This is a genomic window from Anaerosacchariphilus polymeriproducens (assembly GCF_003363435.1).
In the GTDB taxonomy this organism is placed as follows: domain Bacteria; phylum Bacillota; class Clostridia; order Lachnospirales; family Lachnospiraceae; genus Anaerosacchariphilus; species Anaerosacchariphilus polymeriproducens.
The window spans coordinates 230,687-288,357 of the sequence record NZ_QRCT01000034.1 but is presented as its reverse complement, the minus strand read 5'-3'; the positions used below and the strand labels follow the sequence as shown (position 1 = coordinate 288,357).

General features: G+C 31.4%; 58 protein-coding genes and 1 pseudogene (1 of these 59 cut by a window edge). 56 read left to right on the top strand and 3 right to left on the bottom strand.

Annotated features, from left to right (window positions below; all coding sequences use genetic code 11):
- From DWV06_RS12275 to DWV06_RS12240, 8 genes are all read left to right on the top strand, one after another.
- On the top strand, positions 1-160 hold the final stretch of the coding sequence (locus DWV06_RS12275; RefSeq protein WP_115482472.1) for an oxaloacetate decarboxylase subunit alpha. 1,253 nt of this gene lie to the left of the window's left edge; only the last 160 of its 1,413 coding nucleotides appear in the window; its start codon lies off the left edge, out of view; the stop codon is at positions 158-160.
- A gap of 256 nt (positions 161-416) precedes the next feature.
- On the top strand, positions 417-1,409 hold the full coding sequence (locus DWV06_RS12270) for a substrate-binding domain-containing protein (protein WP_115482471.1): 993 nt from the start codon (positions 417-419) through the stop codon (positions 1,407-1,409).
- A 174-nt stretch (positions 1,410-1,583) separates the two neighbouring features.
- Positions 1,584-2,510, top strand: a complete 927-nt coding sequence (locus DWV06_RS12265) for a MurR/RpiR family transcriptional regulator (protein WP_115482470.1) — start codon at positions 1,584-1,586, stop codon at positions 2,508-2,510.
- Positions 2,503-3,756, top strand: a complete 1,254-nt coding sequence (locus DWV06_RS12260) for a BaiN/RdsA family NAD(P)/FAD-dependent oxidoreductase (RefSeq protein ID WP_115482469.1) — start codon at positions 2,503-2,505, stop codon at positions 3,754-3,756. The genes DWV06_RS12265 and DWV06_RS12260 overlap by 8 nt, the downstream gene beginning before the upstream one ends.
- Positions 3,746-4,414, top strand: a complete 669-nt coding sequence (gene cmk / locus DWV06_RS12255; protein WP_115482468.1) for a (d)CMP kinase — start codon at positions 3,746-3,748, stop codon at positions 4,412-4,414. Before DWV06_RS12260 ends, cmk begins: the two co-directional genes overlap by 11 nt.
- Before the next feature lie 9 nt (positions 4,415-4,423).
- Positions 4,424-5,278 (top strand): 4-hydroxy-3-methylbut-2-enyl diphosphate reductase, encoded by an 855-nt coding sequence (gene ispH, locus DWV06_RS12250; protein ID WP_115482467.1) that lies wholly within the window; start codon positions 4,424-4,426, stop codon positions 5,276-5,278.
- Positions 5,259-6,335, top strand: a complete 1,077-nt coding sequence (rpsA, locus tag DWV06_RS12245; protein WP_115482466.1) for a 30S ribosomal protein S1 — start codon at positions 5,259-5,261, stop codon at positions 6,333-6,335. Before ispH ends, rpsA begins: the two co-directional genes overlap by 20 nt.
- 24 nt (positions 6,336-6,359) lie before the next feature.
- Complete coding sequence (locus tag DWV06_RS12240) at positions 6,360-7,136, top strand: CheR family methyltransferase (protein WP_115482465.1); 777 nt, start codon at positions 6,360-6,362, stop codon at positions 7,134-7,136.
- Positions 7,137-7,194: 58 nt separating this feature from the next.
- Here DWV06_RS12240 and DWV06_RS12235 read toward each other — a convergent pair whose 3' ends face one another.
- The gene (locus DWV06_RS12235) at positions 7,195-8,289 is read right to left on the bottom strand and encodes a ribonuclease H-like domain-containing protein (protein WP_162300626.1); all 1,095 of its coding nucleotides are present in this window, start codon (positions 8,287-8,289) and stop codon (positions 7,195-7,197) included.
- A 140-nt stretch (positions 8,290-8,429) separates the two neighbouring features.
- Between DWV06_RS12235 and rsxC the strand changes: the two genes are divergently transcribed.
- Genes rsxC through DWV06_RS12205 form a run of 6 tightly spaced genes read left to right on the top strand, consistent with a single transcriptional unit; the run spans position 8,430 to position 13,404 of the window.
- Positions 8,430-9,743, top strand: coding sequence for an electron transport complex subunit RsxC (gene rsxC / locus DWV06_RS12230; RefSeq protein ID WP_115482463.1), 1,314 nt, complete (start codon positions 8,430-8,432; stop codon positions 9,741-9,743).
- 15 nt (positions 9,744-9,758) lie between these two features.
- Complete coding sequence (locus DWV06_RS12225; protein WP_115482462.1) at positions 9,759-10,694, top strand: RnfABCDGE type electron transport complex subunit D; 936 nt, start codon at positions 9,759-9,761, stop codon at positions 10,692-10,694.
- Entirely contained in the window at positions 10,691-11,302 is a 612-nt protein-coding gene (locus tag DWV06_RS12220; protein ID WP_115482461.1) for an RnfABCDGE type electron transport complex subunit G, read from the top strand. The genes DWV06_RS12225 and DWV06_RS12220 overlap by 4 nt, the downstream gene beginning before the upstream one ends.
- The gene (gene rsxE / locus DWV06_RS12215) at positions 11,295-12,005 is read left to right on the top strand and encodes an electron transport complex subunit RsxE (protein WP_115482460.1); all 711 of its coding nucleotides are present in this window, start codon (positions 11,295-11,297) and stop codon (positions 12,003-12,005) included. The genes DWV06_RS12220 and rsxE overlap by 8 nt, the downstream gene beginning before the upstream one ends.
- A gap of 14 nt (positions 12,006-12,019) precedes the next feature.
- Complete coding sequence (locus tag DWV06_RS12210; RefSeq protein WP_115482459.1) at positions 12,020-12,595, top strand: electron transport complex protein RnfA; 576 nt, start codon at positions 12,020-12,022, stop codon at positions 12,593-12,595.
- Positions 12,596-12,609: 14 nt separating this feature from the next.
- The gene (locus tag DWV06_RS12205; protein WP_115482458.1) at positions 12,610-13,404 is read left to right on the top strand and encodes an RnfABCDGE type electron transport complex subunit B; all 795 of its coding nucleotides are present in this window, start codon (positions 12,610-12,612) and stop codon (positions 13,402-13,404) included.
- Positions 13,405-13,438: 34 nt separating this feature from the next.
- Here the strand turns inward: DWV06_RS12205 and DWV06_RS12200 are convergent, their stop codons facing one another.
- On the bottom strand, positions 13,439-14,431 hold the full coding sequence (locus tag DWV06_RS12200; protein WP_115482457.1) for an FAD:protein FMN transferase: 993 nt from the start codon (positions 14,429-14,431) through the stop codon (positions 13,439-13,441).
- A 185-nt stretch (positions 14,432-14,616) separates the two neighbouring features.
- Between DWV06_RS12200 and proB the strand changes: the two genes are divergently transcribed.
- The 17 genes from proB to DWV06_RS12115 all read left to right on the top strand — a co-directional run bounded on the left by proB (position 14,617) and on the right by DWV06_RS12115 (position 29,715).
- Entirely contained in the window at positions 14,617-15,480 is an 864-nt protein-coding gene (gene proB, locus DWV06_RS12195) for a glutamate 5-kinase (protein WP_115482456.1), read from the top strand.
- A 23-nt stretch (positions 15,481-15,503) separates the two neighbouring features.
- The gene (locus DWV06_RS12190) at positions 15,504-15,725 is read left to right on the top strand and encodes a DUF896 domain-containing protein (protein WP_115482455.1); all 222 of its coding nucleotides are present in this window, start codon (positions 15,504-15,506) and stop codon (positions 15,723-15,725) included.
- On the top strand, positions 15,703-16,251 hold the full coding sequence (locus DWV06_RS12185; RefSeq protein WP_115482454.1) for a 5-formyltetrahydrofolate cyclo-ligase: 549 nt from the start codon (positions 15,703-15,705) through the stop codon (positions 16,249-16,251). Before DWV06_RS12190 ends, DWV06_RS12185 begins: the two co-directional genes overlap by 23 nt.
- Before the next feature lie 49 nt (positions 16,252-16,300).
- Positions 16,301-17,545, top strand: a complete 1,245-nt coding sequence (locus DWV06_RS12180) for a glutamate-5-semialdehyde dehydrogenase (RefSeq protein ID WP_115482453.1) — start codon at positions 16,301-16,303, stop codon at positions 17,543-17,545.
- A 27-nt stretch (positions 17,546-17,572) separates the two neighbouring features.
- Positions 17,573-19,027, top strand: coding sequence for a tRNA (N6-isopentenyl adenosine(37)-C2)-methylthiotransferase MiaB (miaB, locus tag DWV06_RS12175; RefSeq protein ID WP_115482452.1), 1,455 nt, complete (start codon positions 17,573-17,575; stop codon positions 19,025-19,027).
- A 25-nt stretch (positions 19,028-19,052) separates the two neighbouring features.
- Entirely contained in the window at positions 19,053-19,421 is a 369-nt protein-coding gene (locus DWV06_RS12170; RefSeq protein WP_115482451.1) for a NusG domain II-containing protein, read from the top strand.
- 10 nt (positions 19,422-19,431) lie between these two features.
- The gene (locus DWV06_RS12165; protein ID WP_115482450.1) at positions 19,432-19,926 is read left to right on the top strand and encodes a Gx transporter family protein; all 495 of its coding nucleotides are present in this window, start codon (positions 19,432-19,434) and stop codon (positions 19,924-19,926) included.
- Positions 19,927-19,959: 33 nt separating this feature from the next.
- Positions 19,960-20,577 (top strand): Holliday junction branch migration protein RuvA, encoded by a 618-nt coding sequence (gene ruvA, locus DWV06_RS12160; RefSeq protein WP_115482449.1) that lies wholly within the window; start codon positions 19,960-19,962, stop codon positions 20,575-20,577.
- Positions 20,578-20,610: 33 nt separating this feature from the next.
- Positions 20,611-21,612: a Holliday junction branch migration DNA helicase RuvB gene (gene ruvB, locus DWV06_RS12155; protein ID WP_115482448.1), complete on the top strand. Its 1,002-nt coding sequence runs from the start codon at positions 20,611-20,613 to the stop codon at positions 21,610-21,612.
- Positions 21,613-21,726: 114 nt separating this feature from the next.
- Positions 21,727-22,149 carry a cell division protein ZapA gene (locus tag DWV06_RS12150; protein WP_115482447.1) on the top strand — a complete coding sequence of 141 codons (423 nt, stop codon included), beginning with the start codon at positions 21,727-21,729 and terminating at the stop codon, positions 22,147-22,149.
- Between the two features lie 93 nt (positions 22,150-22,242).
- The gene (locus DWV06_RS12145; protein ID WP_115482446.1) at positions 22,243-24,432 is read left to right on the top strand and encodes a U32 family peptidase; all 2,190 of its coding nucleotides are present in this window, start codon (positions 22,243-22,245) and stop codon (positions 24,430-24,432) included.
- Positions 24,433-24,445: 13 nt separating this feature from the next.
- The gene (locus DWV06_RS12140; protein WP_115482445.1) at positions 24,446-25,831 is read left to right on the top strand and encodes an FtsW/RodA/SpoVE family cell cycle protein; all 1,386 of its coding nucleotides are present in this window, start codon (positions 24,446-24,448) and stop codon (positions 25,829-25,831) included.
- Positions 25,758-27,224, top strand: coding sequence for a peptidoglycan D,D-transpeptidase FtsI family protein (locus tag DWV06_RS12135; protein WP_235828955.1), 1,467 nt, complete (start codon positions 25,758-25,760; stop codon positions 27,222-27,224). The genes DWV06_RS12140 and DWV06_RS12135 overlap by 74 nt, the downstream gene beginning before the upstream one ends.
- A gap of 103 nt (positions 27,225-27,327) precedes the next feature.
- Positions 27,328-27,780 carry an NUDIX hydrolase gene (locus DWV06_RS12130; protein ID WP_115482443.1) on the top strand — a complete coding sequence of 151 codons (453 nt, stop codon included), beginning with the start codon at positions 27,328-27,330 and terminating at the stop codon, positions 27,778-27,780.
- A gap of 228 nt (positions 27,781-28,008) precedes the next feature.
- Entirely contained in the window at positions 28,009-28,347 is a 339-nt protein-coding gene (locus tag DWV06_RS12125; protein WP_235828954.1) for a hypothetical protein, read from the top strand.
- Positions 28,348-28,486: 139 nt separating this feature from the next.
- The gene (locus DWV06_RS12120; protein ID WP_205027765.1) at positions 28,487-29,287 is read left to right on the top strand and encodes a DUF2953 domain-containing protein; all 801 of its coding nucleotides are present in this window, start codon (positions 28,487-28,489) and stop codon (positions 29,285-29,287) included.
- A gap of 26 nt (positions 29,288-29,313) precedes the next feature.
- Positions 29,314-29,715, top strand: coding sequence for a GerW family sporulation protein (locus tag DWV06_RS12115; RefSeq protein ID WP_115482441.1), 402 nt, complete (start codon positions 29,314-29,316; stop codon positions 29,713-29,715).
- Between the two features lie 300 nt (positions 29,716-30,015).
- Here the strand turns inward: DWV06_RS12115 and rpmB are convergent, their stop codons facing one another.
- On the bottom strand, positions 30,016-30,201 hold the full coding sequence (gene rpmB / locus DWV06_RS12110) for a 50S ribosomal protein L28 (protein WP_115482440.1): 186 nt from the start codon (positions 30,199-30,201) through the stop codon (positions 30,016-30,018).
- Positions 30,202-30,423: 222 nt separating this feature from the next.
- Between rpmB and DWV06_RS12105 the strand changes: the two genes are divergently transcribed.
- The 25 genes and pseudogenes from DWV06_RS12105 (at position 30,424) to DWV06_RS11985 (ending at position 57,669) form a co-directional block, all read left to right on the top strand.
- Positions 30,424-30,780, top strand: coding sequence for an Asp23/Gls24 family envelope stress response protein (locus DWV06_RS12105; protein WP_115482439.1), 357 nt, complete (start codon positions 30,424-30,426; stop codon positions 30,778-30,780).
- A 16-nt stretch (positions 30,781-30,796) separates the two neighbouring features.
- The gene (locus DWV06_RS12100; RefSeq protein ID WP_115482438.1) at positions 30,797-32,455 is read left to right on the top strand and encodes a DAK2 domain-containing protein; all 1,659 of its coding nucleotides are present in this window, start codon (positions 30,797-30,799) and stop codon (positions 32,453-32,455) included.
- Between the two features lie 63 nt (positions 32,456-32,518).
- Positions 32,519-34,570 (top strand): ATP-dependent DNA helicase RecG, encoded by a 2,052-nt coding sequence (gene recG / locus DWV06_RS12095; protein ID WP_115482437.1) that lies wholly within the window; start codon positions 32,519-32,521, stop codon positions 34,568-34,570.
- 172 nt (positions 34,571-34,742) lie between these two features.
- A pseudogene (locus DWV06_RS12090) lies at positions 34,743-34,943 on the top strand (small, acid-soluble spore protein, alpha/beta type); the annotation flags it as partial.
- A 482-nt stretch (positions 34,944-35,425) separates the two neighbouring features.
- Positions 35,426-36,574 (top strand): acyl-CoA dehydrogenase family protein, encoded by a 1,149-nt coding sequence (locus DWV06_RS12085; protein WP_115482436.1) that lies wholly within the window; start codon positions 35,426-35,428, stop codon positions 36,572-36,574.
- A 67-nt stretch (positions 36,575-36,641) separates the two neighbouring features.
- Positions 36,642-37,436, top strand: coding sequence for an electron transfer flavoprotein subunit beta/FixA family protein (locus tag DWV06_RS12080; protein ID WP_115482435.1), 795 nt, complete (start codon positions 36,642-36,644; stop codon positions 37,434-37,436).
- 26 nt (positions 37,437-37,462) lie between these two features.
- On the top strand, positions 37,463-38,464 hold the full coding sequence (locus DWV06_RS12075) for an electron transfer flavoprotein subunit alpha/FixB family protein (protein WP_115482434.1): 1,002 nt from the start codon (positions 37,463-37,465) through the stop codon (positions 38,462-38,464).
- Between the two features lie 138 nt (positions 38,465-38,602).
- Complete coding sequence (gene rsmD / locus DWV06_RS12070) at positions 38,603-39,154, top strand: 16S rRNA (guanine(966)-N(2))-methyltransferase RsmD (protein WP_115482433.1); 552 nt, start codon at positions 38,603-38,605, stop codon at positions 39,152-39,154.
- 26 nt (positions 39,155-39,180) lie between these two features.
- The gene (coaD, locus tag DWV06_RS12065; RefSeq protein WP_115482432.1) at positions 39,181-39,666 is read left to right on the top strand and encodes a pantetheine-phosphate adenylyltransferase; all 486 of its coding nucleotides are present in this window, start codon (positions 39,181-39,183) and stop codon (positions 39,664-39,666) included.
- A 12-nt stretch (positions 39,667-39,678) separates the two neighbouring features.
- Complete coding sequence (locus DWV06_RS12060) at positions 39,679-40,293, top strand: ATPase (RefSeq protein ID WP_115482431.1); 615 nt, start codon at positions 39,679-39,681, stop codon at positions 40,291-40,293.
- Positions 40,294-40,448: 155 nt separating this feature from the next.
- On the top strand, positions 40,449-41,117 hold the full coding sequence (locus tag DWV06_RS12055) for a ClpP family protease (protein WP_115482430.1): 669 nt from the start codon (positions 40,449-40,451) through the stop codon (positions 41,115-41,117).
- 189 nt (positions 41,118-41,306) lie between these two features.
- The gene (locus DWV06_RS12050) at positions 41,307-42,632 is read left to right on the top strand and encodes a VanW family protein (RefSeq protein ID WP_162300625.1); all 1,326 of its coding nucleotides are present in this window, start codon (positions 41,307-41,309) and stop codon (positions 42,630-42,632) included.
- A gap of 95 nt (positions 42,633-42,727) precedes the next feature.
- Positions 42,728-43,603, top strand: a complete 876-nt coding sequence (locus DWV06_RS12045; RefSeq protein WP_115482428.1) for an undecaprenyl-diphosphate phosphatase — start codon at positions 42,728-42,730, stop codon at positions 43,601-43,603.
- Positions 43,604-43,616: 13 nt separating this feature from the next.
- Complete coding sequence (locus DWV06_RS12040) at positions 43,617-46,055, top strand: FtsK/SpoIIIE family DNA translocase (protein ID WP_115482427.1); 2,439 nt, start codon at positions 43,617-43,619, stop codon at positions 46,053-46,055.
- Positions 46,056-46,160: 105 nt separating this feature from the next.
- The gene (locus DWV06_RS12035) at positions 46,161-47,051 is read left to right on the top strand and encodes a sulfide/dihydroorotate dehydrogenase-like FAD/NAD-binding protein (RefSeq protein WP_115482426.1); all 891 of its coding nucleotides are present in this window, start codon (positions 46,161-46,163) and stop codon (positions 47,049-47,051) included.
- Complete coding sequence (gene gltA, locus DWV06_RS12030) at positions 47,048-48,436, top strand: NADPH-dependent glutamate synthase (RefSeq protein WP_115482425.1); 1,389 nt, start codon at positions 47,048-47,050, stop codon at positions 48,434-48,436. The genes DWV06_RS12035 and gltA overlap by 4 nt, the downstream gene beginning before the upstream one ends.
- Positions 48,437-48,537: 101 nt before the next feature.
- Positions 48,538-49,017, top strand: coding sequence for a 23S rRNA (pseudouridine(1915)-N(3))-methyltransferase RlmH (rlmH, locus tag DWV06_RS12025; RefSeq protein ID WP_115482424.1), 480 nt, complete (start codon positions 48,538-48,540; stop codon positions 49,015-49,017).
- Between the two features lie 124 nt (positions 49,018-49,141).
- Entirely contained in the window at positions 49,142-50,815 is a 1,674-nt protein-coding gene (locus DWV06_RS12020; protein WP_115482423.1) for a P-loop NTPase fold protein, read from the top strand.
- A 79-nt stretch (positions 50,816-50,894) separates the two neighbouring features.
- Positions 50,895-52,208, top strand: coding sequence for a pyrimidine-nucleoside phosphorylase (locus tag DWV06_RS12015; RefSeq protein WP_115482422.1), 1,314 nt, complete (start codon positions 50,895-50,897; stop codon positions 52,206-52,208).
- A gap of 102 nt (positions 52,209-52,310) precedes the next feature.
- Positions 52,311-52,610, top strand: coding sequence for a YabP/YqfC family sporulation protein (locus tag DWV06_RS12010; protein ID WP_115482421.1), 300 nt, complete (start codon positions 52,311-52,313; stop codon positions 52,608-52,610).
- A 12-nt stretch (positions 52,611-52,622) separates the two neighbouring features.
- The gene (yqfD, locus tag DWV06_RS12005) at positions 52,623-53,864 is read left to right on the top strand and encodes a sporulation protein YqfD (RefSeq protein ID WP_115482420.1); all 1,242 of its coding nucleotides are present in this window, start codon (positions 52,623-52,625) and stop codon (positions 53,862-53,864) included.
- Positions 53,861-54,856 (top strand): PhoH family protein, encoded by a 996-nt coding sequence (locus DWV06_RS12000; protein WP_115482419.1) that lies wholly within the window; start codon positions 53,861-53,863, stop codon positions 54,854-54,856. The genes yqfD and DWV06_RS12000 overlap by 4 nt, the downstream gene beginning before the upstream one ends.
- A 24-nt stretch (positions 54,857-54,880) precedes the next feature.
- Positions 54,881-56,053 (top strand): HDIG domain-containing metalloprotein, encoded by a 1,173-nt coding sequence (locus DWV06_RS11995; protein WP_115482418.1) that lies wholly within the window; start codon positions 54,881-54,883, stop codon positions 56,051-56,053.
- A 10-nt stretch (positions 56,054-56,063) separates the two neighbouring features.
- On the top strand, positions 56,064-56,591 hold the full coding sequence (gene ybeY / locus DWV06_RS11990; RefSeq protein WP_115482417.1) for an rRNA maturation RNase YbeY: 528 nt from the start codon (positions 56,064-56,066) through the stop codon (positions 56,589-56,591).
- Entirely contained in the window at positions 56,578-57,669 is a 1,092-nt protein-coding gene (locus tag DWV06_RS11985) for a DUF3048 domain-containing protein (protein WP_235828953.1), read from the top strand. The genes ybeY and DWV06_RS11985 overlap by 14 nt, the downstream gene beginning before the upstream one ends.
- Positions 57,670-57,671: the final 2 nt, after the last annotated feature.

Sequence of the window (57,671 nt, the reverse complement as noted above, 5' to 3'; positions counted from 1 at the left end):
TGAAGCTGAAATGGCAGAATGGAAGGAACAGGATGAAGATGTACTTTCCTATGCACTATTTCCTCAGGTAGCTACTGAGTATTTTAAATATCGTCAGGCGCAAAAAACAAAAGTGGATCCATTTGCAGCTGATTTAGAAAGTGGTTCTTATCCTGTATAAATAAAAAATTAATTGAAGAGGTCTAATTATGTTTGGATATACAAAAATCGATTAGACTTCTTTTTTTAATTTACCCGGAATTATACGAAACTAAATAATTTAAGACAATTAATAGAAATATTAACAAATAAGTCAAAAACAATAAAAGTAATTGGACAATAAATAAGAATGAAGTGAATTTTGTTGCGAAATTAATCGAAATATGTTATTCTATCTATAGTTATTTCAATATAAACGTTAGCAAAGGGGAAATTATATGAAAAAGTTGATTTGTATTTGCATGAGTATAGTTTTTGCAATAGGACTATTAACAGGGTGCTCCAATGCGGAAAAGTCCGCAAATGGAAATTATAGTGGTGTTAAGATTTTATATTCTTTATCGGATAGTAAAGATAATTTTCTCTCTATGATTAAGGATTCAGCAGCCAAATATGCAGAAGAAAATGGAATTGAATTAACAGTTGCAGATGCAGAGAATGATATATTGAAACAAGTAACAGACGTAAAAGAAGCAGCAAAATCAGGTAATTATGATGCTATAGTAATATGCCCGGTAGATGCAGATATAAGTACACAAATTATGGATGTGGCTGGTGATTTGCCTGTTGTATTCCTAAACCGATGTCCTGCAGTAGATAAGTTAAAATCGGACAAGTTCGTTTTTGTAGGTTCTGATGAAAGTCAGGCTGCCGGGTTTCAAGCACAGTATCTGACTGATTATTTTAATGGTAAAGGTAAAACCGATATTAAAGCAATATTATTTCAAGGAGCATTTGGTCAGGCTGCAGCATCGATACGTACATCAGCAGTTAAAAAACAGTTACAAGAAAACGGTCTAAATGTGGATTATGTATTTAATGATACAGCTCATTGGAGTCGGGATAAAGCAAAGGAAATGTTTCAAAATATTTTAAAGATGGGTAAAGAATACGATTGTATAATATGCAATAACGATGAAATGGCTCTTGGAGTCATAGCTGCTATGAAAGAAAACGGAATTGATCCTTCTTCTGTACCGATTGTTGGAATTGATGCTACAGCAGATGGCTGTGCAGCGTTAAAAGATGGAGAAATGGCATTTACAGTTTATCAATCTGCAACAGGACAAGGTTCAGTAGGAGTTCAAAGTGCAGCAGTATTGGCGAAAGGCGGAAGTATTTCGAGTATTGAAGGAGTCAACAAAGATAAAACTATTATATGGGTTCCGTTTGAGGCAGTAGATAGTAAGAATGTTGATAAGTATATGTGATTATAATAAAAATATATAAAATTTAGTTTAATAAAAGGTCATTATTCTATTAATTTTACGCAGAAATGCAATAAAACGATTAAATAGGAAATGGCCTTTTACTATTGTATTGTTTAAAGTTGCTATGATATAATGAAATTAGTCTTAAAAAAATAAGTGATTTAGGAGAAAATAATGTGTAATAAGAACGAATTAATAAGTCGTATTAATGATAGATACAGCAGTATGAGTAAAGGACAGAAATTACTAGCCACCTATATCACAGATAATTATGACAAAGCAGTTTTTCTGACTGCTGCTAAGTTAGGACAAGTAGTAGGAGTTAGTGAATCTACTGTGGTACGGTTTGCAACGCATCTAGGATATAAAGGATATCCCGAATTTCAAAAAGCTTTAGAAGAATTGGTCCGTATCAAACTTAATTCTATACAAAGAATGGAAGTGACATATGGGCGAATCAGTCAATCTGAAATATTAGAAAGTGTTTTACATGCTGATGCTGAAAAAATCAAATATACGGCAGAACATATTGATCAGAATGCATTTGAATTGGCGGTAGATATCATTTTAAATGCCAGAAAGATTTATATTGTTGGAATTCGTAGTTGTGCGTCTTTGGCAAGTTTCTTGGGGTTTTATTTAAATTTAATGCTGGATAATGTTTTATTACTTCATACGAATAGTGCAAGTGAATTGTTTGAACAGATGGTTCGTATAGGTCCTCAAGATGTCATTATAGGTATTAGTTTTCCGAGATATTCAATGCGTACATTAAAAGCGATGGAATTTGCAAATAATAGAAATGCAAAAGTAATAACATTGACTGATAGCGTTCATTCTCCAATGAATTTGTATTCTTCCTGTAATTTAATTGCCAAAAGTGATATGGCATCAATTGTAGACTCATTAGTGGCGCCATTGAGTGTTATCAATGCTTTAGTTGTTGCGTTATGCATGAAAAAGCAAAAAGATGTCATCCATACATTAGAAACATTGGAAGAAATATGGGATGAATATCAGGTTTATGATAATGATGAAATTGATTATATCAATGATTCCGTTAAAATGCATTATGGAAATATAGGAGAATTAAATGAGTAAGATTTTAATTGTTGGAGGCGGTGCGGCTGGAATGTTTGCATCTGTTTTTGCAGGAAGAAATGGAAATGAAGTACATGTTTTTGAGAAAAATGAAAAGCTTGGGAAAAAACTTTTCATAACTGGAAAAGGACGTTGTAACTTAACAAATTCAAGTGATATGGAGAATGTTTTTGAAAGTGTACAAAGAAATAGAAAATTCCTATATAGTTCATTTTATGGGTTTACGAATAATGATACGATAGAATTTTTTGAAAAAGCAGGTATGCCAATCAAAATAGAGAGAGGAAATCGAGTATTTCCGCTTTCAGATCGTTCATCAGATGTTATTTCGACATTAAAAAAAGAAATGAAAAAGGCTGGTGTAGAAGTGCATCTGAATAAAAAAGTCGCAAATTTACTTATAGATGACAAGAAAGTTTCTGGTATTGTTTTGGAAGGTGGCGAAAAAATAGAAGCTGAACATGTAATAGTTGCGACAGGAGGATTTTCTTATCAGAGTACCGGCTCCACAGGGGATGGATATGAATTTGCCAGAACAGCCGGTCTAGCAATAAATGAAATATCACCTTCTTTGGTACCTTTAGTAACTCAAGAATCATATGTTACGCGTTTACAGGGTTTATCTTTAAAAAATGTTGAGGTTTCAATTTATGAAAATAAAAAAAGAATATTTCAAGATTTTGGAGAAATGTTATTTACACATTTTGGTGTCAGTGGTCCTTTAATTTTAAGTGCCAGCAGTATCATAAATGAAAATATTAAGAAGCATCCTTTATTATTGTCTATAGATTTGAAACCGGCCTTAACATTAGAGCAGTTAGATAAAAGAGTAATCAGAGAATTTAAAGAGAATAAAAATAAACAATTCAAAAACACAATTAACAGTTTATTTCCAGCTAAATTAATTCCTATCATGATCGAATTAAGTGAGATATCACCAGAGAAGCAGGTGAATGAAATATCAAAAGAAGAAAGGACTCGTTTTGTTCAATTAATAAAAAATCTGCAGATGACAATTACTGGATTTAGAGATTATAACGAAGCTATTATCACGAGAGGTGGAGTTCATATCAAAGAAGTTGATCCGTCTACTATGGAATCAAAAAAAATAAGAGGATTATATTTTATAGGAGAAGTATTAGATCTAGATGCTTTGACAGGAGGATTTAATCTGCAAATAGCTTGGTCAACAGCTTATGCGGCGGGGAATAGCATGAAGAAGCGGGAGGAAACGAATGGGATATAATATTGCAATTGATGGACCGGCAGGCGCTGGGAAAAGTACTATCGCGAAAAGAGTGGCAAAAGAATTAGGATTTATTTATGTAGATACAGGTGCTATGTATCGAGCAATTGCATTATATTTTCTAAGAAAAAAAATAGATTTAACGAATGAAAAAGTAGTAAGCATTGCATGTGAAAGTATAGATATTACAATAGGTTATCAAGGAAAAGAACAGCAAGTCTATTTAAATGGAGAAAATGTGAATTCCTTTATTAGAACAGAGGAAGTAGGGAAACTTGCATCAATTAGTGCAGGGAATCGAGAAGTCCGCATGAAACTAATGGAATTACAAAAAGCGTTAGCACAAAAAGAAAATGTAGTTATGGATGGAAGAGATATTGGAACTTATGTATTGCCAAAAGCACAATTAAAAATATTCCTTACTGCCAGTGCAAAGACAAGAGCGAAAAGAAGATTTTTGGAATTAGAAGAAAAAGGGACAGAATGTGATATTAACGAAATTGAGAATGATATTATTGAGAGAGATAAAAGAGATATGACAAGAGAAATTGCACCATTAAAACAAGCTGTAGATGCAATATTGATAGATTCATCAGAGATGACGATTGAACAAGTAGCTGAATCAATTATTAAATTATATTACGAATCTAAAAAGTAAGGAGTTAATATGCATATAAAATTAGCTAAAACGGCAGGTTTTTGTTTTGGTGTAAAAAGAGCTGTTGATAAAGTATATGAACAGATTGAAAAAGGAGTTAAACCAATTTATACTTTTGGTCCTATTATTCATAATGAAGAAGTTGTGAAAGATTTAATGGAAAAAGGTGTTAAAGTAATCGACAATATTAATGATTTAGAAAATCTTAAGCATGGTACAGTAATAATACGTTCCCATGGAGTATCCAAAGAGATTTATGATATAATAAATAGGAACCATATAAATTGTATTGATGCTACCTGTCCGTTTGTATTGAAAATTCATAAAATAGTAAAAGAAGAAAGCGAAAAAAACAAAAAAATAATTATAATTGGAAATGATAAACATCCCGAGGTTGAAGGTATTAAAGGGTGGAGTGATTTATCTAATACAACAGTGATCGAATCTGTTAAAGAGGCAGAGAAGTATAGCGTTGAAGCCCCAAATGGAGTGTGTATTGTATCTCAGACGACATTTAACTACAATAAATTTAAAGAATTAGTTGAAATTATTGAAAAAAAGGGTTATGATATAATTGCTTTGAATACAATCTGTAATGCTACAGAAGAAAGACAGGCAGAAGCAAAACAGATTGCAAGTGAAGTTGATGCTATGATTGTTATAGGAGGCAGGAATAGTTCCAACACACAGAAGTTATTTGAGATATGCAAGAAAGAATGTGAAAATACTTACTATATACAGACACTTGTTGATTTGGATTTGAATGATTTCCAATCCGTTGGTAACGTAGGTATTACAGCAGGGGCATCGACCCCAAATAAAATTATCGAGGAGGTTCAAAAAAATGTCAGAAATGAGTTTTGAACAAATGCTGGAAGAATCATTAAAAACAATACGGACAGGAGAGGTAGTCGAAGGTACCGTTATCGATGTGAAAGAGGATGAAATCATCTTAAATATTGGTTATAAATCCGATGGTATTATTACACGTAACGAGTATACAAATGAATCGAATGTTGACTTAAGAAATTTTGTATCAGCAGGCGATACTATGGAAGCCAAAGTTTTAAAAGTTAATGATGGCGAAGGACAAGTTTTGTTAACATATAAAAGACTGGCTGCAGAAAAAGGTAACAAGAGATTAGAAGAAGCATTTCAGAATCATGAAATACTTAAAGCTAAAGTTGCTCAGGTGTTAAATGGTGGATTGAGTGTTATTATTGATGAAGCCAGAATTTTTATTCCTGCAAGTTTGGTTTCAGATTCTTATGAAAAAAATTTAGAAAAATACGATGGACAAGAGATAGAATTCGTAATTAGTGAATTTAATCCAAAGAGAAGAAGAGTAATCGGTGACCGCAGACAGTTATTGGTCGCTAAGAAAGCTAAGATGCAAAAAGAGTTGTTTGCAAAAGTAAAAGCCGGCGATGTAATTGAAGGCACAATCAAGAATGTGACAGATTTCGGAGCATTTATTGATTTAGGTGGTGCTGATGGTTTACTTCATATTTCTGAAATGTCTTGGGGAAGAGTAGAAAATCCTAAGAAGGTTTTCAAAGTAGGTGAAAAAATCAAAGTATTGATTAAAGAAATTAATGAAGATAAAATAGCTCTCAGTTTAAAATTTGAAGATGAAAATCCATGGAAGAAAGCAAGCGAAAATTACGCTGTTGGAAATGTTGTAACAGGTAAAGTTGCAAGAATGACAGATTTCGGAGCATTTGTGGAATTAGCTCCTGGCGTTGATGCCTTACTTCATGTGTCACAGATTTCAAAAGATCATGTGGAAAAACCATCTGATATTTTAAAAGTTGGTCAAGAAATCACCGTAAAAGTTGTAGATTTAAATGAGGAAGAAAAGAAGATAAGTTTAAGTATGAAAGCATTAGAAATACAGGAAGAGACTACAATAGAAGAATAATCTATAGGACAGGAGCTTACTAGTATGTTTAATGATTATGAGAAATTTAAAGGCGACGTTTATAAGTTAACTAAAATTAATTTAGATGCTTACAAAGAGAAACAAATGAAACGTCGGATTAACACTTTGATTTCCAAGAACAAAATAGGTTCTTATGACGAATATATAGAAGTCATTAAAAAAGACAGTCAAATGTTTGAAGAACTTATTAATTTTTTGACGATCAATGTATCTGAATTTTTTAGAAATCCGGAACAGTGGGAGCTTTTAAATTCCGAGGTACTTCCGGAATTGATTCAAAAAAACGGTAAAAGATTAAAGATTTGGAGTGCAGCGTGCTCGACAGGTGATGAACCTTATACACTAGTCATGTTATTATCAAAACATATGCCGCTTGATCAAATTAAAATTATTGCTACTGATCTTGATAAACAAGTATTAGAGAAAGCTCGTCTCGGATTATATAACGAAAGAAGTATCCTAGATGTGCCACAAGAATTTAAAAATAAATATTTTACAAAGATCGGAAATTCATATCAGATATCTGAAGATATCAAAAGAAGAGTTGATTTTAAACAACATGATTTGTTGAAAGATCCATATCCGACAGATTGTAATCTTATCGTTTGTCGTAATGTATTAATTTATTTTACCGAAGAGACTAAGGAAGAAATTTACAAAAAATTTAATCAAGTTTTAGCAAAAGATGGGGTATTGTTTATTGGCAGCACCGAACAAATTATGAATTATAAAGATTTGAATTATATTAGACGGAAATCATTCTTCTTTCAAAAGGCTTAGCAAAGTGAGTTTTGGTGGAAATAGAAAAGGTGTCTCATTTTGAGACACCTTTATAGTATTAATGTTGAAAATGAGATAAAATATGAAGAATATATTTCTTGAGTAATGTGTAATCTGATAGTATTTCTTCAGTCAATTCAAAATACATGTTTTTATCAAAGTAGTCAATTTTAAAATATGGTGAGAATAAATCTTCGTATTGAGGTAGGAAGTGACCTGATTTACGACTATAGCAATTTGCAGCTTTAGCCTGAGTACGAAAATTTTTGTCTACATAAAAAGCAACGCTCTTATGAATGGAAGTATCTTCTTTCGGAAGATAATAATAGTCTTTGTAATTTTTATAAAAATATTTAAGTTCACCATGATAAATTTTTATTTTTATTTTAACAATATCCTGAAAAACAGTCAGGTAAAAGATATCATTACCAAATGAAATTCTTTTAGGGACTGGAATATTTAATTGCAATTCAAAAATTATTTCATTTTGTTTTAATTTATTGACAAGTTTTAAAGAATCAAACATACAATTTTGTATGTTGAACTTTCCATTGAATATGTATTGATAGGAAATCATTGGTATAATCGATAATAACCCTTTAATGTCATCATGATTGTGTAACAACAAAAGTTTAATTAGATTATTATCTTGCGTTTTTAAATATTGCAGATATATTGAAATAAGTTCGCTTCCGTTATATTTATCTTGCCGTTGAATAGAAAGGAATTCTTCAATAGTTTTTTGTTTTAAATTATTTAATCTAAAAAATCTCTTGTATGGCAAAATGACTCTGTAAAAATCAATATGCTGTACGGTATCTAAGGAATGTGGAATGTTCAATTTTTTACATCTTTCCTTTATATAAGGTAAATCGAAACCAATACCATTATAACTTATTAGTGTTTTGTATTTACTTATAAATTCCAGAAATGCCGAAATGACTTTAACTTCACTTTCATATGATTTTGCAAACCACTGTATTAAAGTCCATTGTTCACCATCGTAGTAAGCACAACCAATTAAATAGACAAAAGAAGAAGCAGGTGAAAATCCTGTAGTTTCAATATCAATAAATATTGATTCTTTATAAGAAAAATTCTTAGCGTATTTAAAATCTAACACAGGTGTTAGTTTTGTGATTTCTGTAATCATAGAACCTCCATTAATTATGATAGTTAAATTATATAACATTTATTGTAATGGAAACAATATTATTTTTTAAAATAAAAGAGATTAAATATCATTAATATCAAATGTTTTTGTATATTAAGAAAAGAAGGAAGGTAAAATACATGGGATTATTAACATTTAAAGGTGGAATTCATCCTTATGATGGCAAAGAGTTATCCAAAGATAAGCCAATTAAAGCTGTATACCCAAAAGGTGATGTAGTATATCCATTATCGCAGCATATAGGTGCTCCGGCTAGTCCGATTGTTTCCATAGGTGAAAAAGTTTTGATGGGACAGATGATTGCAAAAGCAGAAGGGTTTGTATCGGCTCCTGTTTATGCTTCTGTGTCAGGAACAGTAAAAGCAATTGAGTTTAGAAGAGTACCAACGGGTAACAAAGTTAATTCCATTATTATTGAAAATGATAGCGAGAATAAAGAAGTAGAATATCATCCTAAGGTGTTGAAAGAACTTAATAAAGAAGAAATAATAACTAGAATAAAAGAGGCTGGTATCGTTGGTATGGGCGGAGCCGGTTTTCCAACTCATGTTAAATTATCGCCAAAAGAACCGGAAAAAATAGAATATATCATTGCTAATTGCGCAGAATGTGAACCTTATTTGACATCTGATTATAGAAGAATGATGGAAGAGCCTGAGAAACTTATTAATGGTTTACGCGTAATATTGAAATTGTTTGATAATGCAAAAGGATATTTAGGAATTGAAGATAACAAACAGGATTGTATTGAAAAACTTCAAGAACTAGTTAAGAATGAACCGAGAATAGAGGTAAAAGTATTAAAGACGAAATATCCTCAAGGTTCAGAAAGACAATTAATATCTGCAATTACGAATAGACAGATCAATTCGTCAATGCTACCGGCAGATGCTGGTTGTATCGTAAATAATGTAGATACTATAGTCTCTGTTTATAGGGCAGTGATAGAGGGAAGACCGTTAATGCATAGAATTGTTACAGTTACTGGTGAAGCTATTAACGATCCAAGGAATTTTATGGTACCAGTTGGTATGAACTATCATGAACTCGTAGAAGAAGCTGGTGGATTCAAACAAGATCCGGTTAAAGTCATCAGTGGAGGTCCAATGATGGGTTTTGCATTATTTGATTTGGATGTTCCGGTTACCAAAACTTCTTCGGCATTATTGTGTTTAACAGAAGATGAAGTAGCCAAATATGAACCTACTGCCTGTATAAATTGTGGAAGATGTGTACATGTTTGCCCTTCTAGAATCATCCCTTCCAGATTAGCGGATTTGGCTGAAAATCAAAATGAAGAGACTTTTGATAAATTTAACGGCATGGAGTGTATTGAATGTGGAAGCTGTAGTTATATCTGCCCTGCAAAACGAAGGTTAGCACAATCAATTAAATCTATGAGAAGAACATTAATGGCAAAGAGAAAAAAATAGAAAGAGGTGTAATGAGTGAGTGGATTATTAAATGTAGCATCTTCTCCCCATATTCGTGCAAAAGATACTACAAGCAAAATTATGCTTTATGTAATAATTGGGTTGATGCCGGCAAGTATGTTCGGAATTTACAACTTTGGTTTCAATGCTCTTTTACTTATTATTCTAACAATAGGAGCTTGTGTAATAACAGAGTATGCATATAATTTACTATTACATAAAAAGAATACAATTGCAGATTTGAGTGCGGTGGTGACTGGGTTACTTTTGGCATTGAATCTCCCTCCTACAGCAACTTGGTGGATGGCAGTACTTGGAGGAATTTTTGCAATTGTAATTGTAAAAATGGCATTTGGAGGTCTTGGACAGAATTTTATGAATCCGGCTTTAGGGGCAAGATGTTTTCTGTTGATTTCTTTTACCGGACGCATGACTACTTTTACATATGATCAAGTGACTGGAGCAACACCTTTAGCAATTATCAAAGGTGGAAGTTTAGATGTTAACACTGCGGACATGTTTTGGGGAAGGATTCCGGGTACAATTGGAGAAACTTCTGTAGCAGCCATTTTAATTGGAGCAATCTTCCTGGTATTTATGGAAGTCATTGATTTAAAAATACCAGCAGCATATTTAGGTTCATTTTTAATTTTTATTATTTTATTTAGTGGATATGGTTTTGATAAAACTTATATCGTTGCACAATTGTGTGGTGGCGGTTTGATGTTGGGGGCATTTTTTATGGCAACTGATTATGTTACTTCACCAATTACGCCTAAAGGCAAAATTGTATATGGTATTCTTTTAGGAATATTTACAGGTATCTTCCGTCTGTTTGGAGGAAGTGCTGAAGGAGTGTCTTATGCTATAATTTTCAGTAATTTATTAGTACCTCTGATTGAAAAAGCGACCCTGCCAAAAGCATTTGGTAAAAGAGGAGGGTTAAGATGAATAAAATTATAAAGGAAGCATTACTATTAACGATTATTACTCTAACTGCTGGACTTTGTCTTGGCTTTGTATATGAGATAACAAAAGCGCCAATAGAGAAAGCACAGTTAAATTCCAAAAAAAAGGCATTTCAAACTGTATTTTCTGATGCAGATTCATTTAAAGAAATGGAAATAAACAAAGATCAAGCAGAAACTGTATTAAAAGAAGCTGGATTTGATCAAGATGTGATTGATGGGTATGTGCAAGCAGTAGATACAAAAGGAAAACAACTTGGTTATGTAATAACAGTAACTTCAAAAGAAGGCTATGCAGGAGAAATATCATTTGTATTAGGAATTTCTTTAGATGGTACTGTACAAGGAATATCTATATTGAGTATTAGTGAAACTGCAGGTTTGGGAATGAAAGCAAAAACACCGGAGTTTATAAATCAATTTAAAGATAAAAAAGTAGAATTATTTAAATATACTAAAAACGGGGCATCTGCAGAGGAAGAAATTGATGCTTTGAGTGGTGCTACCATTACAACCAATGCGATGACGAATGGTGTAAATGCTGGACTTGCATTTTTTAAAAGTATAGAGGGAGGCAGCGTGAATGAATAAGTGTTTAGAACGTCTTTTTAATGGACTTATAAAGGAAAATCCAACATTCGTTTTGATGCTTGGAATGTGTCCCACTTTGGCTGTTACCACATCAGCAACGAATGGTTTAGGTATGGGATTATCTACATCTGCAGTATTAATCATGTCTAATTTGATGATTTCTTTACTGCGTAATATAATTCCTGATAAAGTTAGAGTGCCCGCATTTATTGTCGTGGTGGCATCCTTTGTTACGATTGTAGAATTATTGGTAAAAGGATTTGTTCCAAGTCTTTATGATGCATTAGGAATTTATATTCCTTTGATTGTAGTTAATTGTATAATTCTGGGAAGAGCAGAAAGTTATGCGTCTAAAAACCCGATATTGCCTTCCATATTTGACGGAATCGGTATGGGATTAGGATTTACAATAGGTTTAACAGCAATTGGAGCAGTAAGAGAGCTGATTGGAGCCGGACAAATCTTTGAACATCAGATTATGCCAGCTTCTTATGAGCCGGTTACCATTTTTATTCTTGCACCAGGAGCATTCTTTGTTTTAGCAGGTCTGGTAGCAATTCAGAATAAAGTGAAATTAAATATTGCAAAGAATAATAGAACCATTGTTAAAAATACTGGATGTTCTTCTGATGGTTGTGCATCTTGCGGTAATGGTTCATGTAGCGGAAATGTTTTTTCAACTGATAAAAAAGAAAAAGAATAGGAGGGTAAGTACATATGAAAGAATTAATCATAATAGCAATTGGTTCTGCACTAGTTAATAATGTTGTACTTAGCCAATTCTTAGGATTATGTCCGTTTATAGGAGTTTCAAAAAAAGTAGAAACTGCATCTGGAATGGGAATTGCTGTAATTTTTGTAATGACGATTTCATCTGCTGTAACAAGTTTGATTTATGATTTTATTTTAGTGCCTGCAGGGTTTGAGTATTTGCAGACAATTGTATTTATATTAATTATTGCCGCATTAGTACAATTTGTAGAAATGTTTTTGAAGAAAGCAATGCCGCCTTTATATAATGCATTGGGCGTATATTTGCCTTTAATTACAACAAACTGTGCCGTTCTTGGTGTTGCAATAAAAAGTGTACAAAAAGAATATGCATTTATTCCAAGTGTTGTAAATGGTTTTGCAACAGCAGTAGGATTTACAATTGCTATTATCATAATGGCAGGAATTCGTGAAAAAATGGAATATAACGATATAACTCCTGCTCTTCGTGGAACCCCAATCGTTCTTATTACGGCGGGCTTAATGGCAATTGCCTTCTTTGGATTCGCAGGAATAATATAGGAGGTATTAAAAAGATGAGTTTAACAGGAGTTATTATTGCAGCTGTTATTGTTGGTGGAACTGGTTTGCTAATTGGAATATTTCTAGGAATTGCCGGTGAAAAATTTAAAGTTGAAGTAGATGAAAGAGAAGAGGCCATTCTTGATGTATTACCTGGTAATAATTGTGGTGGTTGCGGTTATGCAGGTTGTTCAGGGTTAGCAGCAGCCATTGTAAAAGGAGAAGCAGAAATCAGTGCATGTCCGGTTGGTGGTGATTCAGTAGCAGCTCAAATTGGAAGTATTATGGGGATGGAAGTTAAAAATGCACAAAGAAAAGTGGCCTTTGTTAAATGTGCAGGGACTTGTGAAAAGACAAAGCAAAATTACAATTATTATGGGGTAGAAGATTGCTCTATGATGGGTTTTGTACCGGATGGAGGTCCCAAGGCATGTAGTTATGGATGTTTAGGTTTCGGTACTTGCGTTAAAGTATGTCCGTTTGATGCGATTCATATTGTAGATGGTGTTGCTGTAGTAGATAAAGAAGCGTGTAAAGCTTGTGGTAAATGTATTACAGTTTGTCCAAATCACCTAATCGAATTAATACCGTATGATTCTAAATATTTCGTTCAATGTTCATCCAAAGAAAAAGGGAAAAACGTAATGAGTGTATGTTCTGTAGGATGTATCGGTTGTAAACTTTGCGAAAAAGCATGTGAATTTGATGCAGTTAAAGTAGAGAATAATATTGCTTATATCAATACAGAAAAATGTACAAATTGTGGAAAATGTGCTGATGCATGTCCGAAAAAAATAATAACAAAATAAAAGTGAAGGGGGCTGGTTCATATGAACCAACCCCTTATTTTATGAGTATTACATCTTTTCCTATTCCACTTGTATAATGTAGCGAATAATCATCAGTGATAAAAATTGCTTCTGTATCTTCAATAGACTCAATTAGTTCCATTCCTTTTTCTAGTCCAAGTGAAAAACAAATCGTACTCAATGCATCTCCATCAACGGAATTTTCAGAAATAATGCTTACTTCATATAAATTATTTTCAAAAGGATATCCAGTATGCGGATTTAAAATATGATGATAAATTTTATTGTTCATTTTAAAATAGCGTTCATATATACCAGAAGAAACAACTGACTTATCAGAAATTTTAATGGATGCAATGGTTTGATTTTGTTTGGCAAATGGTTTTTGAATACCAATTGTAAAATCGGATCCATTAGGTTTTTTCCCAATTGTCAAAATATTTCCGCCTAAACTAATAATACCTTGTTTAACACCTTTTGAAGTTAAATAATCTTTTAATTTATCAGCAATATAACCTTTTGCTATACCACCCAAATCTATTTTTATATTTGAATCTTTTAAAATGACAGTATTATCATCTACTTCGAGATTTTTATAATTAATTGAAGATAATGCTTTTTTTAGCAAAGTATCATCAGGTAATACGGGGGTTTCTGTTTTAAAATTCCATAGTTCCGACACACTTCCTATTGTAATATCAAATAATCCATTTGATATATCACCATACTTCAGCCCCATACGTATGGCTTCTGCAGTTTCATTTGAAACCGTAAAAGAGTTTTTTGAACCTGCGTTGATCTTTGCGATTTCGCTTGATGGCAGCGTTCGGCTAAAAAGATTTTCATAGAATTCACAAAGATTAAAACATTCATCTAGTAGTTTTTCATCTTTTGTATCATAAAGAGTAATTGTTATAAACGTATCAAATGCTAGTCCGCTTTTTGAGATAGGATTTGATTTATTTGCCGAGCAGCCACATAACAATGTACAGATTATGAAGAGTATTATAGTCTTTTTTCTATTCATATAAGTCACCTCATTATTTGATTTAATTTCTAAGACAAATTGAAAAGTATGTAATATAAACGTATTTTACAGAACCAAAGGTAGATTGTCAATCTGGATATGACCGCTCATTTCCTATAAAAAATATTAGACTAATAATACGAAATGGTGTAATATAAAAAGTAAGCGTTTGTGGAGGAGAAAAGATGGAAACAAAAGAATGTAACAAATGGAAACAATTAAAAGACAAAAAAAGAATTGTTGTTAAGATTGGTTCTTCTTCTTTAAATCATAAAATAACAGGGGATTTAAATTTTACAAAATTAGAAAAACTAGTACGAGAATTATGTGATTTAAGAAATCAGGGAAAAGATGTCGTATTAGTAAGTTCGGGAGCAATTGCAGTAGGAAGAAAAGCAATAGGATTAAAAGAAAAACCAGATCAGGTTTCAATAAAGCAGGCTTGCGCAGCTATTGGCCAGGCGAAATTAATGATGACATATCAGAAAATTTTTGCAGAGTATACTCAAGTTGTAGGACAAGTTTTAATGACTAAAAATACTATGCTTGATAATGTAGCACGTAAGAATGCTCAAAATACGTTTGAACAATTATTGCGAGTCGGAGCAATTCCAATCGTAAATGAAAATGATACGGTCTCTACTTATGAAATGAGATTTGGAGATAACGATCAATTATCAGCAATTGTTGCATCATTAATCGGAGCAGATTTATTAATTTTACTCTCAGATATTGATGGATTATATACGGATGATCCTCGAGAAAATAAAAATGCAAAATTTGTTGATGTTATAGATAAAATTGATGATAAACTGCTGCAAATGGGAAAAGATACTACAGGAAGTGATATTGGTTCAGGCGGAATGGCCGCGAAACTTACCGCTGCTAAAATCGCAACACTTTCCGGTGCAGATATGGTGATTGCGAATGGCAAAGATGTAAGAGTAATTCACAGATTAATAGAAGGCAAGAAAAATGGTTCTTTATTTCTCGCAAATAAAGATGAAGATTTTTATATAGCAGATTATATTGAAGACAATATGTATTAAAAAAGAAATTGAAAGGGGAAAATATGGATCAAAATAAAATCACCAGAATTAATGAATTATATCGTAAGTCCAAGGCTGAAGGCCTTACAGCAAAAGAAAGGAAAGAACAGGCAGATTTACGTAGAGAATATATAGAATTAGTACGTAGCAATTTAAGAGGTCAGTTGAATAACATAGATATACAAAATCCTGATGGATCAGTAGATAATTTAGGTGAGAAATATGGTAGAAAAGCAGGAAATTAGAAAAAGGATAATAGAACAAAAAAAGAAAATGTCATTCGAAGAAATCCAAAATAAGAGCGATCAGATTATGAAAAAATTAATTTGTATTCAAGAATATAAGGATGCAAATTGTATATATTCCTATATTAATTTTAATCAGGAAGTAGTAACTACTAAAATTTTGATACACGCATTTGAAAATGGCAAACGTATTGCAGTTCCCAAAACAGACAATAAGAAAATGAGTTTTTTTTATATTAATGATTTTAGGGAATTAAGTCCTGGTTATATGGGGATTTTAGAACCGATAACAAATAATATTGCAATGGAAAACGATGCATTAATGTTAATGCCTGGTTTGGCTTTTGACTTGAAAAAAAATAGAATCGGTTATGGTAAAGGTTATTATGATAGATATATAAATACACATAAAACAGGAATAAAAATTGCGCTTGCTTATGACTTTCAAGTAGTAGAAAAGATAAAATCAGGTAGATTTGATAATAAATCAGACATGTTACTTACGGAGAAAAGATTAATTGTTTAATCGATAATGACTTTTAATTTTCTTTTAATGAATTGAAAGGAGAGGAATTATGAAGCTTTATGAAATAGGAGAAAAAGCAAAACAGGTAGAATCACAGTTAAGAGTTGCAGATACAGATAGGAAAAATACTGTATTAAATTTAGCTGCTAATAAGTTAATTGAGAACCAGAAATACATACTTTCAGAAAATGAAAAAGACATAGAAAATGCAAAAAGAAATAATATGGCACAAGGATTGGTAGATCGTCTTTTATTAACAGAACAACGTATTGCCCAAATGGCAGAAGGTTTGAAGCAATTGGTTATTCTTGAAGATCCAATTGGTGATGTGGAGTCTATGAAAACCAGACCCAATGGACTCTTGATAGGACAAAAGAGGGTACCATTAGGTGTCATTGGAATTATTTATGAATCAAGGCCAAATGTGACTGCTGATGCTTTCGGTCTTTGCTTTAAAACTGGAAATGTTGTGATATTAAAAGGTGGAAGTGATGCAATTTATTCTAATAAAGCAATTGTTAAAATACTTAGAGATGCAATTTCTGAATGCGGATTGTCAGCTGACGCGCTACAGCTCATAGAGGATACAAGTAGAGAAACAGCAACCGCATTTATGAAACTAAATCAATATGTAGATGTCTTAATTCCAAGAGGTGGCTCAGGTTTAATCAGAGCAGTAGTTGAAAACAGTACGATACCTGTCATTGAAACAGGAACAGGAAATTGTCATATTTACGTAGATGAATCTGCTGATTTAAATATGGCTTTAGAAATCATTTTTAATGCGAAAACACAGAGAATCGGAGTATGTAACGCATGTGAATCTGTAGTATTACATCAAAATGTTATAAAAGAATTCATGCCAATGCTTTCAAAAAAATTATATCAAAAGAACGTTGAAATAAGAGGGGATGAATTAGCAAAAGAAGCGGATAATTCAATTTCTCAAGCAAAAGAAGAAGATTGGGGAACGGAATATTTAGATTATATTATTTCAGTAAAGACTGTGGCTGACATAGAAGAAGCGATCAAACATATCAATCATTATAATACAAAGCATTCTGAAGCAATTATTACTGAAAACTATCATAATGCACAGAAGTTCCTGAATGAGATCGATGCAGCTGCTGTATATGTAAACGCTTCTACAAGATTTACCGATGGATTTGAATTTGGTTTTGGAGCTGAAATTGGTATTAGTACACAAAAATTACATGCAAGAGGCCCAATGGGTCTATTGGCTTTGACTACTACAAAATATATTATTTATGGGAATGGTCAAATCCGAGAATAGAAATGAAAGAACGAAAGGATTAAAATAATGTTCGATGCGGAATTAGAAAATATTGACATTTTAAGTGAAGCACCTGCTACAGAGCCTGAAAGACAATATTATTTTATTGCAAAAGCAAAAAAATTAATTACGGAAAAAGAAAAAGAATTGGGACGTTCGTTGACTTTTTGTGTCAATACCTTTGGGTGTCAAATGAATGCAAGAGATTCTGAAAAATTAGTGGGTATATTAAATCAGATTGGATATCATGAAGTAGAGACAGAAGAAGCTGATTTTGTATTATATAACACTTGTACCGTTAGAGAAAATGCAAATCAACGAGTATATGGAAGGCTTGGTTTTCTAAATAATTTAAAAAGGAAAAATTCTAATATGCTAATTGGTCTTTGCGGATGTATGATGCAAGAACCTAAAGTAATAGAAAAATTAAAGAAAAGTTATCGATTCGTAGATTTGATTTTTGGAACTCATAATATCTATAAATTTGCAGAATTAATAGTTACTCGTCTCGAATCGAATCGAATGGTGCTCGATATTTGGGAAGATACCGATAAAATAGTAGAAGATTTACCTAGTCAGAGAAAATACTCGTTTAAATCTGGTGTAAATATTATGTTCGGTTGCAATAATTTCTGTAGTTATTGCATTGTTCCTTATGTCAGAGGAAGAGAACGAAGCCGTTCGCCTAAAGATATAATTGCAGAAATCAAAAAATTAGTTGCTGATGGTGTGATTGAAGTAATGCTATTAGGGCAAAATGTAAATTCTTATGGTAAAAATTTAGAAAATCCAATAAGTTTTGCCGGATTATTAGAACAAATTGAAAATATTGATGGTCTAGAACGGATACGATTTATGACTTCACATCCAAAAGATTTGTCTGATGAATTAATAGATGTGATGGGTAAATCACAAAAAATTTGTGCACACCTGCATTTACCACTCCAATCAGGAAGTACAAACATCTTGAAGAAAATGAATCGAAAATATACCAAAGAGCAGTATTTGGTTTTAGTTGATAAAATTCGTAAAGCAGTTCCGAATATTGCACTAACTACAGATATCATTGTAGGATTTCCTGGAGAAACAGAAGAAGATTTTGAGGAAACTCTTGATGTTGTTAGAAGAGTAAAGTATGATAGTGCTTTTACATTTATTTATTCTAAAAGAACAGGAACACCTGCTGCTGTCATGGAAGAACAAGTATCTCCTGAAATAATCAAAGAAAGATTTGACCGATTATTAAAAGAGATACAGGATTATGCCGGTAAGAAGGCGATGGAGCTAGAAGGGACAGTTCAGGAAGTTTTAGTGGAGGAATTGGATCAGCAAAAAGAACACTGGATTTCAGGAAGATTAAGTAATAATTCAGTGGTTCATTTGGAAGGAGATGCTTCCATGTTAGGAAAAATAATAAAAGTGGAGCTTTCTGAATGTAAAGGATTTTATTATATTGGAAAAAAGATAGACAAAGCTATATAGTCAAGGAGTAAACAGAAAAATTATTATGAAAAAAAATGACTGGATACTAATTATTACAATATTATTGATTGCTGCTATTTTCTGGCTTATTCATACAAAATTTTTACAAGATGAAGGAAGCTATGTAACGATATCTGTTGACGGAAAAGTGATTCATCAATACTCTTTAGAAGATGATATCGATGTTGAAATAAAGGGTGTAAACGAAGGAATCAATCGTTTGGTCATAAAAAATGGTAAAGCCAAAATGATAGATGCAAATTGTCCTGATAAATTATGTGTACATCAAAAAGCAATTTCAAAAGATAAAGAGACTATCGTATGTCTTCCAAATAAAGTAGTAATCGAAGTTCATGCCAAAGAGGAACAAGAGTATGACGCAGTTGTTAAATAGGAGGAATAATTTGATAAATAAAATACCATATCTGGGAGTCTTTACTGCTGGTGCAATCATATTGAGCTATATTGAAACTATAATTCCCTTCTATTTTGGTATACCAGGTGTAAAGCTGGGCTTGACTAATATTATGATTTTAATCATTTTATATCTTACCGGAACAAAAGATGCCTTTCTTGTTTCTATCGTACGGATTATTTTAACTGGTTTTTTATTCACTAATTTTTATAGTCTGCTCTATAGTTTAGCTGGAGGTATCGTTAGTCTGATCGTAATGAGTTTGCTTAAAAGAACAAATAGATTCAGTATAATTGGAGTAAGTGTTGCGGGTGGTATTTTTCATAATGCAGCACAAATTTTAATAGCAATATTTGTAGTAGAGACAGCTAGCATTGCATATTACCTGCCTATTTTAATAATTTCTGGTGTAGTGACCGGAATGTTGATTGGAATTCTTGGTAAAATATTAGTTCCAAGAGTCAGAGCAGTTATCGTTAGATAGTTATTAATTTTTATATTAAAGGAGCGTAATCTTATGATTTCCTACATAAAAGGAGAAATAATTGATATCCAGGATGATTTACTTATTATGGAAACAAATCAGATTGGATATAATATTAAAATATCTACTCAAACAGCATCAATGTTGCCGGCAATTGGAGAGGATACGAAAATTTATACCTATTTACATGTAAGAGAAGATGCCGTACAATTATTTGGTTTTTCAACCAAAGATGATCTAAACATCTTTAAACTTTTGATAGGGGTCAATGGAATCGGTCCTAAAGGAGCATTAGGTATTCTGTCTGCTTTGTCTGCTGATGATTTACGTTTTGCAGTATTAGGAGATGATGTGAAGACTATTTCAAAGGCACCAGGGATAGGAACAAAAACAGCCCAGAGGTTAATTATAGAATTAAAAGATAAATTAAACTTGGAAGATGCTTTCGAGCAAAAATTAGAGAATAAAGAACTTCAAAATACAGAGTTAGTTAATGGACAAGATGCCAAATCAGAAGCAGTACAGGCTTTAATAGCCTTGGGATATACAAGCGCAGAAGCTATAAAAGCTGTTAAACAAGTGAAAAATATAAAAGATATGGATGCAGAAGCAATTTTGAAAGAATCATTAAAACAAATATCTTTTATGTAGATTTAGAATCAGGTACAAGCAAATGGAGGTATTATGAAAAAGCGCATTATTACAACGGAAGCTTTAGAAGAGGATATAAAAATCGAAAAAAGTCTTCGACCTCAATCTTTAGAGGAATATATAGGGCAGAAAAAAGCGAAAGATAATTTAAAAGTTTATATCGAAGCTGCAAAACAAAGGAATGAAGCGTTAGATCACGTATTATTTTATGGTCCTCCCGGTTTGGGCAAAACTACTTTAGCAGGTATTATAGCGATTGAAATGAATGTAAATATTAAAGTAACTTCAGGACCGGCAATTGCAAAACCAGGTGAAATGGCAGCAATCTTAAATAATCTTCAAGAAGGTGATTTATTATTTGTAGATGAGATTCATCGTCTAAATAGGCAGGTAGAAGAAGTTTTGTATCCTGCTATGGAAGATTATGCAATCGATATTATGATTGGAAAAGGTTCTTCCGCAAGATCCATACGTTTGGATTTACCCCAATTTACGCTAGTAGGTGCAACCACAAGAGCCGGATTATTAACTGCACCGTTACGAGACCGTTTTGGTGTAATACATAGATTAGAGTTTTATGAATTGGACGAGCTTGAAACAATTATTATAAGATCAGCTGAGGTATTAGGAGTAGAGATCGATTCAGACGGAGCCTTGGAAATTGCCAGACGTTCAAGAGGAACCCCAAGATTAGCGAATCGTTTATTAAAAAGAGTAAGAGATTTTGCACAGGTGAAATATGATGGTGTGATTAGTGAGAAAGTAGCTCGATTGGCTCTTGACTTATTGGATGTTGATAAAATGGGATTAGATTACATAGACAGAACTATTTTATTGACAATGATTGAAAAATTTAATGGAGGGCCAATTGGACTTGATAGTTTAGCAGCTGCAATAGGAGAGGATGCTGGTACAATCGAAGACGTTTATGAACCCTTTTTAATAAAGAATGGATTTATTCATCGTACGCCGCGTGGTAGAGTTGTAACAGAAGGTACTTATCGACATTTTGGATTAACATTTAAAGAATCCTGAAAAAATAGTTGTTTTTATTTGAAATTCAGGTATAATGTACTATATATTGTATTAAAAAGTAGAAAAGGTACAAAAAGTTGAAAGAAATTAACATAGAAAGAAGGTTGTTAATCTATGTCAAAGAAAACAAATACTGAAGTTTTGATTGGCGGTAAGGTATATACATTGAGCGGGTATGAAAGTGAAGATTATTTACAAAGAGTCGCAACTTATATTAATAATAAAATATCAGAATTAAAAACAATGGATGGTTATAACCGATTACCGTTTGATATGAAAGCAACCTTATTGCAGCTAAACATTGCAGATGATTATTTTAAGGCAAAGAGTCAAGTAGGAAAATTGGAGACGGATATTGAATCCAGAGACCGTGAAGGGTATGATTTAAAACATGAGCTTATTTCAGCTCAAATTAGAGCAGAAGAATTAGAAAAAACCATAAAAGAACTCCAAGCGGAAAATAAAGAGTTACAATTGAACAAAGCAAGGCTCGAAACTTCTTTAGAAGATGTTTTATTTGAAAGAAAAGAGAAATAGCATCAAAAAATAGATTACACGCTTAGCGAGTAATCTATTTTCGTGTAAGAAGTAATTGTGATTTAAAATATCAATTTTGAAACGAGGAAGATTATGGAAGAGAAAAGAGTGGAATTGTTAGCACCCGCAGGTTCGTTTGATGCTTTGACTGCTGTGATTTGTGCAGGAGCAGATGCTGTTTATATAGGTGGAAGCAAATTTGGTGCCAGAGCATATGCAGAGAACTTCAGTGAAGAAGAGGTCATAAAGGCAATTGATTATGTTCATTTACATGGTAAAAAATTGTATTTAACAGTAAATACCCTATTAAAAAATAAAGAAATGCAGGAGTTATATTCCTATTTAAAACCTTACTACACAGAAGGTCTTGATGGAATTATAATTCAAGATATAGGAGTGCTACATTATGTAAAGAATCAGTTTCCTGGGTTACCAATTCATGCTAGCACCCAAATGACAATAACAGGTGTAGAAGGTGTACGTTTTTTAGAATCAATAGGGGTGGACCGTATTGTAATGGCACGTGAGATGAGTTTAGAAGAGATAAAGAAGATTCATATTGAGACAAATGTAGAAATAGAGAGTTTTATACATGGAGCATTATGTTATTGCTATTCAGGGCAATGTTTATTTAGTAGTATGGTAGGAGGCAGAAGTGGAAATCGTGGAAGATGTGCGCAACCATGCAGGCTTCCATTTGATGCAAAAAACGAAAAAGGAATTTATCCATTAAGCTTAAAAGATTTATGCACGATTGAAATGATACCGGAAATGATACAGGCAGGAATTTATTCTTTTAAAATAGAAGGAAGAATGAAACAGCCAGAGTATGCAGCAGGTGTAACAAGTATTTATCGTAAATATATAGATTCTTATTTAAATAATCCAAATAAGAGTTTTCAAGTTGAACAAAAGGATTACCAAGAACTACTGGACATTGGAAACCGAGGAGGATTTACAAAAGGATATTATATTCAAAAAAACGGGCCAAAGATGATTACAATAAATAATCCAAGCTATCAAAGTGAAGGCAAGGAATTATTAAAAAAAATCAGAGAAAAGTATATACAGAAAGAATTAAAAGTAAAAATTAAGGGTTTTTTAAGATTATCAGAAAATAATCCTATGATATTTGATTTAAAATGTAATAGGGTTGAAGTGTGTATAAAAGGAGAGAAAGTTGAATCTGCAAAAAAGCAGCCCATGCTTGAAGAAAATATACGAAAGCAGATATTAAAGACAGGAAATACACCTTTTGAATTTGAAGAGTTAGAAATAAAGATGGATAATTCTATCTTCATTCCTATACAAAAACTTAATGAATTAAGACGTAACGCTCTTTCTAAAATACAAAATGAATTATTAAAGAATCATAAAAGAAACTTATCAGAAGAACACATTTGTAAGAAGGCTTTAAATAAAGATCTTATCTCATTGAAAAAAAATAGTACCAATACAATAAATGTTTATATAGAAAAAAAAGAATATTTATCTATTATTTTGAAGAAAAAAGAAATTGCTGGAATATATTTAGATATTAATATTTTGGGACCAGATATTAGTTTGAATGATTTAAATGATTATGTAAAAGCATGTCATGACCATGACAAGAAATGTTATTTGGCATTACCCTATATTTTTAGAGAATACCATAGAAAGAAATTTTACGAAATTAAAGAGAAATTATTAAATTGTGAATTAGATGGATTTTTAGTAAGGAATATAGATGAAATAGGTTTTATAAAGAATGCGAAATGCCATAAAACAATAATATTAGATTATAATATGTACACATATAATCAATCAGCATTAGAATTTTGGATGGAGCAATCTATTATAAAAAATACAATCCCACTAGAATTAAATGAAAAGGAATTAAAATGGCGATCAAATGAAAATAGTGAATGTATTATATATGGTTATCTGCCATTAATGATTTCTGCTCAATGCGTTTCCAACACCTTATATGGTTGCAAAAAATCACAAAAAGAAGAACAGCAATTAACTATTGTAGATCGATTTCAAAATAAATTTTTTATAAAAAATCAGTGTACTTTCTGTTATAATATAATATATAACTGCAAACCTCTGGTACTGTGGAATGAAAAAGAAGTTCAGGGACTTTCCATAGGCAGTGTACGTTTACATTTTACAATTGAGACAGAGAAAAAAGTGGAGCAGATATTAAATGATTATATACAACAGTATTATTTTAAAAAACAAATCAAACAAGAATTTTGTAAAGATTATACAAAAGGACATTTTAAAAGAGGCGTAGATTAAGGTGGTGGATTAAATGGTAAATATAATTGTAGAGGCGTCAAAATATCTTATAATCATCTTCTTCGCTGTTTATGCATATCTTTGCTTTAGTGTATTTAGTAATAGAAAAACGGATGAAGACAAAGCAGCTATTTTTTCAGGGCAGAACCGTCTAATGTTTTTTATTCATTTTATTGCGAATGTAGATATATTAATTAAATCTGAAAATAAAGAAATTATTATTTTTTATGCATATCAGGTTATATTACTGGCATCGATCTTAATATTATATCGATTTTTATATCCAAAGGCATCGAGATTAGTAGTAAATAATATGTGTATGCTGTTAGTCATTAGTTTTATTATGTTGTCCCGTTTATCATTGGATAAAGCTCAAAAGCAATTTTTTATTGCAGTAATTTCGATGATTATAACATTGTTTATTCCATTTTTTATTCATAAGATAAAATATCTTAAAAAATTGACTTGGATATATGGTATTGGAGGGATATTTTTATTAGCAGCGATTGCTGTTGCAGGAAGAGTAAGTTATGGAGCTAAGCTGTCTTTTTCAATCGGAGGTATTTCAATTCAACCATCCGAGTTCGTAAAGATTATGTTCGTGTTTTTTGTTTCCTCCATGCTATGCCAGTCTACAGAGTTGAGACATCTTATAAAGACTACAATAATGGCAGCATTACATGTATTGTTTTTAGTTATATCAAAAGATTTAGGTGGTGCACTTATATTCTTTATCGTATATTTGGTAATGCTTTATGTTGCAACTAAAAGACCGCTATATGCTTTAGGTGGTTTAGTGAGCGGAAGTTTTGCCGCTGTTATTGCATATTTTCTGTTCCGGCATGTCCGAGTACGTGTATTAGCCTGGAAAGATCCTTGGGCTGTAATGAAAGGAGAAGGCTATCAGATTACACAATCTTTGTTTGCGATCGGAACCGGTGGCTGGTTTGGGCTGGGCTTATATCAGGGATTGCCTAAAAAAATTCCTGTAGTGGAACAAGACTTTATTTTTTCTGCTATCTCAGAAGAACTTGGTGGGATTTTTGCTTTATGTCTTATACTTGTTTGCATTAGTTGTTTCATTATGTTTTTAAATATTGCACTACAAATGAAAGAACAATTTTATAAACTGATTGCGTTGGGATTAGGAACTGTTTATGGGTTTCAAGTTTTTTTAACAATCGGTGGAGTTACCAAATTCATACCGTCAACAGGGGTAACATTACCATTGGTGAGTTATGGAGGAAGTTCCTTGTTTAGTACACTAATAATATTTGCGATAATACAAGGACTTTATATTTTAAGACAAGATGAAGGTGAAAATAATGATAGGTCGAAAAAAGAAAAACGAAAAGTTAAACGGACAAAACGAAAAGATGAAAAAGTCCGAAAGGAATAAGGAACTTGCTGTAATTACTTATATTTTTTTGGGCATATTTATGTTACTAATGGGATATTTTGTCTATTTTAATGTTTTTGTTAGTGAAGAAGTCATCAATAGTCCTTATAATGCACGACAAGATGTCTTTGAAGACAGAATTGTTCGAGGAGATATTCTGACAAATGACGGAACTGTGGTTGCTAAGACCGAAGTATCAAGTGATGGAAATCAAACCAGAGTATATCCTTACGGAAATGTTTTTGCGCATGTAATTGGTTATGCTTCAAAAGGAAAATCAGGAATTGAATCATTAGGCAATTTCAGTTTACTTCGTTCCCATGCTTTTTTTCTAGAAAAGATGTATAATGAATTTAAAAAAGAAAAAAATAAGGGAGACAGTGTTGTTTCAACGTTATTATTGGATGTTCAACAAACTGCTTATGATGCACTGGGTGACTTAAATGGAGCAGTCATTGCGATAGAGCCTTCTACAGGAAAAATATTAGCAATGGTTTCAAAACCGGATTTCAATCCAAATGAAATAGATAATATTTGGGATTCATTAGTTTCAAGTGAAGATAGTACGAGCACTGTTTTATTGAATCGTGCAACACAAGGATTATATCCTCCGGGTTCTACCTTTAAAATTTTAACTACTTTAGAATTTTTAAGAGAAAATAAGAATGCATCTGATTATACATTTGATTGCCAGGGGAGTTTAACAAAAGATGGAGTTACCATCAATTGTTACAAAGGGAGTGTTCATGGGAGTGTAGATTTAATTACATCTTTTGCAAAATCTTGTAATACATCTTATGCTAATATTGGATTAACTCTAAATAATACAAAGTTTAAAGGGTTATGTGAATCTTTGTTATTTAATCAGAAGCTGCCATTTGAATTGCCATATAAAAAAAGTAGTTTTGTCTTATCGAAAAAAAGTGATACATCTGAAATAATGCAGACAGCAATAGGTCAGGGGAAAACACAGGTCACTCCATTACATATGGCTATGATAACAAGTGCAATCGCAAATGATGGCGAACTTATGGTACCATATTTAATTGATTCTACGCAAAATTACAGTGGTGTTTCTGTAAAGAAAAACAAACCGGTTTCATATGGAAAATTACTAACAGAAAAAGAAGCTGGTATCATACAAGAATATATGGAAAATGTTGTTACGAATGGAACCGCAAAAACATTAGCCGGACAATCTTATCAAGCAGCTGGAAAGACGGGATCAGCAGAATTTAGTAATGTTAAGGGGGAAAGTCATTCTTGGTTTGTAGGATATGCAAACAAAGGTGAAAAAGAAATAGCCTTAGCAGTAATTGCAGAAGGTGCAGGTGCAGGAAGCGAATATGCAGTTCCTATAGCGAAAAAGATTTTTGATTCTTATTTTAATTAGAGAATAATATGGTTAGAGGCTCTATATTGATTTTAACTTGCATGATTATGGAAAAAGAGGTATACTTTTGATAGGTAATCAGCACACGTCAGGAGGTATTGCAATGATTGAAGCAACGAGTTGTGGCGGTGTGGTAATATTTCGCGGAAAAATATTAGTTTTATATAAGAATTATAAAAACAAATATGAAGGCTGGGTTTTACCAAAAGGAACTGTAGAGCCGGGAGAAGATTATAAGAATACGGCAGCAAGAGAAGTATTAGAGGAAGCTGGTGTTAATGCATCTATTATAAAATATATCGGAAAAAGCTCTTATACATTTAGTATTCCAGAAGATACAGTTGAAAAAGATGTTCACTGGTATTTAATGATGGCTGATAGTTATTACAGTAAACCGCAACGTGAAGAATATTTTGTTGATTCAGGTTATTATAAATTCCATGAAGCTCAACATTTACTAAAATTTTCTAATGAAAAACAAATTTTAGAAAAGGCCTATAATGAGTATTTAGATTTAAAAAAAGCAAATTTATGGGGGAATCGCAAATATTTTTAGTTGAGAACGAGACGTATCGCAAGAAATCAATTAATTGCGGTACGTTTTTTGCTATTATAGGAAGAAAATCATAGCAATCCCTATTCTAGATAAAAAATTTATAAATTATTTAAATCTTGATGATTTATTTTCCTTGTTTTGGTAAAATATATAAATAAAGAGGAATGAATTAACTAATACAAGCAATGCAAATGCTTTAGAAAGAAGAATTAAAAGGATAAGATAAAAATGATGAAATGGTATCGAAAATTATATATTGGTGAAAAAGCAAAAAAAGACCGTTTCAAGTTCATATGGCAAGTAAAACATAGACATATTGTTTGGAATGGATATGTGATTACTTTAGCGTCTAATGAGCAAAATTTGTTAGATATCATACAAGTGACGGAGCTTTTACAACCTTATTATAAGAATAGAGAGTTATTTATTGTCGGAATAGCAAAAGGATATGATGAAGCATTAATTGTTGCAAAAGATATTATAGATGAAGTATATCAAAAAACAGGCGAATTTAATATCCGACAATTTATTTTAAATTGTCAGAAAGGAAATATGTCAAGTTCATAGCAGGTTAAAGAATATGCTACATATATTATGGGTTATACTAAAAATAATAGGAATAGTTCTTTTGGTAATACTCGGAGTAATCTTGGTACTATTACTACTTATTTTGTTTTTACCAATTAAATATAAACTAAGAGGTGAAATGGGTGAAAAAACTAAAATGCAAGGGACAGTATCCTGGCTCTTTCATTTGGTGGCCATTTCTTTTCGTTATGAAATGAAACAATTTAATTTGATTCTTAGAATTGTAGGAATCCCCTTCAAACTTCCTTTTTCAAAAGAAGAAAAACAAAAAAAGAAGAAAACTAAAAGTAATAGAAAAAAATTAAAGAAAAATAGTCCTAAAATTTCTAAAATTGAAAAAGATGATTTTATAGATGAAGACCCTGGAAATAAAATAGAAGATAATAAAAACGAATCTGTTGATAATATTAAAGAAGAATCATATCAAAATAATAAAACAACAAAAAAAAGTAAAAAAAGAAAAGGCATTTGGTTGTCACTAAAAGAAAAAATTATTAATCTAAAATATACAGTCCGGAAATTTTGTGATAAAATAAGAATGTTAATCAATACTTGTCAAGAATATAAAGATATTTGGAATGATGAAAAAGTCAAATTAGCAATTCATAAAATAAAAGAGCAGTTCTTATATTTTTTAAAACATTGTAAGCCTAAAAAATTTAAAATGTATTTACATTTTGGATTAGAAGATCCAGCTTTAACAGGACAAGTATTAGGTGGAATTAGTTTGTTTTATCCCCTATTTCATAAAAATATTAGTGTAATTCCTAATTTTGAACATTCAATACTGGAAGGTAGCATTTTTGTAAAAGGAAGAGTACAAGTATTTGTTCTCTTAAAAATATTCATACGTTTATATTGGAATAAAAATATTAAATATGCATTACGTAGATTAGATGCAGTGAAAGAAAAAAAATAGCTCAAAGAAGTTAAGGAGGAAGAAAGATGACAGATAATAGTTTTACATCCACAGTAGAATCATTATTTAAAGGAATGGATAATTTTATTACAACAAAAACTGTAGTAGGAGATGCGACTCATATTGGGGATACTATTATATTACCATTAGTTGATGTTTCATTTGGTGTAGCTGCAGGGGCATTTGCAGAAGAAAAGAAAAATAATGGTGGTGGTGGTATGGGAGGTAAAATATCTCCTAGTGCTGTATTGGTAATTCAAAATGGAACCACGAAATTGGTAAATGTTAAGAATCAAGATAGTATAACTAAAATCCTTGATATGGTTCCTGATTTTGTAAATAAGTTTACATCAAAGAAAGAAGAAACAGGCAAAGACCCTGATGTAGAAGAAGTTATACTAGAGTTTGATGAAGAACAAGGGAAATAAGAAATAAAACATCAAAATTAGCATATACTATTTATTGATTAGTGTGTGCTTTTTTGGTGTGATGAGAAAATTAATTGGATTTATACTATTTTGGATTTCAGTTGGTATGTTAATTATGCTGTTTATAACTGACTTTATTGGAATTTTACTAATTGTACTATTTTTAATAATTGGATACAACTTATTTTGCTGTTAGAACGTTCAAGAATAATAGAAGTGGTAGAATTGTGTACATCCTTTCAATACAAAAAGGGCTGGCAAAATTAACTTTCGATTTGTTAATTCTGACAGCTCTTGATCCTAAACTCTTTCAACTTTACCGGATTTCAAACAAGAAGTACATACATAAATTTTTTTAGCAGCACCATTTACTTTACATTTAACTGATTTAATGTTTGATTTCCACATTTTGTTTGTTTTTCTATGAGAATGACTCACATTGTTTCCGAAGTGAGCACCTTTTCCACAAATACTACATTTTGCCATGATTGCACCTCCTTGCCATTTAATAAGCAACATATGTATTTTATCAGATACCAATTCATAATGCAAGTGAAAATTAAAAAAATCTGTTGAAATAACATGTAAATCCAATTGAAAAATGAATTTTCTAAAATTTGTATTTCATTTTTATGGAAATGAGGTTATAATACTAATACGTATGAAGTAAATACTCGTTTATAAATTAAATTAAATGGAGGTACTAATATGAAAGGACAGATGAATACACAGTTAGGGAAAGTGTTAATCGATATAGATGTTATTTCAACGTATGCCGGCTCTATCGCAGTAGAATGTTTTGGTATAGTTGGTATGGCTACTGTGAATGTAAAAGATGGTTTAGTAAAACTTCTAAAAAAAGAAAGCCTGTCACATGGAATTAATGTGCGAATTCAAGATAATATGATTACTTTAGATTTTCATGTAATCGTTGTTTATGGTGTTAATATATCTTCCGTTGCAGATAATTTGATTTGCAATGTAAAATATAAGGTTGAAGAGTTCACCGGAATGAAAATAGAAAAAATAAATATTTTTGTTGAAGGTGTAAGAGTAATAGATTAGTCTTAAGGAGGAACACATTGTGAAAAATACAATAGATGCAGGCATGCTTTCCAAGATGTTTTTGGCTGGTGCAGAAAATCTAGAGCAAAAAAAAGAATGGATTAATGAGTTGAATGTTTTTCCTGTACCAGATGGAGATACAGGGACAAATATGACAATGACTATCATGGCTGCAGCAAAAGAAGTTAAAAATTTAAAAAATCCAACTATGGAAGAACTGGCAAAAGCCATTTCCTTTGGTTCTTTAAGAGGCGCAAGAGGAAACTCTGGCGTTATTTTATCGCAATTATTCCGAGGTTTTACGAGAGGAATTAAAGATTTGGATCAAATTGATGCAATGGATTTGGCGAACGCATTCCAAAAAGCCGTTGAAACTGCATATAAAGCAGTTATGAAGCCCAAAGAGGGTACTATCCTTACGGTTGCAAAAGGTGCAGCTGATAAAGCAAGTGAATTAGCGATTCAAGAAGAATCAGATGATTTAGTTATATTTATGGAAAAAGTAATTGATCATGCAGAATATGTATTGAGCCAAACACCGGAAATGCTTCCGGTTCTAAAACAAGCAGGCGTTGTAGATTCCGGCGGTCAAGGATTATTAGAGGTTTTAAAAGGTGCATTTGATGCTTTTATGGGGAAAGAAGTAACTCTTACAATTTCTACTAATGGGCAAGATAATAGAATAAAATCGGATAATCAATCGGATGTTGATATTAAATTTGGTTATTGTACAGAATTTATTATTATGCTCGAAAATGAATATTTAGAGAAAACAGAGATTGAGTTTAAGAAGTATTTAAGCTCAATTGGAGATTCGATTGTCGTTGTATCTGATGAAGATATTGTAAAAGTGCATGTACATACGAATGATCCCGGTTTGGCGATTCAACGTGCACTTACCTATGGTTCTCTTACAAATATTAAAATTGATAATATGCGAGAAGAGCATGAAGAAAAAGTGATAAAAGATGCACAAAAAAAAGCAGAAGAACAATTGAAAGAAAATGTCCCTCCCAAAGAAGTAGGCTTTATATCTGTTTCAATCGGAGAAGGAATGAATGAAATTTTTAAAGGTCTGGGAGTTGATTATATTATTGAAGGCGGACAGACAATGAATCCTAGTACTGAAGATATGATAAATGCTATTGAAAGCGTTAATGCAAAAAATGTATTTATTTTACCTAACAATAAAAATATTATACTAGCTGCGAATCAGGCACAAGAGTTAACAACAGATAAAAAAGTTATTGTAATTCCGACAAAAACGATTCCACAAGGTATCACTGCATTAATTAACTTTATACCTGATAGATCTCAAACAGAAAATGAAAAGCAAATGCTTGAAGAAATTGTCAGAGTAAAAACCGGTCAGGTAACATATGCAGTTAGAGATACCAATATAGATGGTAAAGAAATTTCACAAAATGATATAATGGGTATTGGTGATTCTTCAATATTATCAGTAGGACCCGATATTAAAGAGACAACAAAGGATATGATAGATCAATTGGTGGATATTGATTCCGAATTAATTAGTATTTATTATGGTGAGGAAATAGAAGAAAGTACTGCAAAATCACTTGTTAATGATTTAGAAGAAAAATATACAAATTGTGATATTGAATTACACTGGGGCGGTCAGCCGATTTATTATTATGTTATTTCTGTAGAATAGATTTAATTAAGGTCTATGTAAAATAAATATTTTACATAGACCTTTTAGAATGAAGGTGAAAAGATGAAAGTAACAGATTCTATCGATTCCTTAAAAGGAATTGGTGAAAAAACTAAATTATTATTTTATAAAATCGGAATATATCAATTAAATGATCTTTTGCATTATTATCCTAGAGATTATGAAATATATAAGGAACCATCTCCGTTAAAAGATATTGATACAGATAGGCCTGTAGCGGTCATAGGATTAATAGAGAAAGAACTTCAAATAAAAACTATCGGTCGATTAAAACTTATTACAACAACAATAAAAGTGGATGATGAAAAGATTAAAATAACCTGGTTTAATATGCCCTATTTAAAAAATAGTCTAAAATCAGGAATGAAGTTTGTCTTTTATGGAAAAATAAATGAGAAAAAAAAGATGAAAACAATGGATCATCCCCAAATATTTACTAGAGAAGAATATCAAAAAAAGATGTTTTCCATGCAGCCCGTTTATAGTTTAACAGCAGGTTTGACGAATAATGTAGTAATAAAAGCAATTAAGCAAGTCTTAAATCAATATGAAATATATCAAGAATATCTTCCAGAACGAATTCGAACAAAGCATCAATTGGCAGAATATAACTTTGCAATACAAACGATTCACGTTCCTTTAAACGAAGAAGAATTAATATTGGCAAGAAAAAGATTAGTTTTTGATGAATTCTTTCTATTTATTTTAAATCTGCAAAAAATGAAAGAAGCCTGTGAAAAATTAAAAAGTCCTTTTCATTTAAAATATGTGGATGAAACAATCCAGTTAGAAAGAGCTTTACCCTATCAATTAACAGCTGCTCAAAAACGAGTTTGGAACGAAATTCAAAAAGATTTTGATTCTTCTAAAGTTATGAGTCGGTTGATTCAAGGTGATGTTGGCTCAGGAAAGACAATATTGGCAATTATGGCTTTAATTAGAGTTGTTAAAAATGGATTTCAGGGAAGTTTAATGGTTCCAACGGAGGTTCTGGCGAGACAGCATTATGAATCTATGACTAAAATGTTCAATGATTATAATTTGCAAATTAAAGTTATTTTACTAACTGGAAGTTTAACTCTAAAGGAAAAAAGAGAAGCTTATCAAAAGATCAAATCACAAGATGTGGATATCATAGTAGGGACACATGCATTAATACAAGAGAAGGTAGAATATGCAAATTTAGCATTAGTTATTACAGACGAACAACATAGATTTGGTGTAAGACAACGTGAGATTTTTGCTCAAAAAGGAAAAATGCCACATATACTAGTAATGAGTGCAACACCAATACCTAGGACATTAGCAATTATATTATATGGTGATTTAGATATTTCAATTGTAGATGAAGTTCCTGCAGAAAGACTACCGATTAAAAATTGTGTTGTTAATACTGAATATCGACCTACAGCCTATCGATTTATACAAAAAGAAGTAGAAAAGAATAGACAAGTCTATATTATTTGTCCGCTAGTTGAAGAAAGTGAAGGATTAGATGCTGAGAATGTCATTGATTATACAAAAAAACTTAAAAATTTACTTCCTTCCGCTATAAATATCGAATATCTCCATGGTAGAATGAAAGGGAAAGAAAAGAATGAAATTATGGAACGTTTTCTTAAGAATGAAATTCAGATATTAGTATCAACCACAGTGATAGAAGTAGGTATCAATGTACCGAATGCAAGTGTTATATTAATCGAAAATGCAGAAAGGTTTGGTTTGGCACAATTACATCAATTAAGAGGCAGAGTTGGAAGAGGTGCACATCAATCTTTTTGTATATTAATAGATAGCTCCAGTAAAAAAGGTATTACGAAACGTTTAGAAATTTTAAATCAGTCAAATGATGGTTTTTTTATTGCAAATGAAGATTTAAAACTAAGAGGACCTGGTGATTTATTTGGAAAGAGACAAAGTGGAATCTTAGAATTTAAAATAGCAGATATATATCAGGATGCTTCCATATTACAATTAGCAGCTGAAGAAGTTAATCAAATTTTACAAGATGATCCTAATTTAGAGACGGAAGAAAATCGCCAGATAAAAGAACAAATAGAAAAACTAAAAAATTTGGAACAAATAAATTTATAATTTAGTAAAAACAATGAATTTTTTGTCATTTAATGAAAAAATTACTTGTGTATCTTTTGATTTTTATCACATACTATGGATGTAACATAAATCAAAGCTTTTAATTAAAATAAAGTTATGATAGTTACAAAATGATAAATTAATTTAGAAAAATACAAAGGAGGCGTTATAAATGTCAAATCGTTCATCAAACACAGCGGTAATACCAGAAGCTAAAGGTGCATTAGACAAATTTAAATATGAAGTAGCAAGCGAATTAGGAGTACCTTTAACAAATGGATATAATGGTAACCTTACTTCTAAACAGAATGGTTCTGTTGGAGGATATATGGTTAAAAAAATGATTGAAGCACAAGAAAGACAAATGTCAGGAACTAACTCAATAGGTTCTTCTGGAACAGGTTCACAAGGTGGTTCTACTCAGCAAGGTGTATCAGGATTATCTGGTGTATCAAGTGTATCAGGAACAAGTAATTTGTAATTAAAAAATAAAATTTAAGAAATTGACAATAATATAATTAACTAGAAATATGAAATAAACGGTTTCCTCAATAGTAGTTCTTACTATTGGGGGAACTGTTTTTTATAAAATCTTTGTAATAAGTTCTAAAAATTATATAAAATTAGTAAGAAAGGGTTAAATGTTAGTTATGTGTTTCAAGAGATACCATAATTTGCAAGGTAAAATTATTAAAAATTTAACAATACCTCTTGACAATTTAAGATGAATTAAATAAAATTAACTTACAATACAAATAGTTAGTAAGCTAAAGATTATAAGTCGAAGCACTAAAACTGTTTATCACGTGAGACAGAAATAAAATAAAAAACGCGTGGAGAAAAGGAGACAAATAAATGGTAGAGTTTAAGTTATCAAAAGAGCAGTTATTGGCAAAAGAAATGTTTAGTAAATTTGCAGAAAACGAAATCAAGCCAATTGCAAGAGAAATGGATGAAACAGAGGAATTCTCTATGGACTTAATTGCAAAACTCCAAAAGTACGGTATGTTCGGTATACCATATGCGAAAGAAATTGGAGGATCTGGAGCAGATGTGTTAACATATGCATTATGCATAGAAGAAATTTCAAAACGTGATGCAAGTACAGGTATTACACTTTCTGTACATACATCATTATGCTGCGGAAGTTTAGATTTTGGTACAGACGAACAGAAAGAAAAATACTTACGTCCATTAGTAGATGGTAGAAAAGTTGGTTGTTTTGGTTTGACAGAGCCAGGTGCTGGAACAGATGCTGGAGGTGTGCAAACATCTGCTGTAAAAGATGGAGATAATTATATATTAAATGGTTCTAAAGTATTTACGACAAATTCAGGATTTGCTGATACATTTATTATATTTGCAATTACAGATAGAACTTTGGGAACAAAAGGAATGTCTGCGTTTATAGTAGAAAAAGGAACACCTGGATTAACAGTTGGTAACAATATTCCACGTATGGGTATTCGTGCTGCTTCAAACTGTGAGGTTGCTATCCAAAACGTTGTTGTTCCGGCAGCAAATTTAGTTGGTGGTAAAGAAGGAACCGGATATAAAATTGCAATGACAGCTTTAGCCGGTGGTCGTATTGGTGTAGGTGCGCAATCCGTTGGAATCGCTCAAGGAGCAATTGATGAAACATTAAAATATATAAAAGAAAGAAAACAATTTGGTAAAACAATTGGTTCTTTCCAAAATACACAGTTTAAAATGGCTGAATTACAAACGAAAGTAGATGCTGCAAGATTGATGGTTTGGAGAGCAGCTGTAGCGAAAGATAATCATGAAAATTATGCACCTCTTGCGGCTATGTGTAAACTATATGCATCAGAAGTTGCAAATGATGTAACAAGAGCTTGTGTTCAATTGATGGGTGGTTATGGATTTTCACGTGAATACCCGGTAGAAAGAATGCATAGAGATGCTAAAATTACAGAAATCTACGAAGGAACATCAGAAGCAATGAAGATGATTATTTCCGGTTCTATGAAAGTAGGAAGATAAAATAAGCACCTCAAAGGTGTTCCTATATCATGCTTAGAAGAGCATATAAGACGAAAGGAGAACAAAAATGAAAATTGTTGTTTGTATAAAACAAGTTCCAGATACAACAGAAGTAAGACTTGACCCAAAAACAAATACATTAATTAGAGATGGTGTACCAAGTATTATAAACCCAGATGATAAAGCAGGTGTAGAAGCAGCTCTACAATTAAAAGAAAAAGTAGAAGGAAGTACCGTTACTGTAATTTCCATGGGACCGCCTCAGGCAGATGTTGCTTTAAGAGAAGCTTTAGCGATGGGATGTGATGAAGGTATTTTGGTATCAGATAGAGCATTTGGAGGCGCTGATACATGGGCTACATCACATACAATAGCAGCTGCATTAAAAAAACTAGAATACGACGTAATTATTACAGGTCGTCAGGCTATAGATGGTGATACTGCGCAAGTAGGACCACAGATAGCTGAAACATTAGGTCTGCCTCAAGTAAGTTATGCTGAAGCAATTGATGTAGAAGGTGACAAATTAATTGTTACAAGGCAGTATGAAGATCGTAAACATATTATCGAAGTTGCTACTCCTTGTCTAATTACAGCATTATCAGAATTAGCAGAACCAAGATATATGAGCGTACGTGGAATTATGGATTCTTATAGAGAAAAAGAAGTAAAATTATTCACTTTAGAAGAAATTAAAGACACTGTTGATATGTCAGACATCGGCTTAAAAGGTTCTTGTACAAGAGTAAAACAATCCTTTACAAAACAAGCAAAAGGTGCCGGTGAAAAAATCGTTGATGGTTCAGTTGATGAAAAGGTTGCTGCTATCATTGCGAAATTACAAGAAAAATACATTATTTAATCTGTGTTAGAAGGAGGATCATATAAATGAGTAAAGACATTTACGTATTTGCTGAACAAAGAGATGGCAAACTTCAAAAAGTTGGTATCGAATTAGTAGGCAAAGCTAGAGAATTAGCCGATGACTTAGGTGAAAAAGTTGTAGTTATGTTAATTGGTTCCGATGTGAAAAGAAATGCTGAAAAATTAATTAAACATGGGGCGGATAAAGTTATTGTTGTAGAAGATCCAATGTTAAAAGAGTATGTAACAGAGCCTTATACAAAAGCAGTAACAAAAATTATTAATGAAAATGACCCTAATATTGTACTTTACGGAGCATCTGCCATTGGACGTGACCTTGCTCCACGTGTAGCTTCAAGAGTTCACACAGGTCTTACAGCTGACTGTACAAAATTAGATATCGATGAAGAAACGAAACTTTTATTAATGACCAGACCGGCATTTGGCGGAAACATTATGGCTACTATAGTATGTGAAAATTTCAGTCCACAAATGGCTACTGTTAGACCAGGCGTAATGAAAGCTCTTCCAACAGATAATTCTAGAACGGGTGAAATAGAAGAATTAAAAATAGAATTTGTTGAAGCTGATATGAATGTAAAAATACGTCAAGTAATTATGTCTGACAAAAAAGCTGTAGATATAACCGAAGCTAAAATTTTGGTTTCTGGTGGTCGTGGTGTTGGTTCACCGGAAAAATTTGAAATGTTAAAAAATTTAGCTGAATCTTTAAACGGAGAAATATCTTCTTCAAGAGTCGCAGTGGAATCAGGATGGGTTGATCATGATCGTCAAGTTGGACAAACAGGTAAAACAGTTAGACCTGATCTATACATGGCTTGTGGTATTTCCGGAGCAATACAACACGTTGCCGGTATGGAAGGTTCAGAATTTATCTTAGCTATTAATAAAGATGAAAATGCTCCAATCTTCGGTGTTGCTGATTTAGGAATTGTTGGTGATATTAATACAATTCTTCCTAAATTAACGGATGAAATTAATAGAATTAAAGCAGAACAAGATTAATAAAATAATACAGGCTTTTGTTCTTGGCAATATGCTGAGAACAGAGGTCTTTTTTTATATTAATTTATTTTTACTCTTTTTCTTGTGGTTGAGATATGGTATAATTTTGTAGACAAATTATTCATGAAGGAGAATATGATGAGGGTTATTGCAGGAAGTGCAAGAAGTTTACCGTTAAAAACAATAGAAGGATCTGATACAAGGCCTACTACTGATCGAATAAAAGAAACTTTATTTAATATGATTCAAAATGAATTGGGGAATTCGTTTTTTTTAGATTTATTTAGTGGAAGCGGGGCTATTGGTATTGAAGCATTAAGTAGAGGTGCTGAATATGCTGTTTTTGTTGAAAACAATAAAAGGGCTGTTTCCTGTATCAAAGATAATTTGTTATTTACTAAATTAGATTCCAGGGGTGAAATAATAAATGCTGACATTACAAAGGCATTATTAAAATTAGAAGGTAGAATGGAATTTGACTTTATATTCATGGATCCTCCTTATAATCAGGAATATGAAAAGAGAGTGCTTGATTATTTGAGAGAATCAACGATTCTTAATAGAAACACTATTATTATTATAGAATCATCACTAGAAACAAATTTTTCATATGTAGAACAAATGGAATATCAAATTTTGAAAGAGAAAAAATATAAAACTAATAAACATTTGTTTTTAAGTAGAATATAAATATATTTTTGCTAAAGGAGAAGATTATGACAAGGGCAATTTATCCAGGCAGTTTTGATCCAGTTACTTTTGGTCATATAGATATTATTGAAAGATCGGCTCGTATTGTAGATGAATTAATTGTTGCAGTACTTACAAATAGTGCAAAAAATCCGTTGTTTTCTGTTAAAGAACGTGTTACTATGTTAGAAGAAGTGGTTTCACATATTCCAAATGTTAAAGTGAAATCTTTTTGTGGATTATTAGTAGATTTTGCTTCTCAGGAAGAAGCAAATGTAATTATTCGTGGATTAAGAGCCGTTACAGATTTTGAGTACGAACTACAAATTGCTCAAATGAACCATACAATTAATAATAAAATTGAAACTTTATTTTTAACAACTAGTTTAGAATATGCTTATATAAGTTCTACAATTGTTAGGGAAATTTCATCTTATGGTGGAGATATTTCTCATTTCGTTCCAGATTGGATGATAAATAAAATATATGAAAAATATAAGAGAAATGAATAAGGAGAGAAATGAATGAGTAGTAGAATTGAACAAATTATAGAAGAAATTGAAGAATATATCAATACTTGCAAATATCAACCATTATCAAATTCTAAAATTGTTGTAAATAAAGAAGAAATAGATGAATTACTGACCGAATTAAGAATGAAGACACCTGACGAAATAAAGAGATATCAAAAGATAATTAGTAACAAAGATGCTATTTTGGCAGATGCACAGGCAAAGGCAGAAGCGATTATCGCAGAAGCCACGATTCAAACCAATGAGCTGGTCAGTGAACATCAAATTATGCAACAGGCATACGCCCAAGCCAATGAAATTGTATTAATTGCAACGAATCAGGCTCAAGAAATTTTAGATAAAGCTACAAATGATGCAAATAATATACGTGAAGGAGCTATTCAGTATACACAAGATATGCTGGGGAATTTACAAGGAATTATAAGTCATTCTTTAGATACTTCAAAAATAAAATATGAAGGATTAATTAATTCTTTGCAGGAATGCTTTGATATCGTTAATGCAAATCGTTCTGAATTATCACCTGATTTATCAGAAGAATCAAAGAAAGATATAAACCAGAAACAAGAATCGAAAGATTCTGTACAAGCTGATATTTTAAAATAACTTTAGGGATACATTGTGTATCTCTTTTTTTAGCTGTAAATTGAGTTCAGAGTATAATTAAGGCTTCTTTTCATATACTAAGTTTATTCTTTAGCGTTTAGTTTCGCAATTACTTAACTAAAGTTAATCTGTGAAAAGGAGTGAAATTATTTGATATGAAAGAAGAAGAAAAACAAGAGAAACAAGAAAGTATTCGAGAAGTTGGGCAGATTGTATTAGAAAAAGGAGAAAAAAGTGAAAAGATTCATTTATTATCGATTATTGGAGAAATAGAAGGTCATGAAAACTTAGGTTCCAATGTAAAAACGACAAAATATGAACATGTTTTACCTCAGCTGGCGTCTGTAGAAGATGATAAAGACATTGAGGGACTGTTGATTATTATTAATACGATTGGTGGGGATTGTAGCTCTGGACTAGCTCTTGCAGAAATGATTGCATCACTGAGTGTACCTACGGTATCTTTAGTCGTAGGTGATAGTCATTCAATAGGTGTACCTCTAGCGGTATCAGCAGATTATTCATTTATCACACCCTCAGGTACAATGATCATACATCCGGTCAGAATGAATGGACTTGTTATTGGGGTACCACAAACATATGATTATTTTAAATTAATCCAGGATCGTATCGTTGGATTTATTGGTAATCATTCCAATATCAAATCAGATCGTATTGAAGAAATGATGCTAAAACAAGGGATTCTAACAAAAGATTTAGGTACAATATTAGTAGGAGATCAGGCTGTTGAAGAGGGACTAATTGATGAAGTGGGGGGAATTAAACAGGCAATCGGAAAATTACGCCAAATGATTAAAAAGTAAAAAAACGTCATTTTAGACAATATTCATACATATTGTTTAGAATGACGTTTTTACATAATTCTACAAAAATCTTCCTTATTTATTTACGATAGTATATAGAATGTGATATATTGAAAAAGGTCGATAAATAATTGACATTTTTAAGAAGGAAAAGTTCTACAATTTAAAAAGAAGAAGGGGAAGATGAAAATGATAAGGAAGAGAGTATTAAAAAAAATTTTCAAAATCTTTCTAATGCTATTTACAATTATCTGCTTAATATTAGGGCTGACAGTAGTATTTTTTAAGATTAGGGAAAAAACACAAAAAACACAAATAGAAAAATATCATGCAATTTGTTATGGAAATAAGTACATAGGAAATTTATGTTTACAAGGAATGAATAAGGAACAGATAATTTACATATTAGAAAATGAAATATCAGAGATAAAAAACAGAGTAGTGAAAGTCAAATGGAATGATCAAGAAATCGTTAATACTATTGATACATTCAATCCTACTATTAAGGTACTGATTAACGGAAATCCAACTGAATATACTAACGATCAGATTGCAGATTTTTTAATAAAAACAGATAAAGAAAAAACAATTGGAAAACAACTGGAAGTAATAAAAAATGGAAAGCTGGGCAGTAAAATCATCATTACATTTGATTATTCCCTCAATGGTGAAATTGTTCAAGAATATGTAAGTAATTTAGCTCAAAATTGTTTTGTTGCACCGGTAGAAGCCAACATATCCTTAGCTGACAATGACCAGTTTGAAGTTACAGAAAGTGTAGATGGACAGAAAATAAATGAATCAATGTTGGTTGATGCAATTCAAAATACCTCAGATAAAAATGATTGGAAAAGTGTTGTTAATATTGAAGGCAAAATGGATATCATAAAGCCACATTATAATTCAAATGATTTAAAAAAAGTCAATACTTTAATATCTTCTTTTCAGACACATTTTATAGCTGCAAGTTCTCGTGGAAGAAATATTATTAAAGGTACTTCGAGGATTAACGGCACTGTGCTAATGCCTGGAGATGAATTCTCTGTTGACCAAGTCATACTCCCCAGAACTATTGAAAATGGATATTTAATAGGGAAAGCATTTTTAAATGGGAGAGTTGTGGATTCTGTAGGTGGTGGTGTATGTCAGATTGCTACAACTATGTATAATACTATTTTACGTGCCGGAATTATTCCAGATGTAAGGAAAGCTCATAGTATGTCAGTAAGTTATGTACCTCTTGGATTAGATGCAGCTGTCACTACAGGATCTAAAGACTTAATGTTTACAAATACATTATCTTATCCAATCTATATAGAAGCTGAGAATAATGGTAATTCTCTGATTTATAAAATTTATTCTGGTGAAAACGCATTGGAAGGATATACATATGAACCACGATCAGTCCGACATAGTAGTTTTTCAGCAACTGCATATCTTGATGTTTATAAGGATGGTTCTCTCATAAAAAGTATTTTTTTACATAAGGATCGATATCTATCAAAGAAAGGTTAGACATATGAATATAAAAATGGTATAATCTTAAAGTACATAAAGATGCAAACATATGTTTGCAATGAGGGACAGAAGAGTAATAAAGGGAGGATTATATGACATTTTTAAAAACAATTATAATGGGGATTGTCCACGGTATTACTGAATTTTTTCCAATTAGTAATTCTGCACACATGGTATTTTTAAAGAGTTGCTTTCAAGAGAATGATGTAGGAATAATTTTAGATATTCTTCTTCATCTTGGGACAGTATTAGCTGTTACTATTGTTTATTTCCGAGATATTAAAAAGTTGACTTTAGAGTTTTTTTTTATGATTGGTGATTTTAATGTTAATTTAATGACTTTCTTTCAAAATCTATTTCAGAAACAGGAGAAAGAATATAGAAGGATTATAACTTCAAGTTATCGTAAATTTGTAATTTTATTGATTATTTCTGTCATTCCTGCTGGAATTGTAAGCTATATTTCTAAAAACTTAGTAGAGTACTTCGTTAATTTTTTGTTTATACCAGGTATAGGCCTATTAGTTACAAGTATAATTTTGTTTTTTACAGATTATCTGGATAATGGGGAAAAAACTCCTAAACATGTTACATATGTGAACGCATTTATGATAGGAATTTGTCAGGGTATTTCCGTTTTTCCAGGAATATCACGTATTGGTATTTGTATTTCAGCTTGTCTTTTAAGTAAGTTTGATAGAAAATTTGCTGTTAAGTATTCCTTTCTTATGTCTATCCCAACAATGTTAGGCGCATTGATAATAAAATTAAAATATATAGAAATCAAAGATTTTGCATTACCGGAAATATTATATTATATTTTGGGAGCTTTTATAGCTGCTGTGGTTGGCTATATTTGTATAAAAATGTTGTTGGTGATTGTGAAGCATAAGAAACTTAAATACTTTGCAACTTATTGCTTTTTAGCAGGATTCCTTGCAATTGGAGGATATATTTATATGAAATAGGAGGAGCCGGTTTATGGCTGGAAATATACGTAGAAAACGAAAAACGAATAAAAATAAAAAAGATCAAAACTTCATAAAAGATGAAATTTTTCTCTTATTCATATTAACAGTTTCTATATTACTAGTAATTAGTAATTTAGAGATGGGTGGAGCGATAGGAAAAGTAGTCAGTGGCATCATATTTGGACTTTTTGGCATAATGGGATATGTATTTCCTTTCGTATTATTCTTAGGGTGTGCTTTTGGTGTTTCAAATAGAGAAAATAAAATTGCATTTTTAAAACTAATTGCAGTTGTTTTACTATTTCTAGCTCTATGTACTTTTTTACAGTTAGCAAGTGGAAATATGAGTACATCAATAGTAAAAAATTATGATTTTTCATTTACTACTAAATTAGGTGGCGGAGTAGTTGGAGGCATATTTGCCGGTTTATTAAGTAATGCTTTTGGATTAGCAGGAGCTTACGTTATTACAATAATATTGGTAATTATTTCAGTTGTATTATTAACTGAAAAGTCTTTTTTTGGTGGTGTAAAGAAAAGTAGTGAAAAAGTCTATTCTTCAGCCAAAAAAGATGCTATTAGACGAAGAGAAAAATATAAAGAACAAAAAGCACAGCGAAAAAATATTAATAGAGCTAATAAAAAGGTTACGGGAGTAGCATTTAATACGAAATTGTCAAAACCAGAGACGATGAAATCAGCAACATCACCAGAATTGAAGGAAGTCAAGCTGGATGAAAATTTTAATGATTTTAATATAGAAGGATTAAATGATTTTGAGGGTAATATTTTAGAATCAGAATTAGATCGTGATAAAGTGCACAATTTATATCAAGAACAAATAAAGGTTGAGACAGAGCCTGAAATTGTACCGGAACCTAAAAGCAAACCTATTAAGAGAGAAAAGAATACTGAAAAAAATAAAGAAGAAATCTCAAAAGTCTCTAGTTCTATAAATGAACAAAAAGTTGGTGGAAATGAGAATTATGTATTTCCCCCATATAGTCTTTTGAGCAAACCATCAGGAAAACAATTGGGGGATTCAGATAAAGCATTACGGGAGACTGCATTAAAATTACAAAAAACATTGCAGAATTTTGGAGTAAAAGTAATCGTAACAAATGTTAGCCGTGGTCCTGCGGTTACTCGATATGAACTTCAGCCGGAACAAGGCGTTAAGGTTAGTAAGATTGTTAATCTTTCTGATGATATCAAACTAAATTTAGCAGCTGCAGATATTCGTATTGAAGCGCCTATTCCTGGGAAAGCAGCTGTTGGGATAGAGGTTCCCAATAAAGAAAATGTTACCGTTTCATTTAGAGATTTAATTGAGTCAGATGAATTTCGTAAACATCCATCTAAACTTGCATTTGCAGCAGGAAAAGATATCAGTGGACAGGTTGTTGTTACTGACATAGCCAAGATGCCTCATCTATTAATAGCAGGTGCTACCGGTTCAGGGAAATCTGTCTGCATTAATACATTAATTATGAGTATTTTATATAAGGCGCATCCGGATGAAGTCAAACTTATCATGATTGATCCAAAGGTTGTAGAACTAAGTGTTTATAATGGAATTCCTCATTTATATATTCCGGTTGTGACTGATCCCAAAAAGGCTTCCGGAGCTCTGCATTGGGCTGTAACTGAGATGACAGACAGATATCAGAAATTTGCTGATTTAAATGTGCGTGATTTAAAAGGGTATAATGCAAAAGTAGAGACTGTTAAAGATTTAGAAGGGGAAAATAAACCGGAAAAATTACCTCAAATTGTCATTATCGTTGATGAGCTTGCCGATTTGATGATGGTTGCACCTGGTGAAGTAGAAGACGCTATTTGTCGTTTGGCACAATTAGCAAGAGCGGCCGGTATCCACCTAATTATTGCGACACAAAGACCATCTGTAAATGTAATAACAGGACTGATTAAAGCCAATATGCCATCCAGAATTGCATTTGCGGTTTCTCAAGGTGTTGATTCAAGAACAATTATAGATATGAATGGAGCAGAAAAATTATTAGGAAAAGGCGACATGCTGTTTTACCCTCAAGGATATCCAAAGCCTCAGCGAGTACAGGGTGCTTTTGTTTCAGACATAGAAGTAGGTCAGGTAGTTGAATATTTAAAAAATCAAAACAGACCTGTTTCTTATAATTCTGAAATTGAAGAGAAGATGAATGTAGTACAAACAAATGCTGTAGGATTATCGGAAAACGTGAATGAACGAGACGATTATTTTATTAATGCAGGAAAATTCATTATTGAAAAGGATAAAGCTTCTATAGGAATGCTGCAAAGAATGTTTAAAATAGGTTTTAATCGTGCTGCTCGAATTATGGATCAGTTAGCAGATGCAGGGGTTGTAGGTGAAGAAGAAGGTACAAAACCAAGAAAAGTTTTAATGTCAATGGAACAATTTGAGTCATATATTGATGAATATTTGTAGAAAAATATGTATTTTTTGAGAAACTATTGCTATTTTAGCAGAGATGAATTATTATATATTCTATATGTGAATGACTTATCAATATAATAATGTGGGAGGAATTTTATGTTTGAGATAGTAAATGCAAGAGAACTTACGAATAACATTTATTTAATGGATGTTAAAGCTCCTAGAGTTGCAAAATCATGCGAACCAGGTCAATTTGTAATAGTTATTATGGATGAAACCGGTGAGAGAGTTCCCTTGACAATTTGTGATTATGACAGAAAAGCTGGAACTGTTACAATTGTTTTTCAAACAATTGGAGCATCTACACAAATGATGGCAAAATTGAAAAAAGGAGATTCATTTAAAGATTTCGTTGGCCCTTTAGGATGTGCTTCGGAACTTATTGAAGAAGATATTGAATCATTAAAAAATAAAAAAATATTATTTGTAGCCGGCGGTGTTGGTACTGCGCCTGTATATCCACAAGTAAAATGGTTAAAAGAACATGGAATAGATGCCGATGTAATTGTTGGAGCCAAAACGAAGGACATGTTGATTTTGGAAGATGAAATGAGAAAAGCAGCCGGTAATTTATATATCACTACTGATGATGGTTCCTATGAAAGAAAAGGAATGGTTACAGAAGTAATAAAAGATTTAGTTCAAAATCAAGGAATTAAATATGATTGTTGTATCGCAATCGGTCCTATGATTATGATGAAATTTGTTTGCTTGTTGACGAAAGAACTTGATCTTCCAACGATAGTATCTTTAAATCCAATTATGGTAGACGGTACTGGAATGTGTGGTGCCTGTCGCGTTACCGTAGGAGATGAAGTTAAATTTGCTTGTGTAGATGGTCCGGAGTTTGATGGTCATCTTGTTAATTTTGATGAAGCAATGAAGAGACAACAAATGTATAAAAGTGAAGAAGGAAGAGAAATCTTGAAACTTCAAGAGGGAGATACACATCATGGTGGATGTGGACATTGTGGAGGTGAAAAATAGTGATCGTATCAAAGAAAGTACCAGTTAGAGAACAAGATCCTAAAGTCCGTGCTACAAATTTTGATGAAGTCTGTTTAGGATATTCTAAAGAAGAAGCTATGCAAGAAGCGGAACGTTGTTTAAATTGTAAGAACCCAAAATGTGTTTCAGGTTGTCCGGTTTCTATTGATATACCAGGATTTATTCAGGAAGTAAAGAATGGTAATATAGAACAAGCTTCAAAAATTATTGGAGAAGCTTCTGCACTGCCTGCAGTATGTGGCCGTGTATGTCCACAAGAATCACAGTGTGAAGGAAAATGTATTGTTGGTATAAAAAATGAGCCGGTTTCAATCGGTAAATTAGAACGTTTTGTTGCAGATTGGGCTAGAGAAAATAATATAAAACCTGAAAGACCTGCGAAAACGAATGGTCATAAAGTTGCAGTTATTGGATCCGGTCCATCCGGTTTGACCTGTGCTGGTGATTTAGCTAAAATGGGATATGAGGTTACTATTTTCGAAGCATTACATGAACCTGGTGGAGTTTTGGTATATGGTATTCCTGAATTTCGTTTACCCAAAGCAGGTGTCGTTGCACCTGAAATAGACAATGTAAAAGCTTTAGGTGTAGAAATTGAAACTGATGTTGTTATTGGAAAATCAATTACAATAGATGAATTATTAGAAGAAGAAGGGTTTGAAGCAGTATTCATTGGTTCCGGTGCTGGACTTCCAATGTTTATGGGAATACCTGGAGAAAATGCAAATGGTGTATTTTCAGCGAATGAATATTTGACAAGAAACAACTTAATGAAAGCATTTGATTCCAAGTATGCAACTCCAATTATTACAGGTAAGAAAGTAGCTGTTGTTGGTGGTGGAAATGTAGCAATGGATGCGGCTAGAACTGCATTAAGATTAGGTGCTGAAGTTCATGTTGTATATAGAAGAAGTGAATCAGAACTTCCGGCTAGAGTAGAAGAAGTACATCATGCCAAAGAAGAAGGCGTAATCTTTGACTTGTTAACAAATCCGGTTGAAATTTTAGTTGATGATAATGGCTGGGTAAAAGGTATGAAATGTATTCGTATGGAACTGGGTGAACCTGATGAATCTGGAAGAAGACGTCCTGTTGAAATAGCTGGATCTGAATTCGAATTAGAACTAGATACAGTAATTATGTCATTAGGTACCTCACCAAATCCTTTGATTTCTTCTACAACAAAAGGATTAGATGTTAATAAACGTAAATGTATCATTGCAGATGAAACGTTAGGAAAAACATCTAAAGAAGGTGTATACGCAGGCGGTGATGCTGTAACAGGTGCAGCTACGGTAATCTTAGCTATGGGAGCCGGAAGAGCAGGCGCAAAAGGTATTCATGAATTTTTATCAAGTAAATAGAGAATCAAATGATATTTTCAAGGTATCAAAGCAAATCTCTTGAAAATAGATGATATGGGAATAACTTAGGTTATTCCCATTTTAAATTAAAGGAGAGTAACATGAAAATAACAATTATATCTGTTGGCAAAATAAAAGAGAATTATTATATGAAGGCGATTGAAGAGTATAGCAAAAGATTAAGCAGATATTGTAATTTAGAAATAATCGAAGTGATAGATGAAAAAACTCCAGACAAAGCTTCACAAGGAGAAGTGAAACAAATTAAGGAAAAAGAAGCTATTCGAATAATGAAGCATATAAAACCTGATAACTATATTATCGCATTAGCAATAGAAGGCCACCAACTAGATTCACCTCAATTAGCAGAAAAGATAGAACATTTAGGATTAAATAGTATCAGCCATATCGTTTTCATTATTGGAGGTTCACTGGGTCTCGATGAACAAGTACTGAAAAAGGCTGATGAATTGTTAAGTTTTTCTAAAATGACTTTTCCGCATCAACTTATGAGAGTTATTTTATTAGAACAGATATACCGTAGTTATAGAATTATAAAAAAAGAACCATATCATAAATAAGTGAGTTTTTTACTGAAATTGAATAAAGGAATGAGTTACATTAAATTTGGATGTTGCTATATAGAAACAAAGTATAATAAGATGCGAAAAATATTTAATATAATGTATATAAGGATGTGAAAATTTGGTTTTAAATCGTAAATATAATGTAAGTGCACTAGAAAAAGAAAAAATATATTTAGCAAATTATTCGTCTAGAATATTAAACAAACGAAATAAATTAAATGAGATTATTGGACAATATATACAAGGCATTCATATAATATCTGGAATGAGAGGAGCAGGTAAAACGACATTTATAAATTTATTTAAAGATGAGTATATAAATGATAGAATTTTTCTACATTTGAATGTGCTGGATAGTTCTTTTGATTTAATTAGTGAAATGATTATATATTTAGATAATTTAATTAATGAGAGAGGTTTAAATAGTACAGAGCGATGTAGAGAAAAAATAAGTAGATTAAAATATAAAATATTTAATGAGGTATTAATTAGAAAGTCTTTTGAATCTAGATTGGCAGAGAACCAAACAAATAAATTACAAAGAATATTTGGAATTAATATAAAAAAATATTTAGATATTAATTTATCTAATAATTTAATAATTGAAGAAAATAAAAAAAATGAGTTTATTTATGAAGTCATTAGTACACCTATACAGAAACAAGAAAAAAATATTAAAGAGTTAATTTCTATATTAATAGAATTATCTAAGAATAATCGTATAGTGGTAATTTTAGATGAAATTGATAAATTATCAGACGATGAATTTAATATATTATTAAACACGAATAAAGAATTATTTTTAGAGAGTGGACTAGTATATTTTATGGTATGTGATACTAAAAAGTATATTAATATAAGAAGTGACAAAAGGTATGTGGATATGTTTAACAGATATCTATATTTACCTTTATTATCTTGGGAAGAGTACATTATAATATCACCTAAAATAAAAGAATTCAATAGTATTAATAGTGTAAAAGAAAGTTATTTTTATACAATTGGAAATTATAGAAGAATTATAACATTTGAAAGTGGCGATGAATTCTATAAATACTCTAGTAATATTTGGAATATTATGAATGAAGTAGAGGAAAGTAATGTTTATAAAAATTTATCAGAACCATTTAAAGATTTAGTTAAAGAATTTCTATTTGATATCTTAAGTATATTAAAAATAAGTACATATTTAACTGATAGTGAAATTTACGATATAAAAAATAAGCATATATTTATATCTAATATAAGTATTATTATGGATAGAATAATAGAATTATTACATGCTTCTAAATATATTGATTTTATAGATGGAAGATATATTATAAAGGAAGATGATGAAAATTTATTATATAATAATTCAGATACTTTAGAAAATGAAATATTAAAAATATATAAGCCTAAAGAGTTTAGGGTAACGGATATGAATAGATATAACATAGAGGAATTATCAACATCAGAAATAAAAGATTTATACAAAATAATTACATGGTATAGAACAGAATTAGATGCTGTATTAATTTTTAGGCAAGAATTAACATATGAAAATATTAATAATGTTAGTTATCATACTGTTATATTAGTAAGTGATAAATTATGTCCAACTGCATTTATAAACGTAAGGGGATTTTCATGGAATCATGAATGCTCAGGAAGATATAATGAAATGAAGCAATATCTTACTAATAGAAATATAGTATTTAAAGAATATGAATTAGAGAAAGATGAAACTGTAATGAAGGCATTTAAAAATAATCAATATATATATATGGGAGACTTGAATGAAGTATGGTGAGTTTAAATAAGTAACAAAATCGCTTATTGAAGTTAATAAAAAAAGAGAATATAATAAGAGCAGATAGGAGGGTACAACTATGAGAATGTATGATTTAATTATAAAAAAACGTAATCATGGAACACTTTCTGATGAAGAGATCAAGTTTATAATTCAAGGATATACAAAAGAAGAAATTCCAGATTATCAAATGTCAGCAATGATGATGGCAATATATTTTCAAGGATTAAATGAACAGGAAACATTGGCATTGACGATGGAAATGGCACATAGCGGAGATATTTTGGATTTATCTTCTATTGAGGGACTAAAAGCAGACAAGCATAGCACAGGCGGAGTAGGAGATAAGACTTCATTGGTATTAGGACCTATGATTGCCTCTTTAGGAATACCTATAGCCAAAATGTCAGGCAGAGGTCTAGGCCATACCGGTGGAACAATAGATAAGCTTGAAAGTTTTGAAGGATTTCACACATCCCTGACAACAAAACAGTTTATAGATAATGTCAACAAAATCAAACTTGCTATTGTAGGACAGACTGCAAATTTGGCTCCCGCAGATAAAAAACTTTATGCATTAAGAGATGTTACTGCTACTGTAGATAATATATCCTTAATCGCGAGCAGCATTATGAGTAAAAAGTTAGCTGCTGGGGCTGATACAATAGTTTTAGATGTGAAAACAGGTAGTGGAGCTTTTATGAAAACACAGGAAGAAGCATTTGTTCTTGCAGAGGAAATGGTGAAAATAGGACAAGGAGCAGGAAAAAATACATTTGCAATTATTTCAGATATGAATCAGCCATTAGGAAATGCAGTAGGAAATGCAGTAGAGGTGAAAGAAGCTATTGCTGCACTGGATGGAAGAGGACCGCAAGACTTACTTGAATTATGCTTAACATTAGGAAGTTATATGTTGGTAGGTACCCAAAAAGCATCAACACCGGAAATTGGTCGAAAAATGTTAGAGAATTCTATTGAAAATAAGAGTGCCTTACATAAATTTGCAGAATTTATTAAAGCACAAGGTGGAAATGAAAAGGCAGTATTTGAACCAGAATTATTGCCAAAAGCTACTATTATTGAAGATATTTATTCTCCTAAAGCAGGATATGTAAGAGAAATAACGACAGATGAAGTAGGTGTAGCATCATTGATTTTAGGTGGTGGCAGAGAGACAAAAGAAAGTAAAATTGATTTATCCGTAGGTTTCAAAATCAAGAAAAAAGTAGGAGATTTTGTTCAGAAAGGAGAGAGTCTTGCTGAAATCCATGCAAATGATTTAAGAAAATTAGCAGATGCTAAAGAACGATTTATAAATGCATATAATTTCAGTGAAGAACAAATATCTACGCCAACACTAATCAAAAAGATAGTTACTAAGGAAAGATAGGAATAATTCAATAATGTATTCATATACTAGATAATAATAAAAGAAGGAGGTTGTCTCATTGTAAATTTGAGACTGCCTCTTTATATTTGTGGGGAATCGTTTATGAAGAAACGATCAATTAATTTATCGAGAGAAGTAAGAAAAGTAAAAAAAAATGTAGTTGAAGGATTGGATCTTCCAAAAGATATCATGTATGGAGCAGTAATTGTTACCGCAATGGGACCTTTTGAAGCATATATCGAGAATTATAAAGGTATTATGGAATATACAGAGAATAAAATTAAAATTCAAACGAAAAATTGCAGGTTGGAAATACTAGGTAAAAAACTTTTAATATCTTATTATACTAATGAGGAAATGAAAATTACAGGAACCATTCAAGCAATCAATTATGAATTGTAAGGAGAATTTTGAATGAATCATTTTGTAAATTACTATAAGGGATATGTAAAGGTCAGACTTATTTCCCTAGCACCAGAACGTTTTTTTAATATGTGTAGTAATCATGAAATTTATATATGGAACTTAAAAAATCATGATGATGCTTATGAGTTTTATATTTATAGAAAAGATTTTCTGAAATTGAAAAATATTTTAAGAAAATCAAAATCAAAAATTATAATTTTAGAAAAAAAAGGATTCCCAATGTTTCTTTTTAAAAATCGCAAAAGAAAAGCATTTTTTTGTGGAATTGTAATTGCATTTGTATTTCTTACAATTATGTCTATGTTTATTTGGGATGTTGAAATAAATGGAAATGTAACAGAAACAGATAATATAATATTTGATTATTTAAAAGAACAGTCTGTATGTCACGGTACATTAAAAAGCAAAATAGATTGTGAAAAAATGGAAGAAAAATTAAGAGCTAGATTTAATGATATTATATGGGCATCCGTTCAAATAAATGGAACAAGGTTAATTGTAAGCGTTCAGGAAGGAAATGCAAGAAGAATAATAGATAAAAAGGATAAAAATGTTCCAATGGACCTGATAGCAAAAAAAGATGGAATTATAGAAAATATAATTACAAGAAGAGGGGTTCCACAAGTAACGAAAGGAAGTACTGTAAAAAAAGGAGACATTTTAGTACTAGGCAGAATAGAAATTTTAAATGATGCAAAAGAAGTATGTGATTATCAATATTGCCAATCTGATTCAGATATATTCGGAAGAACGGAATATACATATAAAGATGAATTTTCTTTAACTTATAATAAAAAAGTATATACAAATAAAAAGAAAGTATCCCATTCCATAAGGGCTTTTGATTATTTACTAAAAATAGGTGCACAAAAAATACCTTATAAGCATTATGATTTTACTGCCAATGAAAAACAATTGAAGTTGTCAACTAACTTTTATTTACCTTTCTTTTTGGAAACAAATATATATGAAGAATATAAAGTAGTAAAGAATCAATATACAAAAGAACAGGCTACTAAAATAGAAAAATTACGTTTAAAGAGATATTGTAAAAATTTAATAGAAAAGGGGGTTCAAATTGTAGAAAATAATGTTATTATAGAAGTGAATAAAAAGAGTTGTATAGGAAATGGTGAAATTATAGTGATTGAGCCAATTGGTACGTATCAAGAAACAGAAATCCTTGAAGTACCCAAAAATACGGAATCAGAAGAAGGGAATTTACAATGAGCATAATAGAAACTATGATAGGAATTCCAACTGAACATGTAAAAAATGTTTTTGGACAGTTTGATCAAAATATAAAGAAAATTGAAAAAGCACTTAAAGTTACCATAGTAGCCAGAAACGAAGAACTTAAGATAATAGGTCCTGAAAATACAGTCAAAAGAGCAAAAAGCGTATTTCAACAATTAATTGAGTTATCAAAACGTGGCAATATAATTCAAGAGCAAAATGTTGATTACGCTATTTCCTTGTGTTTTGAAAATGAAGAAGCTGCAATTGTAGAAATAGATAAAGATTTAATTTGCCATACGTTAAATGGAAAACCAATTAAACCAAAGACTTTAGGTCAAAAGGGATATGTTGATAAAATTAGAAATCGTATGATTGTTTTTGGAATTGGACCTGCGGGTACCGGTAAAACATATCTGGCGATGGCAATGGCTATTACTGCTTTTAAAAATAATGAAGTTGGTAGAATTATTTTAACCAGGCCTGCAATAGAAGCCGGAGAAAAACTGGGATTTTTACCAGGTGATTTGCAAAGTAAGGTTGACCCTTATTTAAGACCTCTATATGATGCACTATACGAAATAATGGGTGCAGAAAGTTTTATGAGAAATATGGAAAAAGGGTTGATTGAAGTTGCACCTTTAGCATATATGAGGGGTAGGACATTAGATAATGCATTTATTATTTTGGATGAAGCTCAAAATACAACACCTGCGCAGATGAAAATGTTTTTGACAAGAATTGGTTTTGGGTCTAAAGTAGTAATAACCGGAGATTCTACACAAAAAGATCTTGCTACAGGAGTGAAGTCAGGATTAGATGTTGCTTTAAAGGTAATAAAAAAAGTCGAAGATATAGGAATATGTACATTGACCAGTAGTGATGTTGTTCGGCATCCTCTAGTTCAAAAAATAGTAAAAGCTTATGAAGAATTTGAAAATAAACAATATAAAAGAAATAATAAACAACAAGACAAAAAGAGATAAAAATGCTAAGTTATAGGAGAATTTATGCTACCAGAAAAAAAATGGTCAAAAGAAAGAAGTATCTATATTATTGCTATCTATATTGTTGCTATAATGATGAATGGTATAATGGGGATCGTCCTTCAACATAATGTAAAAGATATTATCGGAATTGTTACAGTAGGGATTTTGTTAGTATCATTTATTGTATTTTTACTCGAAACGAACCGAATAGAAAATGGATATCGTATAGAAAAGTATTATAATTATAAAAGAATATTTTGGTTTTTTTTCATATGGTCAATATATGAAATATTAATTTTGTTAATTCCACCTTATTTAAGACCGATTTTAGTTATTGGAATATTATGTACCTTTATTTTAAACACAACCGTTGGTTTCTTAATGAATATTTATTTTTCAACAATGTTAATCCTGATTGCTGATGGCACTGTTGAATTGTATTTACTTTATATTCTTTCTGGTGTAATAGGATGTTTGGTCTCAGAGTATTTGAAAGATAAAAAAACATTTATCACAGCAGGTATTTCTATCATTTGTAGTAATATATGTCTAACAATACTATTTGAATATTTAGCAACATCAAATTTTCATGTTATATATGCTTGGCAGGCATTTGGAGCCGGACTTATTGCAATAGTACTTGTTAAATTGATGCTGCCTTATGTAGAAACTTATATTGATCATGGATTATATCGACGTTTGTGGTCTATTTGTTCTTCGAAACATATTTTACTCAAACAATTAAAAGATTTTTCAGAATCAGAGTATCAACATACATTAGCAGTTGCTAAAGTAGCAGGTAATGCAGCAGAATTAATTGGTGCTGATCCATTATTAGCAAAAGTAGGAGGATTATATCATAGAATAGGGTTAGTACAAGGTAGTGATTATATAGAAGAAAATATTAAACTGACAGAAGAATACAATTTCCCAATTGAATTAGTACAAGTTCTATATGAATATTCCGGTAGATTTGTTTTACCAAGCACAAAAGAAGCTGCTATTGTAATGATAGTTGATACAATGTTAATGAATTTTACAAAATATAGAAAAGAAATTTTAGAAGGTTCTATATCAAAAGAAATATTAGTGCAACAGACATTTAATGAGATACTTTCTAAGGGCTTATTGGATAAATCGGGAATCACCCTTAAGATGTATATGGACTTAAAAGAATTGTTTTTAACTAAATAGGAGGTAAGTGATGACGATAGATATCGAAAATGAGAGTAATTTGACAATATTCAATGATTATGAGAAAATGGCAGTCGGAGTAATTGAAAAAGTTTTAGATTTTGAAGATTGCCCTTATGAAGTTGAGGTAGAACTTCTTCTAACAACCAATGAAGGGATACAAAAAATAAATAATGAGTTCCGCCATATTGATAAACCGACGGATGTATTATCCTTTCCTCTCATTGAATATGCAACTCCATCTGATTTTTCTGAGATTGAAACAAAAGTAGAGGAAAACTTCAATCTTGAAACGGGAGAATTGTTGTTGGGAGACATTATTATTTCAGTTCCCAAAATGATAGAACAGGCAGAAGAATATGGTCATTCATTAGAACGAGAGTTTTCTTTCTTAATAACACATAGTATGCTGCATTTATTAGGATATGATCATATGGAGAAAAATGATGCTGTTATTATGGAAGGCAAACAAAAACAAATTTTAGATGAACTTAAGATTTTCAGAGAGTATAAGGAGAAAAATGATGAAGAACTTTAGATTATTAATTGTATTTGTCTGTATGTGTTTGTTATTAGGAGGATGCAAGAAGAAAGAACCTATAAAAGAACCTAAAGAAGAAGTAAAAGTTCCCAAACAGACTTTTGATCAAAAACCTGTTGATACACATGAGGGGCAAGTACGGAGTTTATTGACCGGTAAATGGGTAGATGAAGCAATCGCAAAAAAAAGACCAATTGCTATTATGTTAAGCAATGTAAAAATTGCAGTACCTCAAAGTGGAATTGAAAATGCAGATGTTGTATATGAAGCACCTGTCGAAGGCGGTATTACTCGTTTAATGGGTATTTTTGAGAATTTTCAAGGCTTAGAAAAAATTGGTTCAGTTCGAAGTTGTAGAAATTATTTTATAGATTTCTTCATGGGATTCGATGCAATTTATTCACATTTTGGCCAGGCAGTTTATGCGGTACCTGTTTTAGATTCAGAAGGAGTTGATAATCTAAATGGTCTTGATAATATTGGTGATACCGTATATTATCGTACTTCTGATAGGAAGTCTCCTCATAATGCTTATACCAGCGCCGAGAAACTGGAAGCAGGAATTGAAAAGATGGGATTTAGAAGAGACTATAAAGAAGGATATTCAGGTCAATTTAAATTTAATTCAGATGATAAGAAAGAAATTGATATTCAAGGTACTGATACAAAATATGTACAGCCTGGCTACTTTATAAATAAACCATGGTTTGAATATAAACAGGAAGACAAATTGTATTATCGTAATCAATATGGAGGACCACAAATTGATGAAGCAACAGGGAAACAGTTGGCTTATAAAAATATAATTTTACAATATACCCCGTGGGAATACTATGACAAAAATGGTTATTTAAATATCAATACAAATACAGGTGGGAAAGGTAAATATATTACCAATGGAAAGGCAATGGATATTACCTGGAAAAAAGAGAATCAATTTGATCCCACTACTTTTATGGATGCAAATGGAAAAGAATTAGTCATAAATCAAGGAAAGACCTGGGTATGTGTTATTTTAGATACTTATGAAGAAAGAATTAATATATCCAATGAATTGATTGATTATAAAGACTAAAT

Bases quoted from the DNA above. Each gene is read 5' to 3' on its own strand.
- DWV06_RS12200 (WP_115482457.1), bottom strand. From the start codon at position 14,431: ATGAATAGAAAAAAGACTATAATACTCTTCATAATCTGTACATTGTTA.
- DWV06_RS12010 (WP_115482421.1), top strand. From the start codon at position 52,311: ATGAAGAAACGATCAATTAATTTATCGAGAGAAGTAAGAAAAGTAAAA.
- ispH (WP_115482467.1), top strand. From the start codon at position 4,424: ATGCATATAAAATTAGCTAAAACGGCAGGTTTTTGTTTTGGTGTAAAA.
- DWV06_RS12210 (WP_115482459.1), top strand. From the start codon at position 12,020: ATGAAAGAATTAATCATAATAGCAATTGGTTCTGCACTAGTTAATAAT.
- DWV06_RS12120 (WP_205027765.1), top strand. From the start codon at position 28,487: ATGGGTGAAAAAACTAAAATGCAAGGGACAGTATCCTGGCTCTTTCAT.
- DWV06_RS12170 (WP_115482451.1), top strand. From the start codon at position 19,053: ATGAAAAAAAATGACTGGATACTAATTATTACAATATTATTGATTGCT.
- yqfD (WP_115482420.1), top strand. From the start codon at position 52,623: ATGAATCATTTTGTAAATTACTATAAGGGATATGTAAAGGTCAGACTT.
- DWV06_RS12145 (WP_115482446.1), top strand. From the start codon at position 22,243: ATGGAAGAGAAAAGAGTGGAATTGTTAGCACCCGCAGGTTCGTTTGAT.
- miaB (WP_115482452.1), top strand. From the start codon at position 17,573: ATGTTCGATGCGGAATTAGAAAATATTGACATTTTAAGTGAAGCACCT.
- DWV06_RS12150 (WP_115482447.1), top strand. From the start codon at position 21,727: ATGTCAAAGAAAACAAATACTGAAGTTTTGATTGGCGGTAAGGTATAT.
- recG (WP_115482437.1), top strand. From the start codon at position 32,519: ATGAAAGTAACAGATTCTATCGATTCCTTAAAAGGAATTGGTGAAAAA.
- rsmD (WP_115482433.1), top strand. From the start codon at position 38,603: ATGAGGGTTATTGCAGGAAGTGCAAGAAGTTTACCGTTAAAAACAATA.
- DWV06_RS12140 (WP_115482445.1), top strand. From the start codon at position 24,446: ATGGTAAATATAATTGTAGAGGCGTCAAAATATCTTATAATCATCTTC.
- DWV06_RS12135 (WP_235828955.1), top strand. From the start codon at position 25,758: ATGATAGGTCGAAAAAAGAAAAACGAAAAGTTAAACGGACAAAACGAA.
- ruvB (WP_115482448.1), top strand. From the start codon at position 20,611: ATGAAAAAGCGCATTATTACAACGGAAGCTTTAGAAGAGGATATAAAA.
- DWV06_RS12260 (WP_115482469.1), top strand. From the start codon at position 2,503: ATGAGTAAGATTTTAATTGTTGGAGGCGGTGCGGCTGGAATGTTTGCA.
- DWV06_RS12130 (WP_115482443.1), top strand. From the start codon at position 27,328: ATGATTGAAGCAACGAGTTGTGGCGGTGTGGTAATATTTCGCGGAAAA.
- DWV06_RS11995 (WP_115482418.1), top strand. From the start codon at position 54,881: ATGCTACCAGAAAAAAAATGGTCAAAAGAAAGAAGTATCTATATTATT.
- rsxC (WP_115482463.1), top strand. From the start codon at position 8,430: ATGGGATTATTAACATTTAAAGGTGGAATTCATCCTTATGATGGCAAA.
- rpmB (WP_115482440.1), bottom strand. From the start codon at position 30,201: ATGGCAAAATGTAGTATTTGTGGAAAAGGTGCTCACTTCGGAAACAAT.
- proB (WP_115482456.1), top strand. From the start codon at position 14,617: ATGGAAACAAAAGAATGTAACAAATGGAAACAATTAAAAGACAAAAAA.
- DWV06_RS11985 (WP_235828953.1), top strand. From the start codon at position 56,578: ATGAAGAACTTTAGATTATTAATTGTATTTGTCTGTATGTGTTTGTTA.
- DWV06_RS12115 (WP_115482441.1), top strand. From the start codon at position 29,314: ATGACAGATAATAGTTTTACATCCACAGTAGAATCATTATTTAAAGGA.
- DWV06_RS12240 (WP_115482465.1), top strand. From the start codon at position 6,360: ATGTTTAATGATTATGAGAAATTTAAAGGCGACGTTTATAAGTTAACT.
- DWV06_RS12015 (WP_115482422.1), top strand. From the start codon at position 50,895: ATGAGAATGTATGATTTAATTATAAAAAAACGTAATCATGGAACACTT.
- coaD (WP_115482432.1), top strand. From the start codon at position 39,181: ATGACAAGGGCAATTTATCCAGGCAGTTTTGATCCAGTTACTTTTGGT.
- ruvA (WP_115482449.1), top strand. From the start codon at position 19,960: ATGATTTCCTACATAAAAGGAGAAATAATTGATATCCAGGATGATTTA.
- DWV06_RS12105 (WP_115482439.1), top strand. From the start codon at position 30,424: ATGAAAGGACAGATGAATACACAGTTAGGGAAAGTGTTAATCGATATA.
- rsxE (WP_115482460.1), top strand. From the start codon at position 11,295: ATGAATAAGTGTTTAGAACGTCTTTTTAATGGACTTATAAAGGAAAAT.
- DWV06_RS12180 (WP_115482453.1), top strand. From the start codon at position 16,301: ATGAAGCTTTATGAAATAGGAGAAAAAGCAAAACAGGTAGAATCACAG.
- rlmH (WP_115482424.1), top strand. From the start codon at position 48,538: ATGAAAATAACAATTATATCTGTTGGCAAAATAAAAGAGAATTATTAT.
- cmk (WP_115482468.1), top strand. From the start codon at position 3,746: ATGGGATATAATATTGCAATTGATGGACCGGCAGGCGCTGGGAAAAGT.
- DWV06_RS12235 (WP_162300626.1), bottom strand. From the start codon at position 8,289: ATGATTACAGAAATCACAAAACTAACACCTGTGTTAGATTTTAAATAC.
- DWV06_RS12265 (WP_115482470.1), top strand. From the start codon at position 1,584: ATGTGTAATAAGAACGAATTAATAAGTCGTATTAATGATAGATACAGC.
- DWV06_RS12000 (WP_115482419.1), top strand. From the start codon at position 53,861: ATGAGCATAATAGAAACTATGATAGGAATTCCAACTGAACATGTAAAA.
- DWV06_RS12035 (WP_115482426.1), top strand. From the start codon at position 46,161: ATGTTTGAGATAGTAAATGCAAGAGAACTTACGAATAACATTTATTTA.
- DWV06_RS12040 (WP_115482427.1), top strand. From the start codon at position 43,617: ATGGCTGGAAATATACGTAGAAAACGAAAAACGAATAAAAATAAAAAA.
- DWV06_RS12125 (WP_235828954.1), top strand. From the start codon at position 28,009: ATGATGAAATGGTATCGAAAATTATATATTGGTGAAAAAGCAAAAAAA.
- DWV06_RS12075 (WP_115482434.1), top strand. From the start codon at position 37,463: ATGAGTAAAGACATTTACGTATTTGCTGAACAAAGAGATGGCAAACTT.
- DWV06_RS12190 (WP_115482455.1), top strand. From the start codon at position 15,504: ATGGATCAAAATAAAATCACCAGAATTAATGAATTATATCGTAAGTCC.
- DWV06_RS12080 (WP_115482435.1), top strand. From the start codon at position 36,642: ATGAAAATTGTTGTTTGTATAAAACAAGTTCCAGATACAACAGAAGTA.
- ybeY (WP_115482417.1), top strand. From the start codon at position 56,064: ATGACGATAGATATCGAAAATGAGAGTAATTTGACAATATTCAATGAT.
- DWV06_RS12085 (WP_115482436.1), top strand. From the start codon at position 35,426: ATGGTAGAGTTTAAGTTATCAAAAGAGCAGTTATTGGCAAAAGAAATG.
- rpsA (WP_115482466.1), top strand. From the start codon at position 5,259: ATGTCAGAAATGAGTTTTGAACAAATGCTGGAAGAATCATTAAAAACA.
- DWV06_RS12205 (WP_115482458.1), top strand. From the start codon at position 12,610: ATGAGTTTAACAGGAGTTATTATTGCAGCTGTTATTGTTGGTGGAACT.
- DWV06_RS12060 (WP_115482431.1), top strand. From the start codon at position 39,679: ATGAGTAGTAGAATTGAACAAATTATAGAAGAAATTGAAGAATATATC.
- DWV06_RS12045 (WP_115482428.1), top strand. From the start codon at position 42,728: ATGACATTTTTAAAAACAATTATAATGGGGATTGTCCACGGTATTACT.
- DWV06_RS12270 (WP_115482471.1), top strand. From the start codon at position 417: ATGAAAAAGTTGATTTGTATTTGCATGAGTATAGTTTTTGCAATAGGA.
- DWV06_RS12185 (WP_115482454.1), top strand. From the start codon at position 15,703: ATGGTAGAAAAGCAGGAAATTAGAAAAAGGATAATAGAACAAAAAAAG.
- DWV06_RS12220 (WP_115482461.1), top strand. From the start codon at position 10,691: ATGAATAAAATTATAAAGGAAGCATTACTATTAACGATTATTACTCTA.
- DWV06_RS12050 (WP_162300625.1), top strand. From the start codon at position 41,307: ATGATAAGGAAGAGAGTATTAAAAAAAATTTTCAAAATCTTTCTAATG.
- DWV06_RS12055 (WP_115482430.1), top strand. From the start codon at position 40,449: ATGAAAGAAGAAGAAAAACAAGAGAAACAAGAAAGTATTCGAGAAGTT.